At 67.8% G+C, this 48030-nt stretch carries 42 protein-coding genes and 1 pseudogene; 15 read left to right on the top strand and 28 right to left on the bottom strand.

All coding sequences use genetic code 11. The features are described 5' to 3' along the window. Positions 1 to 274: hypothetical protein (locus tag ORI27_RS28185; protein WP_266000422.1), on the top strand; the 274-nt coding region annotated here is incomplete at its 5' end. 52 nt (positions 275 to 326) lie between these two features. Here the strand turns inward: ORI27_RS28185 and tyrS are convergent. Both tyrS and ORI27_RS28175 read right to left on the bottom strand, forming a co-directional pair. Continuing rightward, a complete protein-coding gene (gene tyrS / locus ORI27_RS28180; RefSeq protein WP_266000421.1) occupies positions 327 to 1598 on the bottom strand; it encodes a tyrosine--tRNA ligase in 1272 nt (423 codons plus the stop codon). Positions 1599 to 1625: 27 nt separating this feature from the next. After that, on the bottom strand, positions 1626 to 2267 hold the full coding sequence (locus ORI27_RS28175) for a DNA-3-methyladenine glycosylase (protein ID WP_266000420.1): 642 nt from the start codon (positions 2265 to 2267) through the stop codon (positions 1626 to 1628). A 29-nt stretch (positions 2268 to 2296) separates the two neighbouring features. On the opposite strand from ORI27_RS28175, the gene ORI27_RS28170 reads away from it, so the two are divergent. Genes ORI27_RS28170 through ORI27_RS28160 form a run of 3 tightly spaced genes read left to right on the top strand, consistent with a single transcriptional unit; the run spans position 2297 to position 4433 of the window. Further along, complete coding sequence (locus tag ORI27_RS28170; protein WP_266000419.1) at positions 2297 to 3061, top strand: ABC transporter ATP-binding protein; 765 nt, start codon at positions 2297 to 2299, stop codon at positions 3059 to 3061. After that, the gene (locus ORI27_RS28165; RefSeq protein ID WP_266000418.1) at positions 2995 to 3813 is read left to right on the top strand and encodes an ABC transporter permease; all 819 of its coding nucleotides are present in this window, start codon (positions 2995 to 2997) and stop codon (positions 3811 to 3813) included. The genes ORI27_RS28170 and ORI27_RS28165 overlap by 67 nt, the downstream gene beginning before the upstream one ends. Next, positions 3810 to 4433: a TetR/AcrR family transcriptional regulator gene (locus ORI27_RS28160; RefSeq protein ID WP_266000417.1), complete on the top strand. Its 624-nt coding sequence runs from the start codon at positions 3810 to 3812 to the stop codon at positions 4431 to 4433. Before ORI27_RS28165 ends, ORI27_RS28160 begins: the two co-directional genes overlap by 4 nt. Positions 4434 to 4436: 3 nt before the next feature. Here ORI27_RS28160 and ORI27_RS28155 read toward each other — a convergent pair whose 3' ends face one another. The 4 genes from ORI27_RS28155 to ORI27_RS28140 form a co-directional block, all read right to left on the bottom strand. Beyond that, positions 4437 to 5249 (bottom strand): lysophospholipid acyltransferase family protein, encoded by an 813-nt coding sequence (locus ORI27_RS28155; RefSeq protein WP_266000416.1) that lies wholly within the window; start codon positions 5247 to 5249, stop codon positions 4437 to 4439. A 33-nt stretch (positions 5250 to 5282) separates the two neighbouring features. Continuing rightward, positions 5283 to 5483 (bottom strand): Trm112 family protein, encoded by a 201-nt coding sequence (locus ORI27_RS28150; protein ID WP_266000415.1) that lies wholly within the window; start codon positions 5481 to 5483, stop codon positions 5283 to 5285. A 7-nt stretch (positions 5484 to 5490) separates the two neighbouring features. Beyond that, positions 5491 to 6033, bottom strand: coding sequence for a hypothetical protein (locus tag ORI27_RS28145; RefSeq protein ID WP_266000414.1), 543 nt, complete (start codon positions 6031 to 6033; stop codon positions 5491 to 5493). 88 nt (positions 6034 to 6121) lie between these two features. Continuing rightward, complete coding sequence (locus ORI27_RS28140; RefSeq protein ID WP_266000413.1) at positions 6122 to 9124, bottom strand: acyl-CoA synthetase; 3003 nt, start codon at positions 9122 to 9124, stop codon at positions 6122 to 6124. 93 nt (positions 9125 to 9217) lie between these two features. Here ORI27_RS28140 and ORI27_RS28135 point away from each other — a divergent pair, with 93 nt between their 5' ends. Further along, a complete protein-coding gene (locus ORI27_RS28135) occupies positions 9218 to 10993 on the top strand; it encodes an ABC-F family ATP-binding cassette domain-containing protein (protein ID WP_266000412.1) in 1776 nt (591 codons plus the stop codon). Positions 10994 to 11003: 10 nt separating this feature from the next. On the opposite strand, the gene argH is transcribed toward ORI27_RS28135, so the two are convergent. From argH to pheS, 10 genes are all read right to left on the bottom strand, one after another. Then, positions 11004 to 12416 carry an argininosuccinate lyase gene (argH, locus tag ORI27_RS28130; protein WP_266000411.1) on the bottom strand — a complete coding sequence of 471 codons (1413 nt, stop codon included), beginning with the start codon at positions 12414 to 12416 and terminating at the stop codon, positions 11004 to 11006. A gap of 73 nt (positions 12417 to 12489) precedes the next feature. Beyond that, complete coding sequence (locus tag ORI27_RS28125) at positions 12490 to 13692, bottom strand: argininosuccinate synthase (protein WP_266000410.1); 1203 nt, start codon at positions 13690 to 13692, stop codon at positions 12490 to 12492. Between the two features lie 24 nt (positions 13693 to 13716). Next, a complete protein-coding gene (locus ORI27_RS28120) occupies positions 13717 to 14202 on the bottom strand; it encodes an arginine repressor (RefSeq protein WP_266000409.1) in 486 nt (161 codons plus the stop codon). Next, positions 14199 to 15128, bottom strand: coding sequence for an ornithine carbamoyltransferase (gene argF, locus ORI27_RS28115; RefSeq protein ID WP_266000408.1), 930 nt, complete (start codon positions 15126 to 15128; stop codon positions 14199 to 14201). Before argF ends, ORI27_RS28120 begins: the two co-directional genes overlap by 4 nt. Continuing rightward, positions 15125 to 16291, bottom strand: a complete 1167-nt coding sequence (locus ORI27_RS28110; RefSeq protein ID WP_266000407.1) for an acetylornithine transaminase — start codon at positions 16289 to 16291, stop codon at positions 15125 to 15127. Before ORI27_RS28110 ends, argF begins: the two co-directional genes overlap by 4 nt. Continuing rightward, positions 16291 to 17160: an acetylglutamate kinase gene (gene argB, locus ORI27_RS28105; RefSeq protein ID WP_266000406.1), complete on the bottom strand. Its 870-nt coding sequence runs from the start codon at positions 17158 to 17160 to the stop codon at positions 16291 to 16293. Before argB ends, ORI27_RS28110 begins: the two co-directional genes overlap by 1 nt. After that, the gene (gene argJ, locus ORI27_RS28100; protein WP_266000428.1) at positions 17157 to 18380 is read right to left on the bottom strand and encodes a bifunctional glutamate N-acetyltransferase/amino-acid acetyltransferase ArgJ; all 1224 of its coding nucleotides are present in this window, start codon (positions 18378 to 18380) and stop codon (positions 17157 to 17159) included. Before argJ ends, argB begins: the two co-directional genes overlap by 4 nt. 32 nt (positions 18381 to 18412) lie before the next feature. Continuing rightward, positions 18413 to 19447 (bottom strand): N-acetyl-gamma-glutamyl-phosphate reductase, encoded by a 1035-nt coding sequence (argC, locus tag ORI27_RS28095; protein WP_266000405.1) that lies wholly within the window; start codon positions 19445 to 19447, stop codon positions 18413 to 18415. A 120-nt stretch (positions 19448 to 19567) separates the two neighbouring features. After that, entirely contained in the window at positions 19568 to 22069 is a 2502-nt protein-coding gene (gene pheT, locus ORI27_RS28090) for a phenylalanine--tRNA ligase subunit beta (protein ID WP_266000404.1), read from the bottom strand. Then, complete coding sequence (gene pheS / locus ORI27_RS28085; RefSeq protein WP_266000403.1) at positions 22069 to 23112, bottom strand: phenylalanine--tRNA ligase subunit alpha; 1044 nt, start codon at positions 23110 to 23112, stop codon at positions 22069 to 22071. The genes pheT and pheS overlap by 1 nt, the downstream gene beginning before the upstream one ends. A 143-nt stretch (positions 23113 to 23255) precedes the next feature. Here pheS and ORI27_RS28080 point away from each other — a divergent pair, with 143 nt between their 5' ends. After that, a complete protein-coding gene (locus tag ORI27_RS28080; RefSeq protein ID WP_266000402.1) occupies positions 23256 to 24836 on the top strand; it encodes an FMN-binding glutamate synthase family protein in 1581 nt (526 codons plus the stop codon). 104 nt (positions 24837 to 24940) lie between these two features. Here ORI27_RS28080 and ORI27_RS28075 read toward each other — a convergent pair whose 3' ends face one another. Further along, entirely contained in the window at positions 24941 to 26515 is a 1575-nt protein-coding gene (locus tag ORI27_RS28075) for a phytoene desaturase family protein (RefSeq protein WP_266000401.1), read from the bottom strand. A 58-nt stretch (positions 26516 to 26573) separates the two neighbouring features. Here ORI27_RS28075 and ORI27_RS28070 point away from each other — a divergent pair, with 58 nt between their 5' ends. Continuing rightward, the gene (locus tag ORI27_RS28070; protein WP_266000399.1) at positions 26574 to 27173 is read left to right on the top strand and encodes a TetR/AcrR family transcriptional regulator; all 600 of its coding nucleotides are present in this window, start codon (positions 26574 to 26576) and stop codon (positions 27171 to 27173) included. 54 nt (positions 27174 to 27227) lie between these two features. Here ORI27_RS28070 and ORI27_RS28065 read toward each other — a convergent pair whose 3' ends face one another. Together ORI27_RS28065 and ORI27_RS28060 are read right to left on the bottom strand one after the other, a co-directional pair. Next, the gene (locus ORI27_RS28065) at positions 27228 to 28022 is read right to left on the bottom strand and encodes a rhomboid-like protein (RefSeq protein ID WP_266000398.1); all 795 of its coding nucleotides are present in this window, start codon (positions 28020 to 28022) and stop codon (positions 27228 to 27230) included. Between the two features lie 9 nt (positions 28023 to 28031). Then, a complete protein-coding gene (locus ORI27_RS28060; RefSeq protein ID WP_407666453.1) occupies positions 28032 to 28931 on the bottom strand; it encodes an adenylate/guanylate cyclase domain-containing protein in 900 nt (299 codons plus the stop codon). 135 nt (positions 28932 to 29066) lie between these two features. On the opposite strand from ORI27_RS28060, the gene ORI27_RS28055 reads away from it, so the two are divergent. Both ORI27_RS28055 and ORI27_RS28050 read left to right on the top strand, forming a co-directional pair. Next, positions 29067 to 30095, top strand: a complete 1029-nt coding sequence (locus ORI27_RS28055) for an oxygenase MpaB family protein (RefSeq protein WP_266000397.1) — start codon at positions 29067 to 29069, stop codon at positions 30093 to 30095. Between the two features lie 12 nt (positions 30096 to 30107). Further along, positions 30108 to 31376: an acyl-CoA dehydrogenase family protein gene (locus ORI27_RS28050; RefSeq protein ID WP_266000396.1), complete on the top strand. Its 1269-nt coding sequence runs from the start codon at positions 30108 to 30110 to the stop codon at positions 31374 to 31376. A 53-nt stretch (positions 31377 to 31429) separates the two neighbouring features. Here ORI27_RS28050 and ORI27_RS28045 read toward each other — a convergent pair whose 3' ends face one another. The 5 genes from ORI27_RS28045 to infC all read right to left on the bottom strand — a co-directional run bounded on the left by ORI27_RS28045 (position 31430) and on the right by infC (position 34143). Then, a complete protein-coding gene (locus tag ORI27_RS28045) occupies positions 31430 to 31984 on the bottom strand; it encodes a hypothetical protein (RefSeq protein WP_266000395.1) in 555 nt (184 codons plus the stop codon). Positions 31985 to 32107: 123 nt separating this feature from the next. Then, positions 32108 to 32896: a TrmH family RNA methyltransferase gene (locus ORI27_RS28040; RefSeq protein ID WP_266000426.1), complete on the bottom strand. Its 789-nt coding sequence runs from the start codon at positions 32894 to 32896 to the stop codon at positions 32108 to 32110. Then, a complete protein-coding gene (gene rplT, locus ORI27_RS28035; RefSeq protein WP_005149096.1) occupies positions 32896 to 33285 on the bottom strand; it encodes a 50S ribosomal protein L20 in 390 nt (129 codons plus the stop codon). The genes ORI27_RS28040 and rplT overlap by 1 nt, the downstream gene beginning before the upstream one ends. Positions 33286 to 33333: 48 nt before the next feature. Continuing rightward, on the bottom strand, positions 33334 to 33528 hold the full coding sequence (gene rpmI, locus ORI27_RS28030) for a 50S ribosomal protein L35 (protein ID WP_005149094.1): 195 nt from the start codon (positions 33526 to 33528) through the stop codon (positions 33334 to 33336). A 12-nt stretch (positions 33529 to 33540) separates the two neighbouring features. Beyond that, complete coding sequence (infC, locus tag ORI27_RS28025; RefSeq protein WP_266000425.1) at positions 33541 to 34143, bottom strand: translation initiation factor IF-3; 603 nt, start codon at positions 34141 to 34143, stop codon at positions 33541 to 33543. A 281-nt stretch (positions 34144 to 34424) separates the two neighbouring features. Between infC and ORI27_RS28020 the strand changes: the two genes are divergently transcribed. The 4 genes from ORI27_RS28020 (at position 34425) to ORI27_RS28005 (ending at position 39839) form a co-directional block, all read left to right on the top strand. Further along, entirely contained in the window at positions 34425 to 34787 is a 363-nt protein-coding gene (locus tag ORI27_RS28020) for a DUF1844 domain-containing protein (protein ID WP_266000394.1), read from the top strand. Positions 34788 to 34832: 45 nt separating this feature from the next. Further along, on the top strand, positions 34833 to 38132 hold the full coding sequence (gene lysX / locus ORI27_RS28015) for a bifunctional lysylphosphatidylglycerol synthetase/lysine--tRNA ligase LysX (RefSeq protein ID WP_266000393.1): 3300 nt from the start codon (positions 34833 to 34835) through the stop codon (positions 38130 to 38132). An 85-nt stretch (positions 38133 to 38217) separates the two neighbouring features. Then, positions 38218 to 39588, top strand: coding sequence for an alpha/beta hydrolase (locus ORI27_RS28010; protein WP_266000424.1), 1371 nt, complete (start codon positions 38218 to 38220; stop codon positions 39586 to 39588). A gap of 5 nt (positions 39589 to 39593) precedes the next feature. Then, positions 39594 to 39839: a PspA/IM30 family protein gene (locus ORI27_RS28005; protein WP_266000392.1), complete on the top strand. Its 246-nt coding sequence runs from the start codon at positions 39594 to 39596 to the stop codon at positions 39837 to 39839. Positions 39840 to 39922: 83 nt separating this feature from the next. On the opposite strand, the gene uvrA is transcribed toward ORI27_RS28005, so the two are convergent. After that, entirely contained in the window at positions 39923 to 42832 is a 2910-nt protein-coding gene (uvrA, locus tag ORI27_RS28000; protein WP_266000423.1) for an excinuclease ABC subunit UvrA, read from the bottom strand. Positions 42833 to 42950: 118 nt separating this feature from the next. Between uvrA and ORI27_RS27995 the strand changes: the two genes are divergently transcribed. Continuing rightward, on the top strand, positions 42951 to 43628 hold the full coding sequence (locus tag ORI27_RS27995) for an MBL fold metallo-hydrolase (protein WP_266000391.1): 678 nt from the start codon (positions 42951 to 42953) through the stop codon (positions 43626 to 43628). A 171-nt stretch (positions 43629 to 43799) separates the two neighbouring features. On the opposite strand, the gene ORI27_RS27990 is transcribed toward ORI27_RS27995, so the two are convergent. Both ORI27_RS27990 and ORI27_RS27985 read right to left on the bottom strand, forming a co-directional pair. Then, positions 43800 to 44810, bottom strand: a complete 1011-nt coding sequence (locus ORI27_RS27990; RefSeq protein WP_266000390.1) for a magnesium transporter CorA family protein — start codon at positions 44808 to 44810, stop codon at positions 43800 to 43802. A 34-nt stretch (positions 44811 to 44844) separates the two neighbouring features. After that, a complete protein-coding gene (locus ORI27_RS27985; RefSeq protein ID WP_266000389.1) occupies positions 44845 to 45291 on the bottom strand; it encodes a universal stress protein in 447 nt (148 codons plus the stop codon). Positions 45292 to 45643: 352 nt separating this feature from the next. Between ORI27_RS27985 and ORI27_RS27980 the strand changes: the two genes are divergently transcribed. Beyond that, the gene (locus ORI27_RS27980; RefSeq protein ID WP_266000388.1) at positions 45644 to 47179 is read left to right on the top strand and encodes a glycosyltransferase family 39 protein; all 1536 of its coding nucleotides are present in this window, start codon (positions 45644 to 45646) and stop codon (positions 47177 to 47179) included. Positions 47180 to 47219: 40 nt separating this feature from the next. Here ORI27_RS27980 and ORI27_RS27975 read toward each other — a convergent pair. After that, positions 47220 to 48030 (bottom strand): annotated as a pseudogene (locus ORI27_RS27975) (hypothetical protein); the annotation flags it as partial.

Genomic DNA, 48030 nt, shown 5'->3' with positions numbered 1-48030 from the left:
AAAAACTGGCATCAAAAAACCACACCCCAACACGGGGGTATCAGAGCATGGCAAAAAACAACAACAAACAAAAACCACCAAACACACTATTGAGTTCTCAAACAACACACCTCGGCACCTTCACCGGCCGCGCAACAAACCCGCGGCTTTCGCCGCGTGCGGTGTGCGGACAGTCGGAACAACCCGGAATCCGGGAGTATTCCTCGAGGATGCCGTCGCGCTCTTCGGGCTGACCCGCGTCGCGGCGACGTGGATTAAGTTACGTGAGTGCTAACTGGGAGTCAAATCGCCTGCTAGATCGGCGTTTCGAAACCCGCACTGCGGGCTCAAACCCGCTGCACCCCAGCGATATTCCGCTTCCCTCGGCGCAGCACCAACCAGCTGCCGTGCAGAAAGTGGGACGGTTGTGCCACCCAGTCGTCGCTGGCGATCTTCTCGTTGTTCACCGATACCCCGCCCTCGGCGATGGTGCGTTTGGCTTCCTTCTTGCTCGCCGACAGACCGGTGGCCACCAGGAGGTCAACGATTCCGTCCGGTGCGCCCGGCTCTAGTGTGGCCACCGACGTCTCCCGCAGCGCTGCGGCCAGGGTCGATTCGTCCAGGCGGGCGAGTTCACCGCGGCCGAACAGCGCCTGCGAGGCATGCTCGACCGCTTCGGTGGCCGCCTCACCATGCACCAGGGTGGTCAGCTCCTGGGCCAGCCGACGCTGAGCGGCGCGTTCGTGCGGCCGCTCGGCGGTCGCCACTTCCAACTCGCCGAGCTCGTCGGCGGCCAGGAAGGTGAACCAGCGCAGGTACCGGATCACATCGGCGTCGGCAGTGTTGACGAAGTACTGGTACCAGGCATACGGGCTGGTCATCTCGGGGTCCAGCCACAGACTTCCCCCGCCCGTGGACTTGCCGAACTTCGTACCGTCCGCCGCGGTGACCAGCGGCACCGTCAGCGCGTGCACGCCGGCGCCCGCCATCTGTCGGACCAGCCGCACACCGGCGATGATGTTGCCCCACTGATCGGAACCGCCGATCTGCAGCGCGCAGCCGTACCGGCGGTGCAGCTCCACATAGTCGTTGGCCTGCAACAGCATGTAGCTGAACTCGGTGTAGGAGATGCCCTCCCCGTCGAGCCGGCGCCGGATCGTGTCGCGGTCCAGCATGACGTTGACCGAGAAGTGCTTGCCGACGTCGCGCAGGAAGTCGATGGCGCTCAGCTGCGATGTCCAGCTGAGGTTGTTCTCGACAATCGCACCGCTGGCCGAATCGTCGAAGTCGACGAACCGTTCCAGCTGACCGCGGATGCGCTCGGCCCACTGCGCGACGGTGTCAGTGGTGTTCAAGGTGCGCTCGCCAGTGTCACGGGGATCACCGATCATGCCCGTGGCACCGCCGGCCAACACGATCGGCCGGTGACCGGCCCGCTGGAAACGCCGAAGTGTGAGCAGCGGCACCAGATTTCCCGCATGCAGACTCGGCGCGGTGGGGTCGAACCCGCAGTAGACGGTCATCGGTGGCTGCGCGGCCGCCCCGGCGAGCGCGTCGATGTCGGTGGACTGGGCGATCAGTTCGCGCCAGCCAAGCTCGTCGAGAATCGTCGTGCCCATGCGTTGATCTTCCCGCATGGGTTTCACTCAGTCGCTGGCGCCCGGGATCGGCGCGCGGGGACTGCGACGGTAGGCCGATACTTCCGGGCGTCCGGAGAGCCACATTCGCCACGGCCGATCGGCCGCCTGCGACACCCCGACCCGCGGTCCGCTGCTTTCCGGACCGCCCTCGCCCAGCTGCAGCGTCACCGGGGAATCCGGGCCAAAGACATCCATGCCGTTGTCCTCCATCACGATGCCCAGCGCCGAGCACAGGTTGCCGGGGCCGCGGGCCAGCGCGGTCGGACGCACCAGCGGGCCCCGACGCGCCTGGGCCACCGCCAGCCCCGACTCGATCGCGGCCGCCCGCAGCAGCACCGCCGCGGCCGTGCCGTCCGAACCGCACACCACGTTGGCGCAGACATGGATGCCGTGGCTTCGGTACGTGTAGAGCCGGCCGGGCGGGCCGAACATCACCGCATTGCGGACGCCCGGTCCCCGAAACGAGTGCGCCGCCGCATCCGGCCAGGGTCCGCTCGGCGGGCCACCGTAGGCCTCGACCTCGACGACCCGGGCGCTCACTCCCCGACAGGTGATCACCGCGCCGAGCAGGAGGCGGGCCGCCGATATCGGATCGGTGTCCAGCAGATCGACGCTCACCGGAAGAAATTCTGCCCGACCTGTTGACATGCCGGCATCCGGGGACAAATATTCACCGCATGATGACTTCATCGAGTGATGAATTCACTGCGAACGGTGCGGAACCCGCAGTCGACATCGAGCACTTGCGTGTCATCCGCGGCAAACGGCCCGCAGTGACCGACCTGTCGGTCCGTATCGCCCGCGGCAGTATCACCGGGGTGCTGGGCCCATCCGGCTGCGGCAAGACCACGCTGATGCGCTGCATCGTCGGTACCCAGATCGTCGCCGGCGGGTCGGTGACGGTGCTCGGCGAACCGGCGGGGTCGGCCGCACTGCGCAGGCGTGTCGGCTACATGCCCCAGTTCCCCGCGATGTACGACGACCTGCGGGTCATCGACAACGTCCGCTACTTCGCCGCCCTCTACGGAGCCGAAGAGCTGGCCGCCGAGGAAGCGATCGACGCGGTCGGCCTGGGTGATCACCGCACCGCCTACTGCGCGAACCTGTCCGGCGGGCAACGCACCCGTGTCTCACTGGCGTGCGCCCTGGTCACCAGTCCCGACCTATTGGTGCTCGACGAGCCCACCGTCGGCCTCGATCCCGTCCTGCGGGTCGACCTCTGGGAGCGGTTTCGCTACCTGGCCCGCAGGGGATCGACGCTCTTGGTGTCCAGCCACGTCATGGACGAGGCCGAGAACTGCGAAGACCTGCTGTTGATGCGCGACGGTCGCCTGCTTGCCCACTGCACACCGACGAAACTGCGAGAGGAAACCGGATGCACGTCACTGGAGGACGCGTTCCTGTCCGTCATTCGACACACCACCGCGCCCGCAGCCGGCTGAGTCTGCAGCCCTACGCGGCTACCAGCACCCGCATTCTGCGCCAGTTGGCCGCCGACCACCGCAGCGTCGCGATGATCCTGTTGGTGCCGGTTCTGGTCATCTCACTGATGTACTTCATGTTCTCCGACGTACCGGTGCGGCCGGGTCATCCCTCGCCGTTCAACACCGCGTGCCTGATCTTGCTCGGCCTGTTCCCGCTGTTCGTGATGTTCCTGATCACCTCGATCACCATGCAACGCGAGCGCGCTTCGGGAACCCTCGAACGCATCCTGACCACCCCGCTGCGCCGGCTGGACCTGCTGGTCGCCTATGGGTCGGCGTTCTCGCTGGCCGCCGCCCTGCAGGCCAGCCTGGCGTGCGTCGTATCGTTCTGGCTGCTCGGATTCGAGACCGCGGGCAGCCCGGTCTGGGTGTTCGTCATCGCGATCGTCAACGCCGTGCTCGGGGTGGGCCTGGGGCTGCTGGCCAGCGCCTTTGCCCGGACCGAGTTTCAGGCGGTGCAGTTCATGCCGGTGTTCATCGTGCCGCAGTTGTTGTTGTGCGGGATCATCGTGCCCCGCGCGCAGATGCCCGGCTGGCTGGAGTGGATCAGCAACGCGATGCCCGCCAGTTACGCACTCGAAGCACTGCAACAGGTGGAGGCGCACACCGAGCTGACCGACATCGCCATCCGTGACATGGCCGTGGTGCTCGGTTTCGCCCTCGCGGCGCTGGCGTTGGCGGCGGCGACCCTGCGGCGGCGCACTCCATGACCGACACCACCGCGCCCAGCACACGCAAGCGTCCCGGCCGGCCGCCGGGAACCTCCGACAGCCAGGACCGGATCCTGGCCAGCGCACGAGAGTTGTTTGCCCGCAACGGATTCGACAAGACGTCCATCCGGGCCATCGCGGCGGCCGCCGGCGTCGACTCGGCCCTGGTACACCACTACTTCGGGACCAAACAGCAGCTGTTCGCCGCCGCGATCAACATCCCGGTCGACCCGATGAGCGTGATCGGCCCGCTGCGCGAGATCCCGGTCGACGAGCTGGGGTTCGCGTTGCCCTCGCTGCTGCTGCCACTGTGGGATTCGGAGATGGGCGCCGGCCTGATCGCCACCCTGCGATCGCTGTTAGCCGGTTCCGACATCAGCCTGGCCCGATCGTTCCTGCAGGAAGTGGTGACCGCCGAGGTCGCCCCGCGCGTCGACGATCCGCCGGGAACCGGACGACTGCGGGTTCAGTTCGTGGCCTCGCAACTGCTGGGCGTGGTGATGGCGCGCTACATCATCGGGCTGGAACCGTTCGCCTCGCTCCCGTCGGCCACGATCGCCGCGACCATTGCACCCAACCTGCAGCGCTATCTCACCGGAGAACTGCCCGACCTGCCCTGACCCTCACCCCAGCACCGGGAAACGCCGCTGGCGGGCCAGCCGGTCCAGCGCTCGCTGCATGACCCGCCGGACGTGGTCGTCGACCTCGTCGACGTCCGGGGTCGTGCCGAACGCGGCGGGGTCGACCGGTTCGAGAACCTCCATGACGATCTTGGACGGCAGCGGGAAATTCGGCGGGAAGGTGGCGGTCAAACCGAACGGGAGACCGACGCTGACCGGCAGGATGTCCATCCGAATGCGGTGCAGTCCGAGCCGATACGCCAGCTCGGTCCCCCGGGCCAGAAAGAACTGGGTCTCCTGGGCACCGATGGACACCATCGGCACGATCGGCACCCCGGCTTCGATGGCCGTTCTGGCATACCCGGTGCGCCCCTCGAAGTCGATCACGTTCTGGCGATGCGTCGGCCGAAAGGCGTCGTAGTCCCCGCCCGGAAATACCAGCACCACGGCGCCGGCCCGCAACCCCGCGGCCGCGGCTTCGGGGCTGGCGTGCACGACACCCAGTCGCGGCAGCAGCGGCCCCCACGGTGCGATGAAGATTCCGTAATGCGCCAGGGTGTACAGCGGACGGTCATAGCCGAACTCGGCGTAGAACGCCGGACCGAAGACCGGCACATCGGGCGTGAGCATCCCGCCGGAGTGATTGCCCACCAACAGGGCTGCCCCCGATCGAGGGAACCGGTCGAGACCGCGCACCTCAGCGCGAAAATACCTCCGCACCAGCGGCCAAGCCGCCTGCGTTATCCGCCGGGTGAACTCCGGATCCCACTTGGCGAGCTCATCGGGAACCTGTTCGGCGACAACGTTGTCGACCATGGTGGCGACGCTACGCCAAACCGGCTGCGCCCGTTACGAGTTCGACCGAGCCATCAGCCGGTCATGTTCCTCGGGACCGACGTCGACCGCCTCGTCGACCAACAGCACCGGAATGTCGTCCTCGATGCGGTATGCCTTGTGCAGGCGGGGGTTGTACAGGAGTTCGTCGACGAGCACCAGCGGGCCGCGGTCGAGGGGGCACACCAGGATCTTGAGCAGCTTTTCGTCGAGCACAGCGCCGCTACGGGCTCGCCGGCGCCGGCATGACCGGCGCACTGCCACCGATGGCCGGGTTCCCATCGCTGGGCATCTGGCCGGCCCCCATCACCGCATTGTTCTGCTGTGCCTGCTGCGCCTGCTGCAGGAGAGCCATCTGGGCGTAGATCTTCTGCTGGTAACCCAGGGTGTCCTGGAGCGCCTGGATCAGCGGCTTCTGGTTCGGGCGATGGTCGAGCGCGTCCTGGATCTCGGCGATGTTGGTCCGCGACGGCTTGATGCCCTGGGCGCGCAGCTTCATCACCTGCTTGATCAGGTTCGACAGCTGGCCGCCGCTGGCACCCTGCTCGTACTCCTGGTTGATGTACATCAACACCTGGTCGGCACTCTGGAACTGCGGGGTGCCGGAGTCAGAATCCGCGGTGGCCGACGGCGTCGCGGGCGTGGTGCTGGGCGCGGCCAGGGCCGCAGAGGTGCCGACGCCGACCAGCAGCCCGGCGGCCATCGCAGCGATCGCCGTGCCGCGCGCGGCGCGGCGCCAGTGGCGTGAAACGGTCTGGGTTGTCATGCATTCCTCCGACGCGTGGGCACCTGCGACTAACGGCGAGCCTAACAGCGGCGCACGACCTGGGCAGATTCTCGGTCCCGGGTACCGATCAGTTGTCGGTGCCGCATAGCCGAGCGCGTGCCGCGGACGTGAAGCGCTTGTACTTCCCCGTATCGGGCTCCAGGTGCCAGGCGTTACGCGACGCCCTGGGCACGCCGGCGGCCCGTAGCGCCGATACCGTCGGCCGGTAGGTCGCGCTGAGCGGGAAATCCGGTACCACGTGAACGACGTCGGGTGGCGGGCCGACCGGCATCGACGCGAACGCATCGGTGAGATCCGCGGTGGTGACCGACATGCCGGGCCGCAGCGTGATGGCGGTGACGGCGATCCTGCCGTCGGGCACCTCGACGCCGTACGTCGCGGCGAGGTCGACGGCGGTGATCCGGCTGACCGCGTCGGTGACCGGCTCGGGGAACACCACTCCGCGCGCGGTCCGGATGAGCGTGGAGCGGTTGCCCAGCAGCCAGAAGTCGCCGTCGTCGTCGCGGCGGAACACGTAGTCGGTGGAAATCCAGGTGTCGCCGGGGGCGAAGACACCGCGCTTGACCGACGCGGTCGGATCGATGGGGCCCCACGGCCGGGCCAGCAGCACGCCGACCTCGTTGGGTTCGGCCACGGCGACGAACCCGCGGTCGTCTTCCAGGATCAGGTCGTCCACGGCGTCGTAGGCGGCCAGTTCCACCTGGCCACCCCCCGGCAGCGGGCGGCCCTTGCTACCGACCTTCACACCGGCGACGTTGGCCAGGACCGCCTGACCGTCGGTGGTGGCGAAGAATTCGACGATATTGGCCGGTGCGAACGCGTCGATGGTGCGCTCCCACAATCCGGCCGGCATGCCCGAGCCGATGAACAGCCGCACCGGGTGATTGCCGCGCAGGAACAGACCGGACTCGTCGGTGTCGTCCAGCACCGCGCGCAGCATCGTCCAGGTGTAGGACACCACGGTGACGCCGTACTGACGGATTTCGGCGAGGAAACGGTCCGGGTGTAGGCCGCGCGAGAGCGCGATCCGGGTGCCACCGACGACGGCCCCACCGACGCTGACCAGCAGTCCGGACTGGTGATGCAGCGGCGTCAGGCAGTAGACGGTGTCACCGTGGCCCAGGGCTGCGGCCGAGGCGGTGCCGAAGGCCGACAAGGCCCACCGGTGGTTGGTGATCTGCTTGGGCACCAGATCGCCGCCGACCGAATTGAACGCGACGAAGGCCAAGTCACGGGCGAATCCGGGGTTGGGCCGATACCACCCCGGCAGTGCCACGACGTCCGGGTCGATCTTCTCCATGTCGATGACGTTGCTGTCGTCGGCCAGGTTCAGATCGCGGCTCTCGCCGCCGCCGAGAACCAGCGCCTGGATCGGCAGCTTGTGGGCCGCCTCCAGATTGCCGGGGTCGGTGATCACCTCGGTGACCCCGCCCAACCGGACGGCCTCGGCAAGGTCGGCGTCGGGCGGCATCAGCACCGCCACCGCACCCAGCCGGGACAGCGCCGCGATGGCCACCAACGCCGAGGGCCGGGTGTCCATCAGCACACCGACCCGCACCCCCTGGCGCACGCCGACCGCGATCAGTCCCCGGACCACGTTGTTGATTCGGCGGTTGACCGCTTCGTAGGTGTGCACCCGACCGTCGAACAGCAGGAACTCGCCGTTGGGGGCGCCGTCGGCTTGTTCGTCGATGATCCGGCCCAGCGAGATCCGGGTGTGGTCGTTGATCTGGCCCAGCCGGGTCAGCCGCGGCAGCGTGCGGGCGGTCTCGACAGCCAGTGTCCGCATCGACTTGTTGGTGTTGACCACCGCGTCGGCCGCACCGCGGGCCAGCGACAGCACCAGTTCGGATGCTTCGGCCACGCTGTGCACGAGACGTGCCGACAGCGCGACCCCGCTGTCGTCGGGCTCGGCGGTGCTGTCCTGCATCGGCGCGATGTTGACCGGCCGGGAATCCAGGCCGGCCAGCCAGCGCACCCAGTCAGCGACAGTAGGCCAGGTCGCGGTGGCGGCCTTGGACCCCACGACCAGGCCGAAGTGACCGGCCCGGATCATCACCTCGTAGACCTCGGCGCCGGGGGCGGCGCGTTTGATGCCGCGGACCGACGCCGGCTGGCCGATATCGTCGACCTCGCCGACGAACGCCAGCACCGGGCAGGTGATATCGGACAGCGTCACCAACTGGCCGTTGATGGCGAAACCGCCCGACATCATCCGGTTGTGCGCGATGAACTGCTTGAGCAGCTCGGACACCGCCGGGCCGGACCAGGCGATCCAGCCCTCCGAGTCGAGGAAGCGTCGCTGCTGTTCGCGGGGCAGCAGCGCGTCGCGGTCGTGGAGCTGGCGCAGAAAGTCGAGCCGCGCCTTGGCGGTCTTGAGCGGATCCAGCATCTGGAAACCGGTGCGGGCCAGCCACCCCGGAATGTCGATGCGGTTGAACACGTGGTCGGCCATGAAGTCGGCGGCGACCGCGCCCAGGTTGGGCGGGATGCCCATCGGCAGCGCCGCCAGGGTGTCCACCGGCGATCCGAACGCCACAATGCTGGCGATGTCCTGGGTGCGCCGGTAGGCGGCGGTCTGATAGCAGAACATGCCGCCCTGTGAGTAGCCCGCCAGGTGCACGCTCTGACCGGTGGTCTCCTTGACGGCGTCGATGGCCTCGTTGAGCGCCACGATGTGGTCGGTCAGGGTGCGTTGCATGCCGCCCTCGACCTCGTCGGGTGAGCCGAAGTCGATCACCCACGGGTCGATTCCCGCCGCGTGCAGGATGCCGACGGCGCCGTCTTCGCGGGTGACGTCCCACATGTTCGCCGACATCATCATCGGATGGACCATCAGCACCGGCGGCCCCGCCGGCGGCTGGCCGGGCCGGCTGTCCGGCGGGAAGTAGCGCCGGAGCTTGTACATCGGTTTGCTCTCGACGATCTGGAAGGGTGACGGCACCGCGCCGGTTTCCAGCCCACCCCAGCGCAGCACCTCGAAACCGTTCTGCGCCGTCGCCATCAGGCGTTCCACTGGCCTGGTGACCGCCGACAAGTTCAGATCCACCGCTGTTCCCCTGTCCAACATCGCTGCAGCATGAGGCCCCGACAGCCTGCACATCATGGCATAAGGCCGATCCGCTGCCTGCCGCTTTGGGACCTGACCGATAGGGTCATACCAGTGGCACACCTGCTCGGCGCCGAGGCGCTCCATCTCGAATATCCGACTCAGGTGGTCTTCGACTCCGTCACCGTCGGCGTGAACGACGGCGCCCGCATCGGCATCGTCGGCCGCAACGGCGACGGCAAATCCAGCCTGCTCGGCATGCTCACCGGGCGGATCGCCCCCGATGCCGGGCGGGTCACCCGGCGTGGCGGGCTGCGGGTGACGGCGCTGGACCAGTCCGACGCCATGGCCGCCGACGCCACCGTCGGCGAGGTCCTCGTCGGCGATCTGCCTGAGCACGAATGGGCGGGCAACGCCCGCATCCGTGACGTCGTCGCCGGCCTGGTCGCCGATATCGACTGGCAGATCGCGGTGGCGAAGCTGTCCGGTGGCCAGCGCCGCCGCGTCCAGTTGGCCGCGCTGCTGATCGGCGACTGGGATGTGATCGCCCTCGACGAGCCGACGAACCACCTCGATATCGAGGGCATCACCTGGCTGGCCGAGCACCTCAAAGCGCGCTGGGCACGCAACACCGGCGGGCTGCTGCTGGTCACCCACGACCGGTGGTTCCTCGATGAGGTTGCATCGACCACGTGGGAGGTCCACGACGGGGTCGTCGAGCCGTTCGACGGCGGGTACGCCGCCTACGTGCTGCAGCGGGTCGAGCGCGATCGGATCGCCGCGGCCGCCGAGGCCAAACGGCAGAACCTGATGCGCAAAGAACTGGCGTGGCTACGGCGCGGGGCGCCGGCCCGAACCTCGAAGCCGAAGTTCCGGATCGACGCCGCCAATCAGCTGATCGAGGACGTGCCGCCGATCCGCAACGGCGTCGAGCTGGCCAAGCTGGCCACCGCCCGGCTAGGCAAGGACGTCATCGACCTACTCGACGTATCGGTCTCCTATGACTCCAAACCCGTTCTGCGCGACGTGGAATGGCGCATCGGCCCCGGGGAGCGCACCGGCATCGTCGGCGCCAACGGCGCGGGCAAGTCCACGCTGCTCGGCCTGATCGCGGGGACGCTGTCCCCCGATTCGGGCCGGGTCAAACGCGGAAAGACGGTCCGGCTGGCGATGCTCGACCAGCAGTCCAGCCAGCTCACCGACATCGCCGGCGACATGGTCCGCGAGGTCGTCGGCCGCCTCAAGACGGATTACCAGGTGGACGGGAAGGACATCACCCCCACACAGTTGTTGGAACGCTTGGGTTTTCGTCGTGAGCAACTGTCCTCGCGCGTCGGCGAACTGTCCGGCGGGCAGCGCCGGCGGCTGCAGCTGATGCTGACCCTGCTCACCGAACCCAACGTACTGGTGCTCGACGAGCCGACCAACGACGTTGACATCGACATGCTGTCGGCCACCGAAGATTTGCTCGATTCATGGCCGGGCACGCTGATCGTGGTGTCCCACGACCGCTATCTGCTGGAGCGGGTCACCGACCAGCAGTACGCGATCCTCGATGGTCACCTGCGTCATCTGCCGGGCGGTATCGACGAGTATCTGCGCATCGCGGCCCGCCGCGATGCTGGTCGCGATTCGGCGCCGGCCCGCGAAACAGCGCCGCAGGCACTATCGGGCGCCGAATTACGCGGTGTGGAAAAGGAAATCGCGGCGTTGGATCGGGCGCTGACCAAGTTGTCGGACCGGGTGAACGCCAAGCATGTCGAGCTGGCCGAGCACGACCAGTCCGATCACATCGGGCTGGGCCGGCTGACCCAGGAGTTGCGCGAGTTGGAGGCCGAGGTCGCCGAGAAGGAGAACCGCTGGCTGGAGCTTTCCGAATTGGTGGACTGAGCGACCGCAGTCATCGGCGCAGTCTGATTCGTAATCGATCCGCGGTCTCGCGCACGACCTTCAGCTGGTTGGCCACCTGCGTCGGCGCCGTACCGCCGCGGGCGTCGCGGGATGACACCGATCCCTCGACGGTCAGCACCTCACGCACTTCGGGGGTGAGATCCCCGCTGATCTGGGCCAGCTCCGCATCGGTGAGCTCGTCGAGCCCGACCCCGCGACCCTCGGCGACGCGCACCGCCGCCCCGGCGGCTTCGTGTGCCACCCGGAACGGCACTCCGCGGCGTACCAGCCATTCCGCGACATCGGTGGCAAGTGTGTAGCCGGCCGGTGCCAACGCGGCCATCCGGTCGGTGTCGAACCCCAGGGTCGCGACCAGTCCGGCCATCGCGGGCAGCACCAGCTCCAGCTGCGCGACGGAGTCGAACACCGGCTCCTTGTCCTCTTGCAGGTCACGGTTGTAGGCCAGCGGCTGGGCCTTGAGGGTCGCCAGCAGCCCGGTGAGATTGCCGATCAGTCGACCGGATTTGCCACGGGCCAGCTCGGCGATGTCGGGGTTCTTCTTCTGCGGCATGATGGAACTGCCCGTCGACCAGGAGTCGTGCAGAGTGACGTAGCCGAATTCGGTTGTGCTCCAGAGGATGATGTCTTCGGCCAGCCGAGACAGGTCGACGGCGATCATCGCCAGGACGAAGGCCGCCTCGGCGGCGAAGTCACGGGATGCCGTGGCGTCGATCGAATTATCCGCCGCTGCCGCGAATCCCAGCTCCTCGGCGATGGCGTCGGGGTCCAATCCCAGCGATGAGCCGGCCAGCGCACCCGCTCCGTACGGGGAAACCGCGGTGCGATCGTCGAAATCGGCGATGCGGTCGACGTCGCGCAGCAACGGATGGGCATGGGCCAGCAGATGGTGCGCCAACAGCACCGGCTGGGCGGCCTGCAGGTGGGTCTTGCCCGGCATGATCGCGGCCGGGTGCGCGGCGGCCTGGGTCGCCAGCGCCGACACCACCTCGAGCGCGCCATCGGCGACCCGACGCATCGCGTCGCGCAGCCACATCCGAAACAGCGTGGCCACCTGGTCGTTGCGGGACCTCCCGGCGCGCAACCGGCCGCCGAGATCAGGCCCGACCCGGTCGATGAGGCCACGCTCGAGTGCCCCGTGCACGTCCTCGTCGGTGACCAGCGGAGTGAAGCTACCGTCGGCCACGTCTTGGCCCAGGCTGTCCAACCCGGCCAACAAACCGTCCCGCTGCTCGTCGGTCAACAGACCCGCCCGGTGCAGCACCTTGGCGTGCGCCTTGGAGGCGGCGACGTCAAAAGGCGCGAGCACCCAGTCGAAATGCGTGGACTTGCTCAGCGCCGCCAGCGCGGGTGCGGGCCCGTCGGCGAACCGCCCACCCCACAGCGACCCCTCGTTGGTGCTCATGGTTCTCCCCTGCGAGCAGACACAAAGGTCCGCGACACGCCGCGGATTTGGCTACTTTTGCGTCTGCTCGCGGTCATGAGGTGCTCAGGTCCCGGCGGGCGGCGATCTTCGACGACAAGCCGTGCACGTGCACGAAGCCCTTGGCCGACGACTGGTCGAAGGTGTCCCCCTCGTCGTAGGTGGCCAGGTTGAAGTCGTACAGTGAGGTCGGGCTGCGACGGCCGTTGACGGCGATGTGCCCGCCGTGCAACACCATCCGGATCTCGCCGGTCACATGCTCCTGGGTGTCGGCCACAAACGCCTCCAGCGACCGCTTGAGCGGCGAGAACCACAGGCCGTCGTAGACCAGCTCACCCCACTTCTGGTCGGTGGTGCGCTTGAACCGGCCGAGTTCGCGTTCCAGCGTCACGTGCTCGAGCTCGGTGTGCGCGGTGATCAGCACCATCGCACCGGGGGCTTCGTAGATTTCGCGGCTCTTGATCCCGACCAGCCGGTCCTCGACGACATCGAGACGGCCGACACCCTGGGCACCCGCGCGCCGGTTGAGCTCGACGATGGCCTCCAGCACGTTGACGGGGTTGCCGTCGATAGACACCGGCACGCCGTGTTCGAAACCGACGATCACCTCGTCCGGGGTGTTCCAGTTGAGCGTCGGGTCCTCGGTGTAGTCGTACACATCCTTCGTCGGTGCATTCCAAAGGTGTTCCAGGAAACCGGTTTCCACCGCACGGCCCCACACGTTCTGGTCGATGGAGAACGGCGAGCGCTTGGTGACGTTGATCGGGATGTCGTTCTCCTCGGCGAACGCGATGGCCTTCTCCCGGGTCCACGCATAGTCGCGGACCGGGGCAAGCACCTCCAGATCCGGTGCCAGGGAGGCGAAACCGACCTCGAAGCGCACCTGATCGTTACCCTTGCCGGTGCAGCCATGGGCCACGATGCCGCCGCGGTGTTCGCGGGCCGCGGCCACCAGGTGCTTGACGATCAGCGGTCGGCTCAGCGCCGACACCAACGGGTAGCGGTCCATGTAGAGAGCATTGGACTGGATGGCGGGCAGGCAGTAGTGCTCGGCGAACTCGTCACGGGCGTCGACCACAACCGCTTCCACCGCACCGCAGTCCAGGGCCCGCTGGCGAACGACTTCCATGTCCTCGCCGCCCTGGCCGAGGTCGATGGCCACGGCCACCACCTCTTTGCCGGTCTCCTTGCCGATCCAGCTGATGGCCACCGAGGTGTCCAGGCCGCCGGAATACGCCAAGATGACGCGTTCGGACATGAAGTGCTCCTTTGTCGTTAGTCGCTAGTGGATGGTCTCGAACATGGTGGCCAGTTGCGCCCCGGTCATCGGTTCGCGGGCCACCACCAGGATGGTGTCGTCGCCGGCGATCGTGCCGACGACATCGGGCAGCGCCGCCCGGTCGATGGCGCTGGCCAGGTAGTGCGCCGCCCCGGGCGGGGTGCGCAGCACGGCCAGGTTTCCGCTGGCGTCGGTGGACACCAGCAGCTCACCGAGCAGGCGTGAGACGCGTTCGGTGCCCCCGGATACCCCACGCACCGGGCTGCCGTCCTCGGGCACGACGTAGACCCCGACACCGCCGTCGGCGCCACGCAGCTTGACCGCGCCGAGCTCTTCGAGGTCACGCGACAGCGTCGCCTGGGTGACGTCGATGCCCTCGTCACCCAGCAGGGCGGCGAGTTCGCTCTGGCTGTGCACCGACCGCGAGGACAGCAGCGCCACGATCCGGGCCTGGCGCCCGGCCCGGGTGGTGCTCACCTCGCTGGTCATGCCTGCTCCAGCAGCCACACCAGCAGCGCTTTCTGTGCGTGCAGCCGGTTTTCGGCCTCGTCCCACACTGCGCTGTGCGGGCCGTCGATCACCTCATCGGTGATCTCATGCCCGCGGTGCGCCGGAAGGCAGTGCAGCACAACAGCCTCGGAGTCGGCATGAGCCAGCAGCCCGGAATTGAGCTGGAACGGCCGGAACGGCCCGACTCGGTCCAGGCCGTCGTTCTCCTGACCCATCGACGTCCAGGTGTCGGTGACCAGCACGTCGGCACCCTTGGCTCCGGCCACCGGGTCGGAGGTCAGGGTCACGGTGGCACCGGTCTGCCGAGCGCGGTGTTCGGCGGCGGCCACGAACAGCGGGTGTGGCTCGAATCCGGCCGGTGCGGCGATGGTGACATGGATGCCGGCGGTGACTCCGCCGAGCATCAACGAGTCCGCCATATTGTTGGCGCCGTCACCGAAGTAGGTCATCCGCAATCCGCTCAGGGATCCCTTGCGCTCGGCCAGGGTCTGCAGATCGGCGAGCACCTGGCAGGGATGGAACTCGTCGGACAACGCGTTGACCACGGGAACCGTTGCCGCCGAGGCCATCGCGGCCAGGCGCTGCTGGGCGAAGGTGCGCCAGACGATGGCGTCGACGTAGCGGGACAGCACCCGTCCGGTGTCTTCGAGGGTCTCCTCCCGTCCGAGCTGGGTGGCGCGTCCGTCGACCACGACGGCGTGCCCACCGAGTTGGGCGATACCGATCTCGAAGGAGAACCGGGTGCGGGTGGAGTTCTTGTCGAAGATCACCGCGACCCCGCGCGGGCCCTCGAGTGGACGCCGGCTCATCGGCTCCTTCTTGAGGGTTGCGGCCAACGCCAGGATCTCCGCCTGTTCTGCGGGGGCCAGGTCATCGTCGCGCAGGAAGTGCCGCAGGGTGCTCATCGGACCGCCTCATCCAGGATCGCCGGTAACGCCGCCAGGAAGCCATCGATCTGCGTTTCGGTGACGATCAGTGGCGGGGCCAGCCGGACCACATCGGGTGCGGCGGCGTTGACCAGGAATCCGGCACCGCGGGCGGCGGTTTCGACGGCCTTGCTCTGCGGGGCGGTCAACACCACCCCGCGCAGCAGGCCCCGGCCCCTGACATGATCGACGAGCGGATGACCCAGCGACTCGATGCCGTGGCTGAGCGTCTTGCCGAGCAGGTCCGCACGGTTGACCAGGTCTTCGGCGGCGAGAACCTTCAGCACCGCGAGCGCGGCGGCGGTGCACACCGGGTTGCCACCGAAGGTGCTGCCGTGCAGGCCCGGGGTCAGCAGCTCGGCGGTCTGGCCGATCGCCAGGCAGGCCCCGATCGGCAGTCCCCCGCCGAGACCCTTTGCCAGCGTGACGATGTCGGGGGTGATGCTGTCGTGCTGGTGGGCATAGAAGGCTCCAGTACGCGCCACCCCCGTCTGGACCTCGTCGAGCACCAGCAGCGCGCCGTGGCGGCTGGTGATCTCCCGGGCGGCCACCAGGTAGCCCTCCGGCGGTACCACGACACCGCCCTCCCCCATGATCGGTTCGAGGAACACCGCCGCGGTCTCCTCGGTGACCGCCGCGGCGAGGGCCTCGGCATCCCCGTACGGTACGTGGGTGACGTAGCCCGGCAACGGTTCGAACGGCGCCTGTTTGGTGGGCTGACCGGTCAGAGCCAACGAACCCATCGTGCGGCCGTGGAAGGCACCCTGGGCGGCAACGAGTTTGGTTCGTCCGGTCAGGCGGGTGATCTTGAAGGCGACCTCGTTGGCCTCGGTTCCGGAATTGCAGAAGAACACCCGGGCCGGGGTGTCGAGCTGGTCGACGAGCGCCTCGGCCAGTGCGATACCCGGTTCGGTGGCATACAGATTCGAGGTGTGGCCCAGCGTGTTGAGCTGAGCGGTGACGGCCTCGATGATCGCCGGATGGCGATGCCCGAGGATGTTGACCGCGATGCCGCCGAGCAGGTCCAGGTAGGACTTCCCGTTCTCGTCGGTCACCACGGCGCCGTCGCCACTGACCAGTGCCAGCGGCGGTGTGCCGTAGTTGTTCATCATGACGTCGGACCATCTCTGAATGAGGGTCATCAGGGAATCACCTTCGTGCCGGCGCCTTCATCGGTGAACAGTTCGACCAGAACGCAATGTTCGACTCGGCCATCGATCACATGCGCGCTGGGGACCCCGCCCGCCACGGCCCGCAGGCAGGCCTCGATCTTGGGGATCATGCCGGCCTCCAGGCCGGGCAGCAGGCCGGTCAGGGTATCGGTGTCGATCTGGCTGACCAGTGAATCCCGGTCGGGCCAACGGGTATAGAGGCCTTCGACGTCGGTGAGCATCAACAGCCTTTCGGCACCCAGCGCTCTGGCAACCGCTGCGGCGGCGGTGTCGGCATTGATGTTGTGCACCACACCGTCGATGTCGGGGGCGATCGTCGAGATCACCGGAATCCGTCCGGCGGCAATGAGATCGAAGACAGCCGCCGTGTTGACCTGCTCCACGTCGCCGACCAGGCCGATGTCGGTGACCACGCCGTCGACGGTGACCCCGCGACGCACCGCGGTGAGCAAGTGCGCGTCCTCGCCGGTGATCCCGACCGCGTACGGGCCGTGGGCGTTGATGAGGTTCACCAGCTCGCGGCCGACCTGGCCGAACAGCACCATTCGGGCGACCTCGAGCACCTCCGGGGTGGTCACCCGGAAGCCGCCCTTGAATTCGCCGGTGATGCCGAGCCGCTTGAGCATCGCGCTGATCTGCGGGCCACCGCCGTGCACGACGACCGGATGAATGCCGGCGTTGCGCAAGAACACCATGTCGTCGGCGAACGCGGCCTTGAGCCGGTCGTCGGTCATCGCGTTGCCGCCGTACTTGACGACGACGATCTTGTTGTGCAGTTGCTTGAGCCAGGGCAGCGCCTCGGCGAGGATCTTGGCCTTGGTGTTCACGGTAGCGGTCATGAGCTGTAGGCCGAGTTCTCTTCGACGTAGGCATGCGACAGGTCGGTGGTGCGGATCGTCGCCTGCCCGTCGCCGAGCTTGAGGTCAACGGTGACGTCGATGTCGGCACCGGCCAGGCTCACGTCTCGGGCGCCGGGTGCACCGGCACCGTCGATGCAGACCGGGAAGCCGTTGAACGACACGGTGATCCGCGCGGGGTCGATCTCGAACGGCACCATCCCGACAGCGGCCAGCACCCGGCCCCAGTTCGGGTCGGAGCCGAACAGCGCGGTCTTGACCAGGCTGTCGCGGGCGACAATCCGCGCCGCGGTGACGGCGTCGCCCTCGGTCGGGGCGCCGGTGACGGTGATCGCGATCCGCTTGGTGACGCCTTCGGCGTCGGCTTGCAGCTGGGCGCACAGGTCATCGCATACCCGCAGCACTGCCGCGTCGAGATCCTCTTGGCTGGGCGCGGTCTCGCTGGCGCCGGAGGCCAGCAGCAGCACGGTGTCGTTGGTCGAGCAACTGCCGTCGACGTCGAGGCGGTCGAAGGTCTTGGCGGTGGCCCGGCGCAGCGCGGTGTCCAGCGCGGCGGCGTCGGCGACCGCGTCGGTGGTCAGCACGACCAACATCGTGGCCAGTGACGGTGCCAGCATCCCGGCGCCCTTGGCCATGCCACCGACGGTCCAGTTCTCCCCCGACTCGATCGAGTGGTGCAGCGCAACCTGTTTAGGCACGGTGTCGGTGGTCATGATGGCACGCGCGGCCTCGTCACCGCCGGTGAGCCCGCCACCGAGTTCGTGGACGATCTCGGTGACGCCGGCCAGGACCCTGGCAAGAGGCAGCCGGTCACCGATGAGCCCGGTAGAGCAGACCGCTACCTCGATGGGTCCGGTCTCGGTGCCCCAGTCCGACAGCGCGGCCGCGACGGCTTCGGCGGTGGCATGGGTGTCCTGGAAGCCACCCGGCCCGGTGCACGCGTTGGCGCCACCCGAGTTCAGCAGCACCGCGCGCAGCCGGCCGGTGGTGAGCACCTGCTGGCTCCACAGCACCGGGGCGGCCTTGACCTGATTGCGGGTGAACACCGCGGCGGCCGCATAGTCGGGGCCTTCGTTGAACACCAGTGCAAGGTCCAGCGCGCCGGAGGCCTTGATACCGGCTGCAATCCCGGTGGCACGGAACCCGGCCGGCGCGGTAACCCCCTGAGTGCGAAGCAGTTTGGTATCAGCCGCAGTAATCACTCCCGAGTCGCTCCGCTCCTGCCCTCCGATAGTCACGGTGCCACCCCCACGATCGACAGCCCTTCGGTCTCCGTCCAGCCCAGCGCCAGGTTCATCGACTGCACCGCCGCACCCGCCGTGCCCTTCACCAGGTTGTCGATGGCACACACCGCGACCAACACGCCGGCGTCGACGTCGACGGCTACGGCAAGTTGCGCGGCGTTGCTGCCGATCACCGCACCGGTGCGGGGCAGCTGACCTTCGGGCAGCAGGTGCACGAACAGCTCTGCGTCGTACGCCTTCTCATAGGCCACGCGGATCTGGGACAGCGGCGCCCGGGTGCGGGCGGTGCAGGTGGCCAGGATGCCGCGCGATGTCGGGATCAGCACCGGGGTGAACGACACCGTGACGGCCTGGTCGGTCACCGCGCGCAGGCCTTGAGCGATCTCCGGGGTGTGCCGGTGCGCGCCGGCGATGTTGTACGCCCGCGCCGATCCGATGACCTCCGAGCCCAGCAGGTCGACTTTGGCCGCGCGGCCCGCGCCGGAGGTGCCGCTCACGGCGACGACGGTGACGGCCGGGTCGACAAGATCCTCGGCGACCGCGGGCAGCAGAGCGAGCAGGGCGGCCGTCGGGTAGCAGCCGGGTACCGCGATCCGGGTGGCGCCGCGCAGCCGATCCCGCCCACCCGGCAGTTCGGGCAGCCCGTAGGGCCAGCTACCCGCGTGCGGGGAGCCGTAGAAGCGCTGCCAGTCGTCGGCGTCGGTGAGCCGGAAATCGGCGCCACAGTCCACGATCAGGGTGTCCTCGCCGAGCTGTTCAGCCAGAGCCGCGGAATGGCCGTGCGGCAGGGCCAGGAACACCACGTCGTGGCCGGCCAGGACGTCCAGCTCGGTCGGCTCGAGAACCCGGCCGGCCAGCGGCAACAGGTGTGGGTGATGCTCGGACAGGTGGGTGCCCGCGCTGGCGGCGGCGGTGAGCGCACCGATGGTCAGGCGACCCTCCGCGTACGCCGGATGGCCGAGCAACAGGCGCAGGATCTCACCGCCGGCGTAGCCGCTGGCGCCGGCGACCGCTACCGAAGTCATGCGCTCGATTCTGCATGGTTATGCAGTATGATGCAAACTAATTACTCGCCGAGATCGACGAAATGCTGCGATCTACTCGCACAAGTCCTGCGAAACGTCGGTTTGGGCGGCGGCGACGGGTCAGGTGCGCTGAACCGCCCCGACCGCCGCCGCGGCCGCAGCGACCGCGGCGGCGCGGGCCGCGCTCGCCTCGTCCTCGGTCAGCGTCCGATCCGGCGCCCGGAACCGCAGCGCCAGGGTCAGCGACTTGCGGTCCGCACCGATCTGCGGCCCGGTGTAGACGTCGAAGAGCGCCACGTCCTCCAGCAACTCCCCGGCGCCGTCGCGCACCGCGTCGACCACGGCCTGGGCCGCGACCTCATTGGACACCACCAGGCTGACGTCCTGGAACACCGCCGGAAACGGCGAGACCCGCGGGGCAGGCAAGGACTCGGTGATCGGCACGGAATCGAGGCAGAGTTCGACCGCGCAGGTCCCCTTCGGCAGGCCGGAGCGTTCGATCACCGCGGGGTGTAGCTGGCCCGCATGCCCGACGACCCGGCCGTCGACGACGATCTCGGCGCAGCGGCCCGGATGCCACGGCAGATACTGGGCGGCCCGCAGGGTCACGTCGACCCCGCTGGCGCGGGCAACGATCCGCACCGCTTCGAAGGCGTCGGATGCCTCCACCACTCGCCCCGGGCCCCACGGGCCGCGCGGCTCCCGCAGACCCGCCAGGACGGCACCGACATGGACGGGCTGGCTGGGCAGCGAGGCGTCCAGCGCCGCGATCTCCTCGTCGCTGGGCCGGCGATGCGTCGGGATCAGGTCGACACCCCTGGTCTCGTCGGTGGGGTGCACCACTTGCGCCATGGAGAACAGCGCGACATCGCCGAAGCCGCGGGAAACGTTGCGGGTCAACGCCTCCAGCAGCGCAGGCAACAGCGTCGTCGCCAGGTGCGGCCGGTCGGCCTCCAGCGGGTTGAGCACCGTGGTGGTGGCCCGCCGCGCATCGTCGTCGGGCAGACCCCACAGATCGAAGATCCCCGCGGGCAGGAACGGGGTGGGCAACACCTCGACATAGCCCGACAGGGCCAGCGACTTGCCGACGGCGCGGCGCCGCCTCTGCCCCGCCGTCAGTCCGCGACCGGCCGGCGCGGTCGGCAGCACCGATGGGATCTTGTCGAGCCCCTCCAGCCGCAGTACCTCTTCGACCAGGTCGGCGGGCTGAACCAGATCGGGCCGCCAGCTCGGCGGAGTGACCACGAGAACGGCCGGGTCGGCGTCGTCCTCGGCCACATCGGCGCCGATCTGGGTCAACCGGTTGACCGTTGCACCGCCCTCGTACTCCACCCCGGCCATCCGATCCGGCAGGTCGAAGCACATCCGCACGGGCGGCGGCGACCACTCGTCGCGGGGCGGATCACCCCGCCAGTCGGTCAGCGCGGGATCGACGGTGCCGCCGGCGATCTCGGCGAGCAGTGTCGCGCACCGGTCCAGGGCGGCCACCGAGATGGCGGGGTCGACGGAGCGTTCGTAGCGCCGGCCCGCCTCGCTCACCAGATGCAGGCGGCGGATCGTGCGCGACACCGCGGCGGGATCCCAGACCGCGGCCTCCAGCAGGATGTCGGTTGAGTCGTCGTCGATCTCGGTGGTGCCCGCGCCCATCACACCGCCGATGGCGGCGGTCGCCACGTCGTCGACGATCAGCACGTCACCGGGATCGAGCTTGCGCTCGATGTCGTCGAGGGTGACCACGGTCTCCCCCGGCCTGGCGAATCGGACGATGAATTCGCCGTTGATGCGGCTGCGGTCGTGGGCGTGCATGGGGTGGCCGATTTCGAGCATCACGTAGTTGGTGACGTCGACGGCGGGTGAGATCGGGCGGATGCCCGACAGCATCAGCCGCCGGCGCAGCCACCACGGCGACTGCGCGTTCGGGTCGATTCCGGTGACCGGGCGCAGCGCGAACCGGCTGACGCCGGTGCCGGGTTCGACGGTCACCGGAAGCGCGGGACCCTCGACTGGCAGTGGCACGATGTCAGCCGGGTCGACGAAGTCCAGGTCGTAGGCGCAGGCGATCTCGCGTGCGATGCCGCGTACCGACATGCAGTAGCCGCGGTCCGGGGTGACGGCGAGGTCGAAGACGACGTCGTCGAGACCGAGCAGGGCGACAGCGTCGGCACCGGGGTCGGCCGTCCCCGGTGGCAGCACCATGATCCCGGATGCTGCCAAACCCAATGCTGGACTTATTTCCGAGGCCGAGCAGATCATCCCGTCCGAGAGTCTGCCGTAGGTTTTGCGGCTGGCGATGTGGAAGTCGCCGGGCAGCGTGGTGCCCGGCAGGGCCACCACGACGAGGTCGCCGACGGCGAAGTTGGTTGCTCCGCAGACGATATCGCGGTCACCATCCCCACCGACGTTGACCTTGCAGGCCCTGATCGGTTTCTTGAACTCGGTGAGCTCCTCGATGGCGGTGACCCGCCCGACGGTCAGCGGCCCGCTCACCGGGCCAAGGGTGATGATGTCGTCCACTTCGTGGCCGACGCGGATCAGCGCCTGCTCCAGGTCGTGCGGCTCCACGTCCCAACCGGGGGCGCCACGCTGAACGACCTCGCGCAGCCAGCTATAGGGAAGGCGCATCAGACCCCGACCCCGAACGGCAGCGAGAACCGCACGTCGCCCTCGACCATGTCACGCATGTCGGGGATCCCGTTGCGGAACTGCAGCGTGCGTTCCAGGCCCATCCCGAAGGCGAAGCCCGAGTAGACCTCCGGGTCAATACCAGCGGCGCGCAACACATTCGGATTGACCATGCCGCAGCCGCCCCACTCCACCCAGCCGGCGCCGCCCTTCTTGTCGGGGAACCAGATGTCCACCTCGGCCGAGGGTTCGGTGAAGGGAAAGAAGTGCGGCCGCATCCGGGTGCGGGCATCGGCGCCGAACTCGGAACGGGCGAAGGCGTCCAGCGTGCCGCGCAGGTGCGCCATCGTCAGGCCGCGATCCACCGCCAAGCCCTCCACCTGGTGGAAGACCGGGGTGTGGGTGGAGTCGAGTTCGTCGGTGCGGAAGGTGCGTCCGATCGAGACGATGTACACCGGCAGCTCGCGGTCCAGCAGTGTGCGCACCTGGACCGGAGAGGTATGAGTGCGCAGAAGCTGCCGCGACCCCTCCGGGGCGATGTGGAAGGTGTCGGACTCACTGCGGGCCGGGTGGTCGGGGGGAAAGTTCAGCGCGTCGAAGTTGAACTGCTCGGTCTCGACCTCGGGGCCCTCGGCCAGCTCCCAGCCCATCGCGACGAAGGTGTCGGCGATGTGCTCGGCCAGGATCGTGATCGGGTGCCGGGCCCCGACCGGCTCGCGAGTCGAGGGCAGGGTGACGTCGATGGCCTCGGCCACCAGGACCGCCGCGTCGCGTTCGGCCCGCAAGACCGCCAGCCGCTCGTCGTAGCCGCGCTGGGCCTCGCCGCGGGCGACATTGACCAGCTTGCCGGCCTCGGAGCGGTCCTGTTTGGGCAGCGTGGCCAGCGCCTGGCGGGCCAACGCCAGCGGCGACCGATCGCCGAGGTGCTCGGTCTTGGCGCGAGCCAGCGCGTCGAGGTCGGCGGCCAGTTCGAAGGCATGCCGGGCCGCGCTGACGGCCTTGGTCAACGATTCTTGCGACAGGTCGACGGGTTGCTCACCCACGCGCCGAAACTCTCCTTGCGCTGCCGGGGTTGTTTGCGCCACGGATATGGCGCAAGTGCCGATCATAGGTGATGCCAGAATGACGCCTCGCAGGCATTTCCCCCCGCCAGCAGCGCCGACCCCGTTCCAGCCAAGGATGCCCGATGCTCAGAGCTCTCGCCGTCACCGCCGTATGGGTCGTAGCGCTGGCCGTGGCCGCCCTGGCGCTGGTGTTCAGCCCGTGGTGGTGGCTGCTGGCGGTGCCCGTCGCGGCGGTCGCGGCGGTGGGGACCTGGGATCTGCTGCAGACCCGGCACTCCATCCTGCGGTCCTTTCCGGTGCTCGGGCACAGCCGTTGGCTGGCCGAGGCGCTGCGCCCGGAGATCCGGCAGTACTTCATCGAGTCGAACACCGAGGCCAGCCCGTTCGATCGGGAGACCCGCGACATGGTCTACGAGCGGGCCAAGGGGACCAAGAGCGAGGAGCCGTTCGGCACCGAGCGCGACGTCAACGCGCTGGGTTACGAATTCCTGCGGCATTCCCTGCGGGCCCGATTCGCCGACGAGCTGGCGCCGCGGGTGCGACTGGGCGGCCCGGACTGTGCGCGGCCGTATGACATCGCGCTGCTCAACGTCTCGGCGATGAGCTTCGGGGCGCTGTCGGGCAACGCGATCGAAGCCCTCAACGGCGGCGCGGCCCGTGGTGGGTTCGCTCATGACACCGGTGAGGGTGGGATCAGCCCGTATCACCTCAAGCACGGCGGCGATCTGATCTGGGAGATCGGTTCGGGCTACTTCGGGTGCCGCGACGCCGACGGGCACTTCGATGCCGCACTGTTCGAGCAGAAGGCCGCGCTGGCGTCGGTGAAGGCCATCTCGATCAAGCTGTCCCAGGGCGCCAAACCGGGCCTCGGCGGTGTACTGCCCGGTGCGAAGGTCAGCGCGGAGATCGCCGCGACCCGCGGTGTGCCGATCGGCCAGACCGTGGTCTCGCCGCCGGCGCACACCGCATTTCACACGCCGCTGGAGATGACGCATTTCATCGCGACGCTGCGCAGCCTGTCCGGCGGTAAGCCGATCGGGTTCAAGCTGTGCATCGGGGCGCGCACCGAATTCCTGTCGATCTGCAAGGCGATGCTGCACACCGGCATCACGCCGGACTTCATCATCGTGGACGGCTCCGAGGGCGGAACCGGCGCAGCCCCACAGGAATTCGAGGACCACATCGGCATGCCGCTGACCGAGGGGCTGATGCTGGTGCACAACGCCCTGGTGGGGGCTGGGCTGCGCAGCCACATCCGGGTGGGAGCGTCGGGCAAGGTGGCCACCGGCGTGGACATCGTGACCCGGATCTGCCAGGGTGCCGACTTCACCATGTCGGCGCGGGCGATGATGTTCGCGATCGGCTGCATCCAGGCGATGAAGTGCAACACCAACAAGTGCCCCACCGGGGTGGCCACCCAGGACAAGGCCCGATCCCGGTCCCTTTACGTCCCGGACAAGACCGCACGGGTGGTCAACTTCCAGCGGGCCACCGTGGCCAGCGCCGCCCAGATCGTCGCCTCGATGGGCTTGAGCGGGTTCGACGAACTCGAACCGGCGATGCTCAACCGCCGCATCCAGGGCCAGCACACCCGCACCTACGCCGAGCTGTACGACTGGCTGATGCCCGGCGAGTTGCTCGACGACCCGCCGGAGTCGTGGCGCTCGGATTGGGTCGAGGCGTGCGCCGAGGAGTTCCGTTAGTCGTTTGCGACACCGCCGCGCGCCGAGCGTGCGGGTTCTCGATGCAACCGGCAACGATCGTCACCGCTGACCCGCACGGTCGGCACAGTCTGAGTCACGAGGCACTAGCCGGCTGATGCCGCCCGATCGTCCAGTGCCTGATGGGCGGCGTTGTACCCGGGGACGAACGTGATACCCGGCCCGCCATGGCAGCCGGCACCCCCGAGGTAGAGCCCGGCAATCGGAATCGGAATATCGTTAAATCCTTTGGGTCCCGGCCGGTTCGGCCCCATCAGATCGGGATGCAACAGACCGTGGCAGAAGTCCCCGTCGGGTGCGGCGAACATCGTCTGCATGTGGTACGGCGCAAAGGTGATGTGGCGGATCTGAATGTCCTTGAAGTTCGGCGCGAACTTCGTGATCTTGTCGATGACGCGCTCCGCCATCTCGTTCTTGAGCCGCCCATGCTGCTCCCGTGGGGCCTCGACCGGGAAGCCGTAGGCGTACGCGCTGGCGGCGTGCATACCCGGCAGCGCCAGCGATGGGTCGGACACCGACGGAATCTGCATCCCGAATGAGGGATTGTCCGGAAGCATCCCCGCCCGGGCCATCTCCCACTGTCGCTGCTGTTCTTCCGGCGAGCCGAACACCCCGACCGACTGCTGCATACCCGGCTCGTTGAGCATCTCGTAGGGCGCGGCGAACCTGGGCAACCCGTCGAGGGCGAAATGCATCTGGATGAAGGTGGCGCGATGGTCGCGTCCGGCGAGACGCTCAACCAGATCGCCGGGCAGGTGCTCGGTGCCGACCATGTCGATCAGCGTGAGGTCCGGGGACAGGTTGGATATCACGACCGGCGCGCTGAGCACCGACCCGTCGCGCAATCGCACGCCGGTGACGCGTTCATTGTCGACGACGATCTGATCGACCTTGGTCCGATAGCGGATTGCTCCGCCGCCCTCGATGAACAGGTTCGTGAGGTGTTCACACACCGCACCGATGCCACCTTCGAGTTTGGTCATCATCGTGGCGTTCAGATCGGGAACGGCCATCGCGAAGGCCAGACACGTCGCGCTTCCCGGGGTGAAGGGGCCGCGATAGGTGGAGTTGATCGCCAGGAAGGCGAGCATGCCCCGGATCGTCGCGTACTTGTCCTTGTCCGGAAAATTGCGGTCGATCACGTCCATCGCGCTGCCGAACAACATCTCGTGGATGGCGCGGTGTTCGGATTCGTTTGTCGCGCAGGCGTACATCTCATCGAGAGTCTTCGGTGGCGTGCGCGCTTCGAAACGGCCGAGCGCACGCGCCGGACCGGTGGCCCATTCAAGCATCCTGCCCATGCCCAATACCGCGTCGGCACCGTGCTTCTCCGACAGATGCGTCATGTAGCGCATCGGGTCGCTGTAGAGGATCATCGGCTCCTCCCCGGACTCGCCAAGATTCACCGACTGCACTTCCGAGTGGACCGTCGGAATCCTGTGCAGCTCCAAGGCCTCGGCGACTTCCGGCGCGGTGGGGAACTGCACCGAACCGGCTATCTCGTAACGGAATCCGTCGATCAACTCAACGGTCGCCGCCATGCCGCCGGCATAGGTGTTCTGCTCCAGAACCACCGTCCGCAGGCCCGCCCGTTGCAGGATCGTCGCCGCGGTCAGGCCGTTGTGGCCGGCGCCGACGATGATCGCGTCGTAATCGCTCATTGCCTTCTCCTCACACCTCTTCACTATTTGTCGAAAACGACCGTGCGAAAATGCCGTCATGACGAGCCCGCACGAACGGCGCAGAACCTCGACGCGCGAGACGCTTCGCGAAGTGGCGGTGGCACGATTCGCCCGCGACGGTTTCGCGAACGTGACGGTCGCTCAGCTCGCCGACGAGGCCGGCGTCACCCAGCGCACGTTCTTCAGGCACTTTCCTACCAAAGAGGCAGTCCTGTTCCAGGACTACGAGACTCAGCTCGAGTGGTTCGCCGAGGCTCTCGCGCGACGGCCCGCCAAGGAGTCGTTGTTCGATGCCGTACTGGGCAGCGTGGTGAGCTTCCCACACGACCTGGAAATCGTCCGCCAGGCGGCGATCCTGCGGGCGACCTTGCTCGACGGCGACCGCGCCGCAGGGCATCTCCGGGTGGTGCAGGCCTCGTTCGCCGAGGTGCTGACCGAGTTCGTGAAGCGCCGGCACACCGATCTGCCCGACGTCGACCTGATCGCGGAAGTCGCCGGCGCCGCGTTGGCGGCCGCCCTGGTGACCGCGGTGGAGCGGTGGGGCCGCGAGGGGTGTGCGACCGACCTGAGCGAAGTGGTCACCGCCAGCGTCGACCTCGTCCGGAGCGGCCTTGCTCCGCTGGCACCGTCGGACTAGCACGCCAGCAGCATATGTCACATATGACTATGTGGATGTCATAACTGACATTCGCTAGGTAGCGGGTTGCGGCTCCGCCGTTACCGCCAAGGCCCGGCGCACCGCTCGCCAGCGGGCGACGCGGGCGGCCCCCAGTGCACCCAGCACGCCGAGCGTCGACGTCACCAGGACCGACAGGCCGGTGTTGGCCATGATCAGGTAGCCGAACGAGGCCGCCACCGCCAACAGCGCATAGCGGGCGGTCGTCCAATGCGCGGGGTGCCCGAAGCGGGTGCCCACGACCATGCCGAGGACCAGCGCCGTCGCATGACCGACGTTGGTGAAGTCGCCGCCCGAGATCGCCGCGGATCCGACCGCCACGGCCACCCACCAGCCGGTCCACCCCGCGCGCCAACGCCGCGGGATCGCCGCGGTGAGAGCGCCCAGCACACCGACCGCCCCGTAGCTCATCCCCACGTCGGTCACGTTGACGATCGACCATGACGTCAGCCCGGCGGCCAGCGCCGCGGCCAGACCGGCGGCGACCAACAAGGTCGCACCGACGTGGCCGACGACGAACGCCACCACCATCCGGCGGCTGCGCCACAGCAACTCGGCCAGGCCGAGGATGGCGAACAGGCCCGGCAGCCAGACGTAGATCGGTCCCTGCTCGGTGACGAACGCGCTGCCGATCAGGGTGCCCAGACGGCCTTCGCCGAGATTGTGCAGATTGGTGCTCGCATGCCAGACAACCTGGTCACGGACTTGCGGGCCGAGCGCGAGCAGCGCGACCGCCACCGCCGACAGTGCGGCGGTGTAGCCCAACGTGACCCGCACGCGGTCCAGCCGCGACAGTATTGCGACAAACATCTCTTTCCACTATGCCTGGGCTTCGACGTCTTCGGCATCGTCCTCGGCTGGCAGGTCCCTGCGGGTCTTGAGCCGGTACATCACCAGGTCGGTGGGCACACCGGTGGCACGCGGCGCGAAAACCTGGCGCCTGATCCGCTTGACCGTGACCCCCAGCGACTCGAGTTCGTCGGGTTCGATCAGTTCCAGCGTCTTCTCCGACACGATGAGTCCGCCACGGGTGGCGCGCTCCATCACCCGGGCGGTGATGTTGACGTCCACGCCGAGCCAGTCCGAGCCGATGCGCTGCGGGCGGCCGGTGTGGATACCCGCACGCATCCGTGGCGTATACCCGTCTACCTCGACAGATCGGACCGCGTCGCGGGCGGCCATGGTGGCGCGCACCGCCGTTGCTGGGTCGGTGAACACGGCCATGATGCCGTCGCCCAAGCGCTTGACGATGTGTCCGCCGGCGTCCAGCAGCGGGGGCTCGACGACCTGGGCGACGCGCCGCAACAGCCGCAGCGTGGCATCGTCACCGGCCTGCAGCGACCAACTGGAGAACCCGACGAGGTCGGTGAAGACCAGCGTCACCTCCCGGTTTGCCGGCCGCCCGGAGACGCGTTCGGTGAGCGCCTGCCAGAGCTGGAGGGTGGCCAAACTCACTTCCCGGGTGGCGGCTTCGCGGTCGCGCAGCAACCGGTCGGCAGCCCGTGCGGCGGCGCGGGCGCCACCCTCGCCGGCGGCCGACAGCGGGTCCCCGAAGTCGGGGTCGCCGGGCAGCATGCGCCGGGCACGACGAACCAGGGCGATGATGCCCGGATTGTGGTTGGTGTTGTGCCACCACGCCGCGGGCCCACGCCCGGGCCGCACCAGTTGGTTGACGTCAACGTGGGGATCAGGTTGACCGTCGAACGGCTCGACGTCCACGAGATCCAGCGTAGGGAACGGATTTCAGGCCAGCCAACGTGGTGTGACGCGGCCAACGTATCGCTATGCCAAACGACTGGTCACAGCTTCGTCGCCACCATGGACAACGTGTGTTGTCAGTCCTATCGTGAGTCGATGAGGTCAACGACGACCACTGCGCATCACACACCGACCCCGCTCGGGCCGGACTCGCTGACCTGGAAATACTTCGGCGACCTGCGAACCGGCATGCTCGGCGTGTGGATCGGGTCGCTGCAGAACATGTATCCGCAGCTGGGCGCCGGAGTGGAAGAACATTCGATCCTGCTGCGCGAGCCGCTTCAGCGGGTCGCGCGGTCGGTCTACCCGATCATGGGCGTGGTCTACGACGGCGAGCGCGCCCGGCAGACCGGTGAGCAGATCAAGGGTTTTCATCGCGGAATCAAGGGCGTCGACACCGCGGGCCGCCGCTACCACGCGCTGAATCCCGAGACGTTCTATTGGGCGCACGCCACGTTCTTCATGCTGATCCTCAAGGTCGCCGAATATTTCTGCGGCGGGCTGACCGAGGCCGAGAAGCGCCAGCTGTTCGACGAACACAAGCAGTGGTACGCGATGTACGGGATGAGCATGAAGCCGGTGCCCGAAACCTGGGAAGAGTTCTGCGATTACTGGGACCGGGTCTGCCGCGACGAGCTGGAGATCAACAAGGCGACGCTGGAGATCTTCGACATCCGCATCCCCAAGCCGAAGTTCGTGTTGATGCCGACGCCGGTGTGGGACCAGTTGTTCAAGCCGATGGTCGCCGGGCAACGCTGGATCGCCGCGGGCCTGTTCGACCCGGTGGTCCGGGAGAAAGCCGGGATGCGCTGGACGCCCGGTGACGAGGTGGCGCTGCGGCTGTTCGGCAAGGCCGTGGAGTTGGCGTTCTGGGCGGTGCCCGACGAGATCCGGCTGCACCCGCGCGCGTTGTCGGCCTACCGGCGGGCATCCGGCCAGCTGCCGACCGACGCCCCGCTGGTCGAGGCACCCGGTTTCGTGGCACCCCCCAAAGACCGCCGCGGGATGCCCATGCACTATGTCCCTCGACACAAGAGCCTCGTCGCCCGTGCGGGGTCGCTGGTCCACACGACGTTCTCACTCGCCGGTTTGCGGCCCGCCCGAGGACGTACCGCCGCCGCCTGAACCGGAGAACGCATGATCGAATGGTCCGACGTCGATATCGCCGTGCGCGACGCCGTCCGCGAGTTCGTCGACAAAGAGATTCGTCCTCATATCGACGAACTCGAGAGCGGCGACATGGAGCCGTACCCGATCGTCCGAAAGCTGTTCGCCACCTTCGGTATCGGCGATATGGCGCGCGAATCGCTGAGCAAGCGGCTGAACCGGATGCGGGAGGGCACCGATACCAAGCCCCGCGGGGGCGGCGGCATGTTCGGCGATGGCGGATCGGCCGGGATGGGATTCGTGCTGATCAGCGAGTTGTGTCGGGTCAGCATGGGCCTGGTCACCGGGATGGGCGTCAGCCTCGGGCTGACGGTGCCCACCATCCAGAGTCGCGGCACGCTGGCCCAGCAGGAACGTTGGCTGCCCGATCTAGTGACCTACGACAAGATCGGCGCATGGGCGATCACCGAACCGGATTCGGGGTCGGATGCGTTCGGCGGGATGAAGTCCTATGTCGTGCGCGATGGCGACGACTACATCCTCAACGGGCAGAAGACGTTCATCACCAACGGGCCCGACGCTGACGTCGTCGTGGTGTACGCCAAGTTGGACGAGGGTGATCCGGCTGGCACAGGGTCCTTGCGCGAGCGCTCGTCCGCCGACAAGCGCGACCGCAAGGTGTTGACGTTCGTGCTGGATCGCGGGATGGAGGGCTTCGTCCAGGCCAAGCCGTTCCGCAAGATGGGGATTCACAGTTCGCGCACCGGTGAGCTGTTCTTCAACAATGTGCGGCTGGGGCGCGACCGGCTGTTGGGCGAGACCGAGGAGAACAAGTCCGGGGACGGCCGCGACAGCGCCCGGTCGAGTTTCGCCGCCGAGCGGATCGGCGTGGTATCGATGGCCCTCGGGGTGATCGAGGAATGCCTGCGGCTGTGTACCGACTACGCCAAGACGCGCACGCTGTGGGGCAAGGAGATCGGCCAATTCCAGTTGATCCAGCTGAAGCTGGCCAACATGGAGGTGGCCCGGATGAACGTGCGCAACATGCTGTTCCGGGTGATCGAATACGGGCAGACGGGCACGCCGATCTCGCTGGCCGAGGCATCGGCGATGAAGTATTACTGCTCGCAGGCGGCCACCGATGTCGCCATGGAGGCGATCCAGCTGTTCGGCGGCAACGGTTACATGACCGAGTACCGCGTGGAACAGCTTGCGCGCGATGCGAAATCGTTGATGATCTACGCCGGCAGTAACGAGGTGCAGATCACGCACGTGGCCAAGGGATTGCTCGGGACGTGAGCATCGCGTCGCGAGCTCTCTCGACCATCAGGGTGGTGCACCAGGTGAACCGGCTAGCCGATCTGGATCGGCTCGCCCAGATCGGCTTGGAGAATCGCGCCCGCCCGCTGCATCGCGGCGTTGCCTGACCGCAGGAATTCGAGCGAGTGGTGCAGTTCGTTGGTATCGATGTCGCTGGTGGCCGCCACGCAGAAATGCATCGCCACGTCGTAGTCGGAGAGTGCGGCCTGCAACTCGGTCGCCAAGGACGGATCCGGCGGCGGCATATGGCCCTGCAGCCCGGCCACACCGTCGTGATACCTCGAGCAGGCCGCACTCAACAGTGCGTCGTCGTACACCTGCGCGGCCGACGCCACGTCATGGGCGGCGGACTGGATCGCATTGACGTGGTCTTGAACCTTGTTCCACCACGCCCGCATCGACTGCCGCAGTGGCGGAGCGGGCGGTTGAACAGTGCGGGTCCGGGTGATCGTCGACGGCGCGGCCGTGACGGTGTCGACCTGTGTGCTCGTGCTGACGCTTGTCTTGACCGGAAGGACACCCGTCGAGCCGCAGGCGGTCAGGGCGGCGGCGGCGATGCCCACCACCAGCATCCGCGCTGACAGCATGTGAACCTCCCGCTACCCGTTGCTGTCGGATCAGGCAAGCGTCGCCCCGCGTCGCCTGAATCCGGGAGGGTCAAAGGACCTCGATATGACCCCGAATTGTCGCCCGGGCCGACACCGGCGCTATTACTCGGGAGAGCTACCGGCTCGCTGGGCGCGCGCGCTCTGATACAGGCAGATCGCCGCGGCGGCAGCGACATTCAAACTCTCGGCGCCACCGGCCATCGGGATCGTGACTCGATGATCGGCCAAGCCGGCGATCTCCGGGGGCAAGCCCTGCGTCTCGGGGCCGAAGACCCAGGCGGTGGGCTGACCCAGCTCGGCGTCGTCCAGGCTCAACTCGCCGTCCAGCGTCGTGGCCAGCACCTGCAGGCCGGCGCCACGCAGCCCGGAGACCACCGCGACGGTGTCCGGTGCGACCACCACCGGCACCGCGAAGATACTGCCCGCCGACGCCCGCAGGCACTTGCCGTTGTACGGATCCACGCTGTGCCCGGCGAACACCACCGCCGCCGCGCCCATCGCATCGGCCAGCCGGATCAACGTCCCGGCGTTACCGGGCTCGGACAGATCGACGGCGACCACCACCAGCCGGGGCTCACCGGCCATAACCGCATCGAGATCGCCGTCGGGCATCGTGCACACGGCCACCAGACCCGACGGCGTCACCGTCTCCGACAGCGCCTTCGCCGCCTTCTCGGTCACCTCGTGCACCGGCAGGCCGGTCAACAACTCGGCGTGTCTGTGTGCGGCGGCCTCCGTGGCGAACACCTCGAGCACGAGTCCGCGCCGGGCCGCCGCCTCAACCAGATTCGGTCCCTCGGCCAGAAAGCGCCCAGCACGACGACGCCCGGTGTGGCGCTGCAGTTTGACCGCAGCCACCACCCGGGCGGATCGTTCAGTGAGTGCCGTTATCAGGCGGCTTCACCGGAAGGCGCGTTGACATCCTCCGGCAGTGCGGCCTTGGCGGCCTCGACCAGCGCGGTGAACGCGGCCGGGTCGCTGACGGCGATCTCGGCGAGGTTCTTGCGGTCGACCTCGATGCCGGCGGCCTTGAGGCCCTGGATCAGCCGGTTGTAGGTGATGTCGTTGGCGCGGGCCGCCGCGTTGATGCGGGAGATCCACAGCTTGCGGAACTCACCCTTGCGGGCACGACGGTCCCGGTAGGCGTAAGTCAGCGAATGCAGCTGCTGCTCTTTGGCTTTGCGGTAGAGCCTCGAGCGCTGGCCGCGGTAGCCCTTGGACGCCTTGAGTACTGTGCGCCGCTTCTTCTGGGCATTGAGTGCGCGCTTCACGCGTGCCATTGCGGTGTTCCTATTCTTGGTCGGTCAAAAGTTGAGGGGTTACGGCGCTTAGCCGTTCAGCATCGCGTTGACACGCTTGGTGTCGTTGGCCGACACGACGGTGCGGCCGTCCAAGCGGCGAGTCCGCTTGGTGGCCTTGTGCTCGAGCAGGTGGCGACGGTTCGCCTTCTGCCGCACGATCTTCCCGGTGCCGGTCTTGCGGAACCGCTTGGAAGCGCCGCTGTGAGTCTTTGCCTTGGGCATTGGTCCTCAGTTCTAGGTGGTCTCTGGGTTTTCAGTGGGCTGGGGTTCGGCCGGACGCCCCGCGGGGGTGTCGGCGTCGTGCGCCGCCTTGGCGCGGGTCTTCGCGCCGCGGTGGGGTGCCAGCACCATCGTCATGTTGCGGCCGTCCTGCTTGGCGGAGGTCTCGATGAAGCCGTAATCGGCGACATCGGCACCCAGCCGCTGCAGGAGTCGGAACCCGAGCTCCGGCCGCGACTGCTCGCGGCCGCGAAACATGATCGTGACCTTGACCTTGGACCCCGCCTCGAGGAAGCGGATCACGTGACCCTTTTTGGTCTCGTAGTCATGCGGGTCGATCTTGGGCCGGAGCTTCTGCTCCTTGACGACGGTCTGCTGCTGGTTCTTGCGGGACTCGCGCGCCTTCTGGGCTGTCTCGTACTTGAACTTGCCGTAGTCCATGATCTTGCAAACCGGCGGCTTGGCGTCGGGGGCTACTTCGACGAGGTCAAGATCGGCATCCGCGGCGACGCGAAGAGCGTCTTCGATGCGCACGATGCCTACCTGCTCCCCGCCGGGTCCGATCAGTCGGACCTCAGGTACGCGGATGCGCTCGTTGACACGGGTCTCAGTGCTGATGGGGCCTCCCTGGTTCGGTTTCCTCTTCGGACCACCGCGGAGCCACGAGGAAACAGCCGGGAGAAACCACGCCATCAGCGAGAAGGCCCTGCATGAAGCAGGGCCCGATGCCGACCGATCACGGCTGACGCCGCCTGCCAATCGGCAGGACAGATACCCTGAAGGCATCCGTGACCGGACCGCTCTACCTGCGGAAATATCCGTGGCGGGCGGTGGGAGTGGGACTCCACTTGCTGTCCCTGGCGTATGCCGGGACGGTCGTGCATGCCAGTCTAGCAGGCATGACGGACGATACCTCGCACACATCTGCCACGAGTGACCCGCGCGCCCGCGACCTGGCCGATATTCCCGCCGCCGAGGTGATCACCCGTGCCGCGGTGATGCTGATGAGCGCCGCCGCCGAGAAAATCGGACTATCCTCCCCCGATCCCGACACCAGCGACCATCGCGACCTCGATGAGGCCCGCCGCCTGATCACGGCGCTGGCCGGCCTGGTGACCGCGTCGGCGGAATACCTGGGCCCGCACGCCGGGCCGGTCCGAGACGGCTTGAAGAGTCTGCAGTTGGCCTTCCGGGAAGCCAGCGCCGCGCCCGACGAACCGGGCAGCGGTCCGGGCGAGAAATACACCGGCCCCGTCTGGTAGCGCGGCACAGACAACCGGTACGTCGAGGGAATATCCTCGCGGCCTATGACCGTCACGACGAGTCGGCGAACCTCACGGTTCCGCTGGATGCCCGCCGCAGCCGGCTGGATCATCGGCATCATCGCGACGCTGTCGCTGCTGTCGAGCGTGTCCACGATCGTGCGGCATCTCATCGGGATCCCCCGGGAGTTCATCAACGACTATCTCTTCAACTTCCCGGACACCAGCTTCGCCTGGGCCTTCGTCTTGGTCCTGCTGGCTGCCGCGCTCGCGGCCCGCAAGCGCATCGCCTGGTGGATTCTCGTCTTCTACATGGTCGCCGCGTCGGTATGGAACATCGCCGACCTGTTGTCCGGCACGGAATCGCCGGCCGAGGAAATCAGCGAGGTCATCGGCCTGGCCTTCCACGTCCTGGCGACCGGCGCGCTGCTACTGGCCTACAAGGAGTTCTGGGCCAGGGTCCGCCGTGGGGCGCTGCTCAAGGCGGCCGCAACCCTGGTAGCCGGCCTGGCCGTGGGCACGCTGATCGGCTGGGGCGTGCTCGAACTGTTCCCCGGCACCCTGGCCCGCGACGACCGATTCTGGTATGCCCTGAACCGGGTGAGCGCCTTCGCCGGCGCCGACGCCGACGCCTTCACCGGCCATCCGCATACCTTCGTCAACGCCCTGCTCGGCCTGTTCGGTGCGCTGGCATTGATGGTGGCCGCGATCGTGCTGTTCCAATCACAACGCGCCGAGAACGCGCTGACCGGCGAGGACGAGTCCGCCATCCGCGGCCTGCTGCAGATGTACGGGAAGAACGATTCACTGGGGTACTTCGCCACCCGCCGGGACAAGTCGGTGGTGTTCGCCGCCAACGCCCGCGCCGCGATCACCTACCGCGTCGAGGTCGGGGTGTGTCTGGCCAGCGGTGACCCGATCGGGGATCCGCGGACCTGGCAGCAGGCGATCTCCGCGTGGCTGTCGTTGTGCCAGGAGTACGGCTGGGCGCCGGGCGTGATGGGCGCCAGTTCGACCGGCGCCCAGGCATACCGTGAAGCCGGCCTCAACGCACTGCAACTCGGCGACGAGGCGATCCTCTACCCCGACCAGTTCCACCTGTCCGGCTCGGATATGCGTGCCGTCCGCCAGGCAGTCACTCGCGCGCGTCGTGCCGGATTGACGGTGCGGATGCGGCGGCATCGTGACTTCTCCCAAGAAGAGATGGCAGCGGTGATCGCACGCGCCGACGCCTGGCGTGACACCGAAACCGAACGCGGTTTCTCGATGGCACTGGGCCGCCTCGGCGACCGGGCCGACGGCGACTGCCTCCTGGTGGAGGCGGTCCACGGCGATCCCAGCTCGGACGACGTCGTGGCCATGCTCTCGCTGGTGCCGTGGGGGACCAACGGATTGTCGCTCGACCTGATGCGCCGCGCACCGCAGTCCCCCAACGGCACCATCGAGCTGATGGTCACCGAACTTCTGCAGAACGCCGAAGAAATCGGCGTCAGCCGTATTTCGCTCAATTTCGCGATGTTCCGCTCGGCTTTCGAGCACGGCGCCCAGCTCGGAGCGGGCCCGGTGGCACGGCTCTGGCGCGCCGTCCTGGTGTTCTTCTCCCGATGGTGGCAGCTGGAAACCCTCTACCGGTCCAACATGAAATACCAGCCGCACTGGGTGCCGCGCTACGCCTGCTATGAGGATGCCCGGCTGATTCCCCGCGTCGGCGTCGCATCCGTCATCGCCGAAGGCTTCCTGGTGCTGCCGTTCTCCCGGCGCGCCAAGCAACACACCGGCCACCACTCCGCCGTCCCCGAGAACCTGGCCGCCTCCGGGCGCCTGCACGCCGACGGCAGCGCGCCCGATCTCGACGAACCGATCGAAGCGAACGCCGAGCACGAGCAGCGACTTCCCGATCAGGTGCGGGTGCGGATGGCCAAGCTGAAAGCCTTGCAGTGCAACGGTGTAGACGCCTACCCGGTCGGTCAGCCACCCACCCACACCGTCGCCGGGGCGCTGACCGCCGACGATACCGTCACGCTGAGTGTGGCCGGTCGGATCCTGCGCACCCGCGACTACGGCGGCGTGGTGTTCGCCCAACTGCGGGACTGGTCCGGTGACGTCCAGCTGCTGCTGGACAAGTCCACCCTCGACGGCGTCACCGAGGACTTCGCCGCCGTGGACCTCGGCGATCTGGTCGAGGTGACCGGCCACATGGGCTACAGCAAGAACGGCACCCGCTCAGTGCTGGTCCAGCAGTGGCGAATGCTCGGAAAGTGCTTGCGTCCCTTGCCCGACAAGTGGAAGGGCCTGCAAGACCCGGAGGCACGGGTCCGGGCCCGCTACGTCGACCTCGCCATCAACCATGAGGCCCGCGGGCTGATCCGCGCCAGGAGCAACGTCCTGCGCTCGATCCGGGAGACCTTGTTCGCCAAGGGTTTTCTGGAGGTGGAGACGCCGATCCTGCAGCAGATCCACGGCGGCGCCAACGCCCGCCCGTTCAAGACCCACATCAACGCCTATGACCTCGACCTGTATCTGCGCATCGCCCCCGAGCTGTACCTGAAGCGGTTGTGCGTGGGTGGTGTCGAACGAGTCTTCGAGCTGGGCCGGGCATTCCGCAACGAGGGCGTCGACTTCAGCCACAACCCGGAGTTCACCCTGCTCGAGGCCTACCAGGCCCACGCCGACTACCGGGTCTGGATCGACGGCTGCCGCGAACTGATCCAGAACGCCGCAGTCGCCGCCAACGGCTCCGCGGTCATCATGCGTCCCCGCGACGGAGTCGCCGATCAGCTCGAGCCGGTGGACATCTCCGGAACCTGGACCGTCAAGACCGTGCACGACGCTGTCTCCGAGGCACTGGGCGAACAGATCGATGCGCAGACGGAGCTGGCGGTGTTGCGCCGGTTGTGCGATGCGGCGCGGGTGCCCTACCTGACCCACTGGGATCCCGGTGCGGTGGTCCTGGAACTCTACGAGCGCCTTGTGGAGGACCGCACCGAGGCACCGACCTTCTACACCGACTTCCCGACGTCGGTGTCGCCGCTGACCCGCCCGCATCGCAGCAGGCCCGGTGTCGCCGAGCGCTGGGACCTGGTCGCATGGGGGGTCGAGCTGGGCACCGCCTACAGCGAATTGACCGACCCGGTCGAGCAGCGCCGGCGCCTGCAGGAGCAGTCCCTGCTGGCCGCCGACGGCGATCCCGAGGCGATGGAACTGGACGAGGATTTCCTGCAGGCGATGGAGTACGCCATGCCGCCCACCGGAGGACTGGGGGTCGGTGTCGACCGGGTGGTCATGCTGATCACCGGGCGCAGCATCCGGGAGACCCTGCCCTTCCCGCTGGCCAAACCGCGCTAGCCACCCGGTCAACTCACAGCCACCAGCAAGGAAATGTGGTCACGATAAGAGCGTGACACCGGCTGATCTCCAACAGATTTCGCTGATGCACGGGTGGCTGCCGTTGACGGTCCAGATCGTGACCGGGCTCGTTCTGCTGACCGCTGTCGGCTGGCGCACGCTTCGCTGGCGGCTGCTGTGGCTGCCGCTCGCCGCTGTCGTCGGCATCGCGGCGGCCGGGTACACCTGGTGGAGCATCTCCGATGACGGCCTGGCCGGCGAGCCGGCCCCGGATCTGCTGTGGGCCTGGATCGCGGTGACAGGCCTGGCCGTGGTGGTGGCGATTGCCGGTTGGCGCGGCGCCCGCTGGTGGCGGCGGGGACTGACGGTGCTCGCGGTGCCGCTGTGCGCGTTGTCGACGGCGCTGATGCTCAACCTGTGGGTGGGTTATCTGCCCACCGTGCAGACCGCCTGGAATCAGCTGACCGCGGGCCCGCTGCCCGATCAGACCGACCGCGCCGCCGTCACCCAGATGGTGGTCCGGCACACGATCCCGGCCACCGGCTCGGTGGTGCCGGTGACCATCGGCTCGGAGGCCTCACACTTCGCGCATCGTGGCGAACTCGTCTATCTGCCCCCGGCGTACTTCGCCACCAACCCGCCGCCCAGGCTGCCCACGGTGATGATGATCGGCGGCGAATTCAACACTCCCGCCGACTGGCTGCGGGCGGGCAACGCGATCAAGACGATTGACGACTTCGCCGCCGCACACCAGGGCAACGCCCCGGTATTCGTGTTCGTCGACTCCGGCGGCACATTCAACAACGACACCGAATGCGTCAACGGGCCCAGGGGCAACTCCGCCGATCATCTGACCAAAGACGTTGTGCCATTCATGATCTCGAACTTCGGCGTCAGCGCAGACCCAGCGAACTGGGGTGTCGTCGGCTGGTCGATGGGCGGGACCTGCGCGGTCGGCCTCACCACCATGCATCCCGACATGTTCAGCACCTTCGAGGACATCGCCGGTGATTTCGCGCCCAACTCCGGCACCAGAACCCAGACGATATCCCGACTGTTCGGCGGCGACGCGCTGGCCTATGCGAACTTCGAGCCCGCCTCGGCCATGAGCAGACATGGCCGCTATCAAGGCGTTTCCGGGTGGTTCGCGGTTTCGGGCAATCCGGCGTCCCAACGCACGCCCCCCAAGGCGGCCCCGGACCCGGGTGACCCGACCGGAGCCGCCGACGCCCTGTGCGGGCTGGGTAGCGCCAACGGCATCGACTGCGCCGTGATCGCCCAGCCGGGCAAGCATGACTGGCCGTTCGCGGCGCGCGCCTTCGCCGCCGCGCTGCCGTGGCTGGCCGGCCGGCTCCGGACCCCGGACGTCGCACCGGTCCCCCTGCCGGGCCCGCCGGTGCCCCCGCCGGGCCCGGTCACGATCGCGGCCGCGGGGCGCCCGCCGGGAGTACGGTGAGTTTCATGCCCGACGAACCCGTCACCGAACCCCCGCCGGATCCCGGCTACAGCGACACCGGGGTGCCCACGTTCGAATCGGTGCAGGAGAAGATCGAAACACGGTACGGAACGGCTCTCGGCTCAGCCGAATTGGCCGCCGAAACCCCCGAGGGCCGCACTGTCGAAGAGCAGTACGAGGCCCGGCAGAAGGCCGCGGCCGAGCGGCTGGACGAGATCCGCGCCTCGATGCACAAGCCGGATCAGTCCTGACCGACGAGATCGCCAACACCGTTGTGTAGTGCGCGTCGATCACGACCGTGATGTCGATCTCGCAGCATCGGGCGGCCCACCCGTCAGGCGCTCACCTTGCGCCGCCGCGTCGTCCGCTTGGGCGCGGGCGCGGCCAGCACGCCGGAGAGGAACTTGCCGGTGTAGCTCTCCGGCACCGAGGCGACCTCCTCGGGAGGACCCTGCGCGACGACCGTCCCGCCGCCCGAACCACCCTCGGGCCCCATGTCGACGATCCAGTCGGAGGTCTTGATGACATCCAGGTTGTGTTCGATGACGATCACCGAATTACCTTTGTCCACCAAGCCGTTGATGACCTTGAGCAGCTTGCGGATGTCTTCGAAGTGCAGGCCCGTGGTGGGCTCGTCGAGGATGTAGACGGTGCGGCCGGTCGAGCGCTTCTGCAGTTCGGCGGCCAGCTTGACGCGCTGCGCCTCACCGCCGGACAGCGTGGGCGCCGGCTGCCCCAGCCGCACATACCCCAGCCCGACGTCGACGAGAGTCCGCAGATAGCGGTGGATTCCGCTGATCGGCTCGAAGAATTCCGCGGCATCCTCGATCGAGAGGTCGAGCACCTCGGAGATGGTCTTGCCCTTGTAGTGCACCTCGAGGGTTTCGCGGTTGTAGCGGGCACCGTGGCACACCTCGCACGGTACGTACACGTCGGGCAGGAAGTTCATCTCGATCTTGATGGTGCCGTCACCCGAACAGGCCTCGCAGCGGCCGCCTTTGACATTGAACGAGAACCGGCCCGGCTGATAGCCGCGAACCTTGGCCTCGGTGGTGGCCGCGAACAGGGTTCGGATCTTGTCGAACACCCCGGTGTAGGTGGCCGGGTTGGAGCGCGGCGTGCGCCCGATCGGGGACTGGTCGACGCGCACCAGCTTGTCGACGTGTTCGAGTCCGTTGATCCGGGTGTGCCGGCCCGGGACCTGGCGCGCACCGTTGAGCTTGTTGGCCAGCACCGAGGCCAGGATGTCATTGACCAGGGTGGACTTGCCCGAACCGGACACCCCGGTCACCGAGGTCAGCACACCCAGCGGGAACGCGACGTCGATATCGCGCAGATTGTGTTCCCGCGCACCGATCACGGTGAGTTGCTTGCGGCGGTCGATCGGCCGGCGGATCGCCGGCACGTCGATGCTCTGCTTGCCCGACAGGTAGGCCCCGGTAATGGAGTTCGGATTGCGCAGCAGTTCGGCATACGGCCCGCTGTGCACCACCTGGCCACCGTGCTCACCGGCCGCCGGACCGATGTCGACGACCCAGTCCGAGTGCGCGATGGTGTCCTCGTCGTGCTCGACGACGATCAGCGTGTTACCCAGATCCCTAAGCCGCGTAAGGGTTTCGATGAGCCGACGATTGTCGCGCTGATGCAGCCCGATCGACGGTTCGTCGAGCACGTACAGCACACCGACCAGACCCGAGCCGATCTGGGTGGCCAGCCGGATGCGCTGGGCCTCACCGCCGGACAGCGTGCCCGCCGCGCGGGACAGCGACAGATAGTCCAGTCCGACGTCCAGCAGGAAGCCCAGCCGGGACTGCACCTCCTTGAGCACCTGCCCGGCGATGGCCGCCTCGCGGGTGCCGAGGGTGAGGTCGTTGAGGAATTTAGAGCAGTCGGCAATGGACAGCTCGGACACCTCGGCGATCGACTTCGCACCGTGCACCCCCGCCGCCAGCGTCACCGCGAGGATCTCCGGCTTCAACCGGGTACCGTCGCACTCCGGGCACGGCACGTCGCGCATGAACCCGTCGTAGCGTTCCTTCATCTGCTCGGATTCGGTCTGCTCCATGCGTCGGTGCAGGAACGCCATCACGCCTTCGAACTCGGCATAGTACGAACGCGTCCGGCCGTAGCGGTTCTTGTAGCGGACGTGGACCTGTTCGTCGCAGCCTTCCAGAATCGCCTTGCGTGCCTTGGCCGGAAGCTTGCGCCAGGGGGTGTCGACGTCGAAGCCCATGGCCTCGCCCAGTCCCGACATCATCCGGGTGAAGTACTCGGCGGTGTGGCCCATGGCCCACGGTGCCACCGCACCTTCGGCCAGCGTCAGGTCGGGATCGGGCACCACCAGGTCCGGGTCGACCTCTTTACGGATGCCCAGGCCGCTGCACTCCGGGCAGGCGCCGTAGGGCGAGTTGAACGAGAAGGACCGCGGCTCTAAGTCGTCGACGGCCAGCGGATGGCCGTTCGGGCAGGCCAGCTTCTCGGAGAACCGCTGCTCTCTGGGATCACCGTGCGGGTCATTTTCCTCGCGGTCGACGAACTCCAGCACCACGATCCCGTCGGCCAGGTTCAGCGCAGTCTCGACCGAGTCGGTGAGCCGCTGCTTGGCGCTGGCCTTGACCGTCAGCCGGTCGATCACCACCTCGATGTCGTGCTTCTCCTGCTTCTTCAGCTTCGGCGGGTCGGTGAGCGGATGCACCACGCCGTCCACCCGGACCCGGCTGTACCCCTGGCTGTTGAGCTTGTCGAAGAGGTCGACGAACTCCCCCTTGCGGGTCCGCACCACCGGGGCCAGCACCTGGAAGCGCAGACCCTCGTCCATGGCCAGCACCTGGTCGACGATCTGCTGCGGGGTCTGCCGGGCGATCCGCTCGCCGCACACCGGGCAGTGCGGGGTGCCGGCCCGGGCGTAGAGCAGGCGCAGGTAGTCGTAGACCTCGGTAATGGTGCCGACCGTCGAGCGCGGGTTGCGGTTGGTGGACTTCTGGTCGATCGAGACAGCGGGCGACAACCCCTCGATGAAGTCCACATCCGGCTTGTCCATCTGGCCGAGGAACTGCCGGGCGTAGGCCGACAACGATTCGACGTAACGGCGCTGCCCCTCGGCGAAGATCGTGTCGAACGCCAGCGAGGACTTGCCCGAGCCGGACAATCCCGTGAACACGATCAGACTGTCGCGGGGCAGGTCCAGGTCGATGCTGCGCAAGTTGTGCTCGCGCGCCCCCTTGACGATCAGCCGGTCAGCCACCAGCTCCCCTTCCTGCGGGTTTGTGGGCACGACGAAGCCGCCGAGAGGACTTCCCATCTCGTACGCGGCTCATTGATCCCCATGCTATGTCGCCCCACCGACAAGTAACGTGGCGACCATGACAGTCGTCGACGACACCTACACCGGACACGTCGAACCGCGGGCCGCCGCCCGCCGGACCCTGCCCGGCGCCACCATCATCAAGATGTCGGTCGGCCCGATGGACAACAACACCTACCTGGTGACGTGTTCGGCCACCGGTGAGAGCCTGTTGATCGACGCCGCCAACGACCGGGAACTACTCGTCGACCTGGTGCGTGAACAGGCCCCGAAATTGACCCTCATCGTGACCAGTCACCAGCACTTCGACCACTGGCAGGCGTTGGAGGCCCTCGCCGAGGCCACCGGGGTCCCGACCGCGGCCCACCAGCTCGACGCCGAGCCGCTGCCGGTCAAGCCCGACCGGTTCCTGGCCGACGGAGACACCATCACCGTCGGCGATCTGGTCTTCGATGTGATCCACTTGCGCGGCCACACCCCCGGCTCGGTGGCGCTGGCGCTGCGGCCCACCGCCGAGCGGACCGCCACCCATCTGTTCACCGGTGACTGCCTGTTCCCGGGCGGGGTCGGAAAAACCTGGGAACCAGGCGCGTTCGAGCAACTGCTCGGCGACGTCAACAGCAAGGTGTTCGGACACTACGGGGACGACACCGTCGTCTATCCCGGGCATGGCGACGACACCAACCTCGGCGCAGAACGCCCGCATCTCGCGGAATGGCGGGAGCGCGGCTGGTAGGCCTGCGCCGCCGTCCGGCTCGCGACCGACGACGACCCGGTCACCACGTCTTTGCGCTGACCGGCAAAACCGCCACTGCCGCAACGGAACTCATCGTCCGAACCTGGCCGGGCTCTCCGTCGCGCACCGGTCGCCGAGACCGAAGCCTAAATCGCCGGGTCTACGCGTGCTCTAGATCCAGCCGCGCCGCTTGAAGGCGATGTAGAGCAGTCCCGACGTCACGATGATGATCAGGGCGCTCGCCACCACCCCGGCCGCCTGCGAGAACCCCGGATAGGGCACGTTTTGGCCGTACCAGCCCGTCACCGCGGTCGGCACGGCGATGATGGCGGCCCAGCCGGTCAGCTTCTTCATGATCGTGTTGAGCCGCGCGTCCTGCAGCGACAGATTCGTCTCGAACACCGTGGTGATCATGTCGCGCAGCGACTCCGTCCATTCCGCCGCGCGGATGACGTGGTCGTAGAGATCGGAGTACCAGCTGTCGAGTTCGACGCTGTCGGAGCGTTCGGCGCGCCGGCGCATGATCGTATTGATCACCTCGCGCATGGGCAGCACGACGCGGCGCAACTCGACGAGTTCCTTGCGTAGACGATAGGTGGAGCGCTGGATCGTGCGGGTATGCGCACGATCGTCGAACAGACCGTCTTCGAGTGCCTCGATCGCGTCGTCGATGAGCTGGATGGTGTCGAACTGAGCGTCGACGATCACATCCAGCAGGCCATGTAACAGTGCGGGTGGACCCATCCGCAGCAGATCGGCATTCTCGTCCCATCGGCGAACCACCTCGTCGATGTCGAAAACCGGTCGCTGCGGGTCGATTTCGTGCCTGACCGTGACGACCCCGGCGTGCAGCACGAAGATCGACACCCGACTCAGGAGCAACCGCGACTCGAGATCATTGGCCAGCGGCGGGGCCAGCGCTGTCGCGTACACGGTCAGAAACGTGTGCGACGTATAGCGAGTCGCCTTGGTGCGTTCGGCGTGTGCGATGGTGTCTTCGACGGCATGTTCGTCGAAGCCGAGTTCGTCGGCCAGTTGACGCAGCACCTCGTGGTCCGGATTGCACATGTCGACCCAGACCAGTGCCCCGTCCTCGGTGAGGTGCTCGGAGACCTCCTGGAGGGGGAAGTCCTCCGTCTTGAGTTCGCCATCGACCCACAGTCGGGTTCGGCAGTGGGTCATCAGCCCAGTCTGCAGCAGTCCCGGCGGAAGCGGGCTAACCGGTGGTGTGCACGATCAGCACGTCGGTCTTGGACCGGCGCGCGACATTGGCCGGCACCGAGCCCAGCAGGCGGCCCGCAATGGTGCTCAGACCGACGTTGCCGACGACAAGCAGATCGGCGCCGACTTCTTCGGCCAACTCCACCAAGGCGTCGACCGGGGCCCCCACGACCGCGCGTTCTTCGACGTCGACGGCACCGGCAGCCTTGGCACGGTCGCGCGCCTCGCGCAGGATCGCGTAGATGGGGGCGTTGCCCGCCATCTTGTAGCCCTCGTCCTTGAGCAGGTCGGCCGCGCGGGTGTCCTCGGCGGCGGGGAAGTAGGCGGTCGCCACGATGACCTTGGAATCAGGGGCGGAGGCGAGATAGCCCGCCCGGTCGACTGCACGCAGCGAGGAATCCGAGCCGTCCGTGCCGACGACCACGGTCTTGTAACCGCCCATTCGTACCCTCCAGTCTCCAAAATCAACGCCGCTTCGAACACTAACGCCTCGACACCACACAAGGGTGCGATTCACGCCACGCGGCAATTCCACAACGCCGCGCGATGCCACCCTACCGGGCAGAATGCCGCTTCCGGTCGTTGCGTGAGCCGTGCGACAGCAACCGCATTTGCAAATCCGCATCGCACCGGATTCGCGATTGTCGGGGCTACCACACTTCAATGATGACCAAAGCCCGGAATTGGAAACGCCGCGAATTCACCAAGTGCGGGATCGTCGATGCGCCGGGCGGTCTGGTGAACTGCGGGTTACCGTTTTGCTCACCGATCGACAGGGGTACAGGACACCGCACGTGAGCATCACCCTTCGGCCCGAACCAGTCACCGGCGAACAGGACCGCCCGGCCGGCTCCGCGCGGCCGGGCGACGCCATCTGGGTGGCCGTGTTCGCGACGCTCTTCAGCGCGGCGGGCGCGGCTCGACCCTCGCTGTGGTTCGACGAGGCCGCCACGATCTCGGCCGCAACCCGTCCAGTGCCCGCCTTATGGCGCATGCTCGGCAACATCGACGCCGTTCACGGCTTGTACTACCTGGCTATGCACGGGTGGTTCACCGTGTTCCCCGCCACCGAGTTCTGGTCGCGGGTGTCGAGCTCGTTGACCGTCGGCCTCGCGGCCGCCGGTGTGGTGGTGCTGGGACAGCAGTTGTCCACCCGCTCGGTCGCGGTGAGTGCGGGTGTGGTGTTCGCGCTCCTTCCCCGGGTGACGTGGGCCGGCATCGAGACGCGGTCGTACGCGCTGACGATGGTCACCGGGGTCTGGCTCACGGTGCTGGTCTTGGTTGCGATGCGCCGCGGCCGGCCGCAATGGTGGCTGGTCTATTCGGTGCTGATGCTCACCGCCACCATGCTGAATGTCTTTTCGGTTCTCCTGCTTCCCGTGCACGCCGTGATGGTGGCGATCCTGGCCGGTTCGCGACGGGTCCGGTGGCATTGGACGGTGAGCGCGGTGGCAGTCTGTGCGGTCGCCGCCCCGTTCCTGGTGTTCAGCCAAACCCAGCTGTACCAGATCAACTGGATTTCGCCGCTGGGCTGGCGAACGGTCGGAATGATCCTGCAGGAGCAGTACTTTGACCACTCTGTTCTGGTCGCGGTATTGAGTGGACTGCTGGTCACCGCGGCCGCGCTGTCGTGGTCGCGGGCCGGGCAGCGATCCCGGCGGTTGGTCACGATCAGCCTGGCGTGGATGGCCATCCCCACCGTGGTCCTGCTGGCCTACTCGATGCTGCGACATCCGATCTACTATCCGCGATACCTGTCCTTCACCACCCCGGCAGCCGCGCTGTTCATCGGACTGTGCATCGTCGCGGTCGGCCGATCGCGGGCCGGGATCACCATCCTGCTCACGGTTTTCGCGCTTGCGGCCACACCGAACTATCTGGCCCAGCGCGGTCCCTATGCCAAGGAAGGCATGGACTACAGTCAGGTCGCCGATGTCGTCACCCGGTACGCCGCGCCCGGCGACTGCCTGGTGATGGACAACTCGACCACGTGGAAGCCCGGACCGATCCGGCCGTTGTTGGCGGCCCGGCCAGCCGCCTTCGCCAAACTGCACGACTATGGCCGCGGCCGCTCGGCGATACAGCGAAACTGGCTGTGGGACACCCATATTGCCGTCTGGGCGTGGGCTGACAAGATGCCCGGCTGCCCGGCGATCTGGACGGTGTCCGAACGCGACCCGACGCTCCCCGACCACGAGCAGGGCTCGGCGCTTCGCCCTGGCCCCCGGCTTGGCCGGGCGATGGCCTACCAGGTACCCAGCCGTTTCGGGTTCCGGGTCGTCGAACGCTGGCAGTTCAATTTCGCCCAGGTCGTCAAGTCGATCCGCTAGCGCGACAACGGCCCACGCCGGGCACGGTAGTCCGTAGGTTCTAGTTGCCGAACCACCGGTTCGCGGGAGGCAGTTCCGTACCGAGCAGCGCGCCTGCCGGAGCCCCCGATTCGGTCCCCGTCTTGGTCGCCGACCACCCGGTGCCCACGCACAGCAGGTCGCGCGGCGTCGAGATCGTCGACGGTAGCGGGATACCGAACCCGGGGATGCCGGGGATCGTCACCTGCGGTGGCGAGAGCAGCGTGGCCACCCCTTGAGCCATCGCCGGGAACAACTCCGCCGGCGGGGTCGGCAGGGTACCGGCGGCGTCCGAGATCGGCGCCGACGGGATCAGGCTGCCCAAGCCACCCGGTGAGGGCCCGATGTAGGAGCCGGGACCACCCGGCAGGACCCTCGGCGGGGTGGGCGGAATGGCCGCCCGGTTACCGCCCGGCGTGCCCGGCGTCGCCGCGGGCGGAGTCGGCAGGCCATCGCCGCCACCACCGCCCGGAACGCCGGGTACCGCCGCGGGCGGGGTGCCTGGAGTAACCACATTGTTGGTGAACGGCGTTCCGGGAATCGCGGCCGGCGGAGTCGGCAGGCCACCGGCACCACCACCGCCGGGACCACCGGGCACCACAGCGGGAGGAGTCGGAACCCCGCCACCGCCACCACCACCGGGACCACCAGGCACCACAGCGGGAGGAGTCGGAACCCCGCCACCGCCACCACCACCCGGTCCACCGGGCACCACAGCGGGAGGAGTCGGAACCCCGCCACCGCCACCACCACCGGGACCACCCGGCACGGCGGCCGGCGGGGTCGGCACCCCGCCACCGGCGGCGTCAGCGGCCGCGGCGGGCACGGCCGCC

The sequence above is a fragment of the Mycobacterium pinniadriaticum genome (genome assembly GCF_026242045.1).
Classification (GTDB): domain Bacteria; phylum Actinomycetota; class Actinomycetes; order Mycobacteriales; family Mycobacteriaceae; genus Mycobacterium; species Mycobacterium pinniadriaticum.
The sequence above is the reverse complement of the archived record's forward strand: the minus strand, read 5'-3'. Positions and strand labels throughout refer to the sequence as shown.

Coding starts and splice junctions, on each gene's coding strand:
- tyrS (WP_266000421.1), bottom strand. CDS start 1,598: ATGGGCACGACGATTCTCGACGAGCTTGGCTGGCGCGAACTGATCGCC.
- ORI27_RS28175 (WP_266000420.1), bottom strand. CDS start 2,267: ATGTCAACAGGTCGGGCAGAATTTCTTCCGGTGAGCGTCGATCTGCTG.
- ORI27_RS28170 (WP_266000419.1), top strand. CDS start 2,297: ATGATGACTTCATCGAGTGATGAATTCACTGCGAACGGTGCGGAACCC.
- ORI27_RS28165 (WP_266000418.1), top strand. CDS start 2,995: ATGCACGTCACTGGAGGACGCGTTCCTGTCCGTCATTCGACACACCAC.
- ORI27_RS28160 (WP_266000417.1), top strand. CDS start 3,810: ATGACCGACACCACCGCGCCCAGCACACGCAAGCGTCCCGGCCGGCCG.
- ORI27_RS28155 (WP_266000416.1), bottom strand. CDS start 5,249: ATGGTCGACAACGTTGTCGCCGAACAGGTTCCCGATGAGCTCGCCAAG.
- ORI27_RS28145 (WP_266000414.1), bottom strand. CDS start 6,033: ATGACAACCCAGACCGTTTCACGCCACTGGCGCCGCGCCGCGCGCGGC.
- ORI27_RS28140 (WP_266000413.1), bottom strand. CDS start 9,124: ATGTTGGACAGGGGAACAGCGGTGGATCTGAACTTGTCGGCGGTCACC.
- argH (WP_266000411.1), bottom strand. CDS start 12,416: ATGAGCACCAACGAGGGGTCGCTGTGGGGTGGGCGGTTCGCCGACGGG.
- ORI27_RS28125 (WP_266000410.1), bottom strand. CDS start 13,692: ATGTCCGAACGCGTCATCTTGGCGTATTCCGGCGGCCTGGACACCTCG.
- ORI27_RS28120 (WP_266000409.1), bottom strand. CDS start 14,202: ATGACCAGCGAGGTGAGCACCACCCGGGCCGGGCGCCAGGCCCGGATC.
- argF (WP_266000408.1), bottom strand. CDS start 15,128: ATGAGCACCCTGCGGCACTTCCTGCGCGACGATGACCTGGCCCCCGCA.
- ORI27_RS28110 (WP_266000407.1), bottom strand. CDS start 16,291: ATGACCCTCATTCAGAGATGGTCCGACGTCATGATGAACAACTACGGC.
- argB (WP_266000406.1), bottom strand. CDS start 17,160: ATGACCGCTACCGTGAACACCAAGGCCAAGATCCTCGCCGAGGCGCTG.
- argC (WP_266000405.1), bottom strand. CDS start 19,447: ATGACTTCGGTAGCGGTCGCCGGCGCCAGCGGCTACGCCGGCGGTGAG.
- pheT (WP_266000404.1), bottom strand. CDS start 22,069: ATGCGCCTTCCCTATAGCTGGCTGCGCGAGGTCGTTCAGCGTGGCGCC.
- ORI27_RS28080 (WP_266000402.1), top strand. CDS start 23,256: ATGCTCAGAGCTCTCGCCGTCACCGCCGTATGGGTCGTAGCGCTGGCC.
- ORI27_RS28075 (WP_266000401.1), bottom strand. CDS start 26,515: ATGAGCGATTACGACGCGATCATCGTCGGCGCCGGCCACAACGGCCTG.
- ORI27_RS28070 (WP_266000399.1), top strand. CDS start 26,574: ATGACGAGCCCGCACGAACGGCGCAGAACCTCGACGCGCGAGACGCTT.
- ORI27_RS28065 (WP_266000398.1), bottom strand. CDS start 28,022: ATGTTTGTCGCAATACTGTCGCGGCTGGACCGCGTGCGGGTCACGTTG.
- ORI27_RS28055 (WP_266000397.1), top strand. CDS start 29,067: ATGAGGTCAACGACGACCACTGCGCATCACACACCGACCCCGCTCGGG.
- ORI27_RS28050 (WP_266000396.1), top strand. CDS start 30,108: ATGATCGAATGGTCCGACGTCGATATCGCCGTGCGCGACGCCGTCCGC.
- ORI27_RS28045 (WP_266000395.1), bottom strand. CDS start 31,984: ATGCTGTCAGCGCGGATGCTGGTGGTGGGCATCGCCGCCGCCGCCCTG.
- rplT (WP_005149096.1), bottom strand. CDS start 33,285: ATGGCACGCGTGAAGCGCGCACTCAATGCCCAGAAGAAGCGGCGCACA.
- rpmI (WP_005149094.1), bottom strand. CDS start 33,528: ATGCCCAAGGCAAAGACTCACAGCGGCGCTTCCAAGCGGTTCCGCAAG.
- ORI27_RS28020 (WP_266000394.1), top strand. CDS start 34,425: ATGACGGACGATACCTCGCACACATCTGCCACGAGTGACCCGCGCGCC.
- lysX (WP_266000393.1), top strand. CDS start 34,833: ATGACCGTCACGACGAGTCGGCGAACCTCACGGTTCCGCTGGATGCCC.
- ORI27_RS28010 (WP_266000424.1), top strand. CDS start 38,218: ATGCACGGGTGGCTGCCGTTGACGGTCCAGATCGTGACCGGGCTCGTT.
- ORI27_RS28005 (WP_266000392.1), top strand. CDS start 39,594: ATGCCCGACGAACCCGTCACCGAACCCCCGCCGGATCCCGGCTACAGC.
- ORI27_RS27995 (WP_266000391.1), top strand. CDS start 42,951: ATGACAGTCGTCGACGACACCTACACCGGACACGTCGAACCGCGGGCC.
- ORI27_RS27990 (WP_266000390.1), bottom strand. CDS start 44,810: ATGACCCACTGCCGAACCCGACTGTGGGTCGATGGCGAACTCAAGACG.
- ORI27_RS27985 (WP_266000389.1), bottom strand. CDS start 45,291: ATGGGCGGTTACAAGACCGTGGTCGTCGGCACGGACGGCTCGGATTCC.